Origin of the sequence: Lampropedia cohaerens, from assembly GCF_001005215.1 — a bacterium.
GTDB classification, from domain to species: domain Bacteria; phylum Pseudomonadota; class Gammaproteobacteria; order Burkholderiales; family Burkholderiaceae_C; genus Lampropedia; species Lampropedia cohaerens.
This window is the reverse complement of sequence record NZ_LBNQ01000009.1, coordinates 55670-112334: the sequence shown is the minus strand read 5'-3', so window position 1 is coordinate 112334 and position 56665 is coordinate 55670. Positions and strand designations below refer to the sequence as shown.

Sequence of the window (56665 nt, the reverse complement as noted above, 5' to 3'; positions counted from 1 at the left end):
TGCCGGGTGACTCGCTGCTGTTCATCGTCGGCGCGCTGTGCGGCGCGCAGCTGATGCGCCTGCCACTTGCAATGGGACTGCTGTTTGCCGCCGCCTTTCTGGGCGACCAATGCAACTTCCAAATCGGCCGATATCTCGGCCCCAAGGTGTTCAAGTGGGAAAGTTCTCGCCTCTTCAACCGCCAGGCATTTGACCGCACGCACGATTTTTACGTGCGCTACGGCGCGATCACCATCGTGCTGGCGCGCTTTATGCCATTCATGCGCACCTTTGTGCCTTTTGTCGCAGGCGTGGCACACATGCATCGCCCCCGTTTTGTGACCTACAACCTGCTGGGTGCAATGCTATGGGTTGGCAGTGTGTGCATGGGCGGATACTTCTTCGGCAACCTGCCTTGGGTGAGAGACAACTTGAGCAAGATCATCTGGGGCCTGATTCTGGTGCCGGGCTTGCTGGCCCTAGTGGGCGCGTGGCGCACCAGTCGCAGCGAGGCCGTGGCGCCATCGTCGCAGCCGGTACGGGAGCGCTGAACCCATCAAAAAGCGCAGGCCCCTCCCGGGTGCCTGCGCCTTTTGACCTACCTGCCCGCTACGCGATCAGGAGAACTGGAACTGCCCGGGCGCCTTGACAGGATCGACCGTGACGTGGATCTCGCTCTTGGGCGGGAACTTGCCTTCGAGCAACGCCTTGGACAGCGGGTTCTCGATGCGCTGCTGGATGGCGCGCTTCAGCGGCCGGGCGCCGAACACCGGATCGAAGCCGACCTTGGCCAATTCGGCCAATGCGGCATCCGAAACCTTGAGGTGCAGATCCATCTTCTCGAGCCGCTCTTGCAACGTCTTGAGCTGGATCTTCGCAATCGCCTCGATATGTTTGGCGTCCAGGCCATGGAACACCACGGTCTCGTCGATGCGGTTGAGGAACTCGGGGCGGAAGTAGTTCTTGAGCTCATCCCACACCGCGTCCTTGATCTCGTCATAGGGCCGGCCCACCATTTCCTGGATGCGCTGCGAGCCGATGTTGCTGGTCATGATGATGACGGTGTTCTTGAAGTCCACCGTCCGGCCCTGGCCATCGGTGAGGCGACCGTCGTCCAGCACCTGCAGCAAAACGTTGAAGACGTCCGGATGAGCCTTCTCCACCTCGTCGAGCAGGATCACGCTGTAGGGCTTGCGGCGCACGGCCTCGGTCAGGTAGCCGCCCTCGTCGTAGCCCACATAGCCCGGCGGCGCACCGATGAGACGGGCCACGGAGTGCTTTTCCATGAACTCGCTCATGTCGATGCGGATGAGGTGATCCTCGCTGTCGAACAGGAAGCCCGCAAGCGCCTTGGACAGTTCGGTCTTGCCCACGCCAGTGGGCCCCAGGAACAGGAAGGAGCCCAGCGGCCGGTTCGGGTCCGACAGGCCCGAGCGCGAGCGGCGGATGGCGTCGGCCACGGCGTTGACGGCTTCGTCCTGGCCCACCACGCGCTGGTGTAGCGCCTCTTCCATGCGCAGCAGCTTCTCGCGCTCGCCGGTCATCATCTTGCTGACCGGGATGCCCGTGGCACGGCTGACAACCTCGGCAATTTCCTCGGCGCCCACCTGCGTGCGCAACAACTTGTGGCTCTTGGCCTCGCCTTCGGCGGCATTCTCCTTGGCCTGCGCTTCGGCGAGCTGCTTTTCCAGCGCCGGCAGCTGGCCGTACTGCAGTTCGGCGACCTTGTTGAAGTCCCCCTTGCGGGTGGCTTCCTCGATCTGCGTGCGGAGCTTATCGATGGCTTCCTTGATCTGTGCGGAGCCTTGCGCGGCGGCCTTTTCGGCCATCCACACCTCTTCGAGATCCTTGTACTCGCGCTCAAGCTCGGCGATTTCCTCTTCCAGCAGCGCCAGCCGTTTCTGCGAGGCCTCGTCAGTCTCCTTCTTCATGGCCTCGCGCTCGATCTTGAGCTGGATGATGCGCCGGTCGAGCTTGTCCATGACCTCTGGCTTGGAGTCGATCTCGATCTTGATCTTGGCCGCCGCCTCGTCGATCAGGTCAATGGCCTTGTCGGGCAGATAGCGGTCGGTGATGTAGCGCGCCGACAGCTCGGCGGCGGCAACGATGGCCGGGTCGGTGATCTCCACGCCATGGTGGACTTCGTACTTCTCCTGCAGTCCGCGCAGGATGGCGATGGTCGATTCGACCGAAGGCTCCTCCACCAGCACCTTCTGGAAGCGCCGCTCCAGCGCCGCGTCCTTCTCGATGTACTTGCGGTACTCGTCCAGCGTGGTGGCGCCGATGCAGTGCAGCTCGCCACGTGCCAGCGCGGGCTTGAGCATGTTGCCGGCGTCGATCGCGCCTTCGGCCTTGCCGGCGCCGACCATGGTGTGGATCTCGTCGATAAAGAGGATGATGCGGCCTTCTTCCTGCGCCACTTCCTTGAGCACGGATTTCAGACGCTCTTCGAACTCACCGCGGTACTTGGCACCGGCCAGCAGGCCGGCCATGTCCAGCGCGAGGATGCGCTTGTCCTTGAGGGTGTCGGGCACCTCACCGTTGACGATGCGCTGCGCCAGCCCTTCGACAATGGCGGTCTTGCCCACACCCGGCTCGCCAATGAGCACGGGGTTGTTCTTGCTGCGCCGCTGCAGCACCTGGATGGCGCGGCGGATTTCATCATCGCGACCGATGACCGGGTCGAGCTTGCCCTGGCGGGCCCGCTCGGTCAGATCGAGCGTGTACTTCTTGAGCGCCTCGCGCTGGCCCTCGGCCTCGGCACTGTCGACGCCCTGGCCACCGCGCACGGCCTCAATGGCCGCCTCCAGCGAATTGCGGCTCACCCCGCCATCCTTGAGGATGCGGCTGGCCTCGTCCTTGCCGTCGGTCAGCGCCAGCAAAAAGAGTTCGCTGGCGATGAACTGGTCGCCACGCTTGATGGCTTCTTTTTCGGTGGCCTGCAGGGCCTTGACCAGGTCGGGGCCGGGCTGGACCTGCTCCTGGCCTTCAACCTTGGGCAGCCGCTCCACGGCGGCCTTGGCGGCCTGCGCGATGCTGGCCACATTGGCGCCCGTGCGTTGCAGCAGCGCACGCGGTCCGTCTTCCTGCTGCAGCATGGCTGCCAGCACGTGCACGGGTTGGATGTAGGCGTTGTCGTGCGCCAGCGCCAGCGATTGTGCGTCGCTGAGCGCTTCCTGGAATTTGGTGGTGAGTTTGTCGAGTCGCATGGATGAGAAATCCTCCTGATGGCTGGCATTTGAGGCTATCCGGATGGATTATCAAGACTGCGACGTGACTATTTGTGACAGTTCTTGGCCCGATTCTGACCGGCTACTGCTCTTTCACCTGCGGTGCCTTGAGAAACAGCTGGTAGGCCGGATTGCTGCTCTCGTCCACATAGGGGTAGCCCAGCTCCTCGAGAAACGCCTGGAAGGCCTGTTCATCGGCCTGCGGCACCTGGATGCCAACCAGAATCTTGCCGTAGTCCGCGCCCTGGTTTCGGTAGTGAAACAGGCTGATGTTCCAGCTCGGCTGCATCAGGCTGAGGAACTTGAACAGTGCGCCGGGTCGCTCGGGGAAGATAAAGCGCAGCAGCCGCTCGTGGTTGGCCAGCGGCGCGGGGCCGCCGATGAGGTGGCGCAGGTGCTCCTTGGCCAGCTCGTCATCGGTCAGGTCGAGCGTTTTGAAGCCGTGCGCATCCAGATGCGCGGCAATCTGTTGTGACTCCCCCGCACCGTTGGTGGACAGGCCCACGAAGACGTGCGCCGCCTGCGGCCCGTTCATGCGGTAGTTGAACTCGGTGACACTGCGTGCCGCGCCGGGCAACGCGGCAATGGTTTCGCAAAACTTGCGAAAGCTGCCGCGTTCTTCCTTCATCGTCACGGCAAACAACGCCTCGCGCTGCTCGCCCACCATCGCGCGCTCGGCCACGAAGCGCAGCCGGTCGAAGTTCATGTTGGCGCCGCAGAGAATGGCCGCGTAGGTCTCGCCGGTTCTGCCGTGCCGGGCAGCATACTGCTTGGCGGCGGCCACGGCCAGCGCGCCGGCTGGCTCGACGATGCTGCGCGTGTCGATGAAGATGTCCTTGATTGCGGCGCACACTTCGTCGGTGGAGACGGTCACATATTCATCCACCAGCTCGCTGGCCACGCGGAAGGTCTCCTCGCCAACCAGCTTGACCGCCGTGCCATCGGAAAAGAGCCCCACGTCGGCCAGCTCGACCCGCTGTCCCGCCCTGGCCGACTGCAGCATCGCATCCGAATCGTTCATCTGCACACCGATGACCTTCACTTCCGGACGCACCGCCTTGATGTAATTGGCTACGCCCGCAATCAGCCCGCCACCGCCGATAGCCACGAACACCGCATCCAGCCGATTGCTGCCCAGACTTTGCAACTGACGCAGAATTTCCATCGCGATCGTGCCCTGGCCGGCAATGACGTCCGGGTCATCGAACGGGTGAACGAAGGTCAGACCATGTTGCTGCTGCAGTTGCACGGCATGCTGGTAGGCATCGCTGTAGCTTTCACCCGCAAGCACCACGTCGCCGCCCAGGTTGCGCACCGCGTCGATCTTGACCTGCGGCGTGGACACCGGCATGACAATCACGGCACGCGTGCCAAGCCTGCTGGCCGCCAGCGCAACGCCCTGCGCATGGTTGCCTGCGGAGGCGCAGATCACGCCACGCTCCAGCTCTGCTGGCGTGAGATGGGCCATCTTGTTGTAGGCGCCACGCAGCTTGAAGCTGAATACGGGCTGCTGGTCCTCGCGCTTGAGCAGCACCTGGTTGCCAATGCGCGCCGAGAGCTGGCGCGCCGGCTCCAGCGGCGTTTCCACCGCCACGTCGTAGACGCGCGCAGTCAGGATCTTCTTCAGGTAGTCAGCAGGAGAAAGGGGGGAAGCACTGGTCATGGTCGGGTCGGCATCGCAGACAATGTGCATGGCAAGCGATGCATGCGCACGCAGATGGAGCAAAGTGGCCGATGATAGGCCTGATCGTCGCATCCGGCGATGCGCACTGGCCAAACACGTCCGGAGCTCGCCGGAATGGACCGCCCAGAAAAAAGCCCCGCAATCGTGAGATTACGGGGCGAATCCACCATTTGAGAAGGTGGAGGAGACAAGCGGTTGTCAGATACCGGTAAAACAAATTGTCTTGCAAGACAACAGGGTAAATACCGTTCGACAATGGCGCTATTGTAATCGTCTTTTTCGGCCTTGTGGTGCGCTGCAACAGGGCCTGTTGTTTTTTTGTGAAGGAGTACCTGTAAATGGAATGCACAGTCAGCTGGACAGGCGCCACCGGCGCGCGCTCGCGCATGGGGTTCATCGCAGAGACCGGCTCGGGGCATGTGGTCACGATGGACGGCGCGCCCGATGCGGCCAAGCCGGAAAATGGCGGCCAGAACCTGGCCGCGCGCCCCATGGAACTGCTGCTGGCCGGCACCGGTGGCTGCACCGCCTACGACGTGGTGCTCATCCTCAAGCGTGGCCGCCATGACGTGCGCGGCTGCAGCGTCAAACTCACCTCCGAGCGTGCCGAGACCGAGCCCAAGGTCTTCACCCGGATCAACATGCACTTTACGGTCACCGGCCACGCCATTCCGGAGAGCGCCGTAGCCCGCGCCATTGCCTTGAGCCATGAAAAGTACTGCTCGGCCAGCATCATGCTGGGCAAGACGGCGCAAATCACCACCTCGTTCGAAGTAGTGCAGGCCTAGTGTCCCGCAACCGTACCGCCCCGGGTCCGACTTACACGCTTTTCATGCGCCAGGCCATGGGCGGATGCCAGCAGTGACAGGGCTGGCAGGCGGGAAGGAAAATCAGCCGCCCGCCAGTTCCAGGGCGACCAGGCGCTCGACCACCTGCAGGGCATTGGCCAGATTGCGCGCCATTGTCCCGTCCGTGTAGTATTTGCCGGCCACGCCCAGGGACGGCACACCCTCGACGCCATATTCATCCTGCAGCTGCGAGGCGCGGCGTGCGGCGTTGGAGACGGAAAACGAGTTGTAGACCTTCTTGAATTCTTCGATGTCCACATCCTGCGACTGAGCCCAATCGAAGATGGCCTCATCGGAGTTGAGGCGGCGCCGCTCGCGGTGGATCGCGGCAAACGCTGCCAGGTGCAAGTCCTCCAGGCGCTGCATGGTTTCCAGCGTGTAGTAGAGCTTTTGCAGCGGCACGAAGTTGTTGTTTTGCTGGAACGCCACGGGCACGCGACGCACTACCACGGTATCGGGCTGCACCTTCCTCCAGTTCTCGAACATGGGCTCAAAGCTGTTGCAGTGGGGGCAGGCATACCAGAAGAATTCGATGACCTCGACCTTGCCAGCGGGGACATTGGTGCTCACGGGCTTGGGCAGGCGCACATAGTCGGTGCCTTCACGCAACTGCCCCCCCGCCTGTGCCCAGGCGGGCAAGGCGCTGGTCAGGGCGCCGGTGGCACCCAGCAAGGCAGCGGAGACGGAAAAAACACGGCGATTCACGGACACGGGGACTCCTCCTGAATATAAAAAAGGCGCTGCCCAACCCGCCACAGCCCCTAAGGTCTGCAGCGGCCGGACAGACGCAACAGCACCGCTGCCTTGCAGCGTGCAGGCGCCGACTCTGAGAGCGTGTTCACGGTGAAAGTTCCACTGCCGCTGCGCGACGTGCAGATCCCGTCCACCAGGAACGCTGCGTCCAGTTATTGTCCATCATTACTGCAGATGGGCTTACCATAGGAAGTTTCTTGCTGCGCCTGGCTTTTTGCCCAAAGGGCGCGGCATGCCCTCTCGCCACCACCATGAACAACCTTGCCCCTTCTTCGTTTGTCGCCCAGGACATGCGCAATGCCCCGGCCGCCCTGCTCGATGCCTTGCAACAGCGCTTTGGCGCGCAGTTCTCCCGCGCCGATGCGGTGCGTGAGCAGCATGGCCGCGACGAAGGCGCCATCTTTGCGCCACCGCCCGATGCCGTGGTGTTTGCGCAAAGCCGCGAGGATGTGGCCGATGCCGTGCGCCTGGCCGCGCAGTACCGAACACCGATCATTCCCTATGGTGCGGGCTCCTCGCTGGAAGGGCATTTGCTGGCGGTCCAGGGCGGCATCAGCATTGATGTCTCGCGCATGAACCGCATTCTTTCGATTGATGCGGACGACCTGACCGTCACCGTCCAGCCCGGCATTACGCGCAAGCAGCTCAACGAGGCGCTCAGGCACCAGGGCCTGTTCTTTCCCATCGATCCCGGCGCGGATGCCAGCATCGGCGGCATGACGGCCACGCGCGCCTCAGGCACCAATGCCGTGCGCTATGGCACGCTGCGCGAGAACGTGCTGGCGCTGGAAGTCGTGCTGGCCAGCGGTGAAGTCATCCGCTGCGGCACGCGTGCCAAAAAGTCGGCGGCAGGCTATGACCTCACGCGCCTGTTCGTCGGCAGTGAAGGCACGCTGGGCATCTTCACCGAGATCACCCTGCGGCTGTACCCGCTGCCCGAGGCGGTCTCAGCTGCGATCTGTTCCTTTCCCAGCATCGAAGCGGCCGTGCGCACGGTCATCAGCACCATCCAGCTGGGCGTGCCAATCGCCCGTGTGGAGCTGATCGACGCCGCCACTGTCGGGCTGGTTAACCGCCACAGCAAGCTCAGTCTGCGCGAAGAGCCAATGTTGCTGATGGAGTTCCACGGCTCGCCCGCCTCCGTCAAGGAACAGGCCGAAACCGTGCAGGAGCTCGCTGGCGAGTACGGCGGCCAGGCCTTCGAATGGGCCCATACGCCTGAAGAACGCACCCGGCTGTGGACGGCGCGCCACAATGCCTATTTCGCCGGCGTGCAGTCCAAGCCGGGCTGCCGCGTCATCACCACCGACACCTGCGTGCCCATCAGCCGGTTGGCCGACTGCCTGCTCGCCTCCGTGCAGGAGGCCGAGGCGTCGGGCATTCCGTATTTCCTGGTCGGCCATGTGGGCGACGGCAACTTCCACTTCGGCTATCTGATTGATCCCGATGACCCCGATCAGCGCATGCGCGGCGAACAGCTCAGCCGCCAGCTGGTGGCGCGGGCCATCGAGATGGACGGCACCTGCACCGGCGAGCATGGCATCGGCATCCACAAGATGGACTATCTGGTGCAGGAAACCGGCGCCGGCGCCGTCGCGGTGATGCGCAGCATCAAGCAGGCGCTGGATCCGGACAACATCCTCAATCCGGGCAAAATTTTCCGCAACCCGCAGCCGCTGCGCTGATGCCGGGGGACGGCGCACTCCTTCGCGCTTACCGCAGCCGCCCCATTCCAAAGCGCTCCAGGCCCTGTCGATAATCACGCTGGGCCTGTTCCATCGCCGCCAGACGGCTTTGCAGTATCGACGCATCCACATGGTCGGCCTGCGCGCCCATGCTGCGCACCATGTTCAGACCGGCTTTCAGACGATCGATGGCGGCGTTGTAGTCGAACCGCGCTGCCTGCGCCTCCGCTTCGGCCCGGATGGCCCGCAATGGCTGATTCGCGCCATGCCACAAACGGGCCAGCTGCTGCCAGGCGCCGGCGTCCTGCGGATGGCTGACCAGCCAGCTCTGCCAGTCGGCGATCACGCCGTCGTCACTGACGAATCCTTCGACCACCGCCTGCGTGCGCAGAAACAGCTCGGGCCGCAGGCGCGTATGCGTGTCGATGGCGTCATACGCCTGCCGCACCCAGTCGGCGTCTTTGGCCTGCAGCGCCACCTCCAGCTCCAGCAATTGCGCCAGGCGCTGCGCAGCGGCATCTGCCTGCGTGGCCTCCTGCAGCGCGCGCAGCCACTGTCGCGCCTGGGCAAAGTCGCGCAACTGCGCGGCCGCGTAGATGCCGCCATACAGCCGGCCGGCCAGCTCTGCCGCGCTAACCGGCGCCACCCCTTGCGCCAGCGCATGGCTGGCTGCGTCCATGGCGGTGCGCTGCGCATCCACATTGCCCAGCGAGATGGCACGTGAGCGGGCCACGATCATGGCGTGTTCGGCCTTCAACGGCGGCGTGACGTAGCGACGCCCTTGCGGGATGCGCGCCTGCATGTCGGCGCGTCGCTGCGTGGTCAGGGGGTGGCTGCGCAGATAGGGATAAGCGCCACTGTCGTTGAGATGATTGGCCTGGGTCAGCTTGTCGAACATGCCGACAAACCCGGCCGGGTCAAAACCGGCCGGCGCCATCAGTCCAAATCCGACGCGATCGGCCTCCTGCTCCATGGCACGGCTGAAATCCAGCTGATTCTGGATGGCCAGCGCATGCCCGCCAGTAATGACGGCCTGGGCCGCATCCGGGCTCTGGCTCGCCGCCAGTGCGCCCAGAATCATGCCGGCGATGATCAGCGGCGTCTGCCGCGCGTTCTGCGCCATCATGCGCGAGATGTGCCGCTGCGTGACGTGTGTCATCTCGTGCGCCATCACTGACGCCAGCTCATCCTTGCTGTCGACGACATTGATCAAGCCCAGGTGCAGACCAAAATATCCCCCTGGCAATGCAAAGGCGTTGACCGACCGATCCTTGCCCAGCAGCACCTTCCAGGCAAACTGCTCGCCCAGCGTATCCCCCAGCGCGCCGTTTTTTTGCGCAGCAGTCATCAGGGACTGCCAGATCGACTCGACGTACTCCTGCAGCACCGGATCATCCACATAGGCTGGGTCGCGGTAGAGCTGTGCAGCGATGTAGTCGCCCAGCCTGCGCTCATCGCCGACGGTGAAGCCGTCGATCTCACCAAGCGACGGCAATGCCTGGGCCTGCACGGCCGGTGCCAAGACCGGCGCCCCCAGCGCCGTCAGGGTCAGCGTGAGCGACAGCGCGGCGGCACCAGACCGCAAGCGTGCGGGAAACGGGAGGGTGGACTTGTTGTGACGCATGATGGCTTGGTGGGCAATTGGCGATTTTGGTTCACAACCGCGGGGATGGAATCACGTCAATGCTTCGACCCACATGCAGGAGGTGGAAAATCACCCTATCGTCGCACATGATTGATGGCGGCCTCGGTTTGCCCGCTGGCCGTGTCGATTTCCTTCTTTGGATCACTGATGCAAATACCATGGATCTGACTACGCCCGCCCTGCTGTTTCCGGCCATTTCCCTGCTGCTGCTGGCTTATACCAACCGCTTTCTGGTACTGGCACAGGTCGTGCGGCAATTGCACGCCTCTCCCGAGCATAGCGCACCGCTGGTGCAGCGGCAGATTCCCGGCCTGTGGCGGCGCATCGGGCTGATCCAGTACATGCAGGGCTTTGGCGTGTTGAGCTTTCTGCTGTGCGCGCTGTCCATGTTTGCGCTGTATCTGCAGGCTCAGGCAGCCGGCAAGCTGCTGTTTGGCATCAGCATCCTGGCCTTGGCGGTATCGCTGCTGCTGTCGCTGATCGAGGTGCTGATCTCCACCAGCGCGCTGGCCGTGGTGCTGGAGGACATCGAACGCTACGGTGCCGAGCAAAAGGCCAACGCACACACCACTACGGATGCGGATGTTGGACATTGACCATTTGCACAGGCTTGCCAGCGCGATCCAGCTGCGTCAGCACTTCAATAGTCTGTGCGTCGGTCTTAAGCACCTGCACAAGGTTCGTATCCGCAAGAAAACCTGCCTCCTGCAGACGTTGCTCCAGCGGCAGCTTCATGCCGCTGAGATACAGCTTGCCCTTGCGCTTGGCCACCAGCGTGCGCAGGTGATACAAGGTCTCCAGGCCCGTCGCATCAATGTTGTTGATGCTTGAGGCCACCAGACACAGGCTGTGCAATTGGGGGTTGGCTTCCCAGGCAGTCGTGACACGCTGCTCCAGTGCCGCTGCAGTGGCAAAGTCCAGCCCGGCATCCAGCCGCAGCGCCAGCACATGTGCAGAAAGTGGCGGCAGCCCCCAGAGGTGGCGATCGCGCAACCGGCCATCCTCCGGGTACACGCCCACTTCGATGATGCGCGGGTGCAAGCGCTGGTACATGAAGTAAATCAGGTTCAGCAGCAGACCGGCCAGCACGCCCCAATGCAGGTGCGGCGCAGTTGCCAGCGTAACACCCAGGGTGGACAGGGCAATCATCGCCTCCATGCGCGAAAACGACCAGTATTGACGAAACACCCGCGGCCTGATCAGACCCATGACGCCAGTCACCACCACCGCCGCCAGCAGCGCCAGCGGCACATGGCGCAGCAGCGGCGTCAACCATAACGCCGCGATGGCCACAACAGCGGCGCAGATCAGGTTCGACCAGCCCGATACCGCCCCTGCGTAATGATTGATGGCCGAGCGCGACAGCGAGGCGCTGGTGGAAAAACCACCACTCAGCCCGGAACTGATCTTGGCCAGCCCCTGCGCAATCAGATCCTGCGCCGCCCGCCACTGGGTTGCCGCCAAGGCATGTTCGGTCTTGGCGGAAGTGGCCACTTCCACAAAGCTCATCAACGCAATGACCAGCGCCGGCAGCGCCAGCTCCGCCAGTGCCGCCACTCCGGGCCAGCCCGGCCATTGCAGGCCATGCAGCTGGACCTGCAAATCTCCTACCACCGCACCGCCGCGCGCGGCGTAGTCGGTGCCATAACTGACCAGTGCGCCCAGCCCGAGCAGCAACGCCGCCCATGGAATGGCTGCGCCATAGCGTCGCGTCAGGCGCAGCATGGCGATGCCCGCAGCACCAAACAGCAATGCGCCCGCGTCCACCCTTTGCAGGGTATGCCACAGTTGTCCTGCGCTGCTGATGTGTTGCCACGCCTCCCGAGGAATGCCGGTCAGTGCCGGAACCTGTGATGCCATGATCAGCAATGCAGACGCCTGGGTGAAGCCGCTGAGCACCGGCATCGTGATCACTCCCATCAGCCAGTCCATGCGGGCCAGTCCCAGCGCAATCTGCATCATCCCGGCCAGCAGCGCCAGCCAGATGGCCAACATCACCCATTGCGCGCTGCCCGGCTCGGCCATGGGTGCCAGTGCGGCAAAAACCATCAGAGACGACAGCGCCGTCGGCCCCACGCCCAACCGCGTGGAGGAAGCAAAAAGCGTGGCCACTACCAGCGGCAAGATGGCCGAATACAGCCCCGTCTGCAGCGGCATGCCGGCCAGTGCCGCGTAGGCAATCGCTTGCGGCAGCAGCATCAGACCAACGGTCAGCCCCGCAAAACCGTCGGCACGCAATTGCGACGCCGTCGGCCTTGGCCAGGACAGAAACGGCAGGAAATGACGTAAACGGGCGTTCACAAACGGTCAGGAAGGCGTGCTTTGCAATACTTTACCGGCATTTCGCTCGGACACACGTGACACAATCATGAAAAAAGACAATTAATGAGAATTGTTTCTGATACGATCTGCGCGCTGTTGGTCCGAAGGCTGCGGAACGGATAAACCGGTCTTGCCGCCACACCGACACCTTCGCAATGGCGGCCCTTTGGCCGCACCTGCCTGGCGCACGTGCAGCTTGCGCTGGACGCTCTTTCGCGTTTTTCCGAACGCCTGCAACCCCTGATTGGACGATGGATCCCATGCAACCAATGACTGCATTTTCTCCCGCCGCTGGCCGCGTATGGCTGACGGCTGCCGCGCTGGCTCTGTGCGCCTCCCATGCCACGGGCGCAACTGCCCAGTTTTCCGCACCCGATGCCGATTTCGCCGGACAGGTTCGCGTAATCGAATCGCCTGTCGTGCTGCCTGGCAACACGGTAAAGATCGCTGGCAGCAATTTCACGCCCGGCCAACAGGTGCGCTTCTTCTACGAGAACGTAGAGATCGTTTCGCCCGCAACGAAGGTGGACGATGAAGGCAAGTTCACGGTCGAAACCAGCATCCCTGCCGGTGCCGTCCCGGGGCGCCACCCCATCGTCGTCAGTGCCACCAACCCGAATGCGGCGCTGGTCTACCCGCTCAAGGTTTCACCCGACATTCCGCTCAGCGGCGCCGAACAGTTCAACGTCACGAGCCGCAAGGTCGTCTCGGGCCTGTACCAAGCCGCCTACAGCCCCAAAAGCAAAGCCTTGTTCGTGACCGCGTCGGTAGGCCGCCCGCCCATTGGCGAATCGGCCCTGGTCAAGCTCAACCCGGACACGCTGGAGATCATCGCCCAGGTCGCGCCGCAAGCTGCACCGCCGCGCCGCAATGCCGACGGCAAGGAACTGTCGGGCGGGCTGTACGGCGTTTACGGGATCGGCGTCGATGATGCCAACGGTACGGTCTGGACCACTGTGACGCGCCAGAACACGGTTGCCGTGTACAAGCAGGACGACCTAGCACTGGTCAAGCAGTTCCCATCCGGCGAAGTCGCGCACAGCCGCGACGTGGTCATCGACACCCAGCACGGCAAGGCCTACGTCTCCACCTCGTTCTCTCCAGAGATCGAAGTCTTCGACACGAAGAAGCTGGAGAAGATTGCCACCATCGCGCCGGAAACGACCGTCCGCGGCCCGAATGCGCGTCCATTTGGCTCCATGAGCCTGGCGCTGGACCAGGCTGCCAGCCGTCTCTATGTCGTCAGTGCCACCGGGGAGATCGGCATCGTCAATACACAGACGGATTCCGTCGAGAAAGTCATTCCCGTCAAGGGCGTGTTCTCGCCTTCGGGCATTGCCTTCGACCCGGCTACCAAGCGCGCATTCGTCGCCGCCCAGGGTTCGGACAATGTTGCCATCGTCGACGTCGAGTCGGGTGAAACGCTGCACAACGTGCTGGTGGGCGCTGGCGCGCTGAACGTTGCGTTCGACCCGGTCAGCAAGCTGGCCTACGTCACCAATCGCGGCGCCGGCACCATCACTGCCCTCAACAGCGATGGCGAAATCGTCGCCAACCTTGACGGCGGCCCGCAGCCCAACCATGCCACGGTTGGCTCCGATGGCGTCGTCTACGTGGTCAACAAGGGCCGCGCCGAAGATCCTGCCAGCAACCAGGTACACCGCATCCAGCGCAAGTAACCGCGCGCAGCGCCTGCGCACGGGCACTGCATCCATTGCCACCAGCCGCTTTCGCAAGAAGCGGCTTTTTTGCTGGTACAGGCTAGGCCGCGGCCTTCCCATACTGGCCATGCACAGGCCCATGCAGGTGTATATTTCTTGCCGCTCCGGCCAGAAAACCTCATTGCCCATGCCCATTACCCCCCAAGACGCGCTGCAGCGCACCATCGAACACCGCGAAATCTTCCACGACGAAATGCTGCATCTGATGCGGCTGATCATGCAAGGGGAAATATCGCCGCTGATGACCGCCGCCATCATCACCGGGCTGCGCGTGAAGAAGGAAACGATCGGCGAGATCACGGCCGCAGCCACCGTCATGCGCGAGCTGGCTCGGAAAGTCGAAGTGCCCGATACGCGCCATCTGGTCGACATCGTCGGCACCGGCGGCGACGGCGCGCACACCTTCAACATCTCCACCTGCGCCATGTTCGTGGCAGCTGCGGCCGGCGCCAAGGTCAGCAAGCATGGCGGGCGCAGCGTCTCCAGCAAAAGTGGCAGCGCCGACGTGGTCGAGGCGCTGGGAGCCGAACTGAACCTGACGCCCGCGCAGATCGCGCTGTGCATCGAACGCATCGGCATCGGCTTCATGTTCGCCCCCAATCACCACCCAGCCATGAAGAATGTCGCGCCCATCCGCAAGGAAATGGGCGTGCGCAGCATCTTCAACATCCTCGGCCCCCTGACCAACCCGGCTGGCGCGCCCAATATCCTGATGGGCGTATTCCACCCCGACCTGGTCGGTATTCAGGTGCGCGCGCTGCAGCGCCTGGGCGCCGATCACGCCCTGGTGGTGCACGGCAAGGACGGACTCGATGAAATCAGCCTTGGTGCCGCCACCCTCGTGGGCGAGCTCAAGGACGGCCAGGTCACCGAATACGAGATCCACCCCGAGGACTACGGCCTGGCCATGGCCAGCACCCGCGCGCTGCGCGCCGAAACGCCCGAACGCTCGCAGCAAATGCTGCGCAGCGTACTGGCAGGCGAAAGCGGCCCGACACGCGATATCGTGGTCTTCAACACCGCAGCGGCCCTATACGCCGCTGGCGTTGCCGCGGACCTGCACGAAGGCATCGCCAAGGCCCAAGCCGCCATTGACAGCGGCGCCGCACGCGCCAAGCTTGATGAATTCGTGGCTACCACACAGGAATTGGCCAAGGGCTGATTACCCGTCCACGGTCTTGTCACGTACATCCCACCATTTGTCGCGACTGTCGCAATCGCCAAGTGTGACGACGTTAACAAGAAGCCTCATGTTTTTCGTGGAACCTTTACGTGGTTCTCATAAAGTTCCCGCCGCGCGGCCATGTGGCGGGAACCCTGACATCAATCCGGAATCACCGCCATTGCGTCGATCTCAACAAGCCATTCGGGCCGTGCCAGCGCAGAGACGACAATACCGGTCGACACCGGATACACCCCCCTGAGCCATTTCCCCACGGTGCGGTAGACCTCTTCGCGGTAGCGCGGATCGACCAAGTAGATGGTGATCTTGCAAATGTGTTCCAGCTTGCCACCGGCCTCGCCAAGCAACGTCTGGATATTGTGCATCGCCTGCTCGGCCTGACCTTGGGCATCGCCAATGCATACGCTTTCGCTGGTGTCCAGATTTTGACCAATCTGGCCTCGCAGGAACACCGTGCGGCCACGTGCCACTACGGCCTGACAAAGATCATTGTCGAGATTCTGTTCGGGATAGGTCACCTTCGTGTTGAAGGGACGGATGCGTTCATGAGTGGTCATGGTGTCTTCATCAATCAGTGTTGCAAGATCCGGGAGAGAAACAGTTGCGCTCTTTCGGATGGCGCTCCGGCAAAAAAGCTGTGCGCATCGGTGTTGTCCACGATGGCACCGTCTTCCATGAAGAGTATGCGGTCGGCAATGTTGCGGGCAAAGCCCATCTCATGGGTCACCACCATCATCGTCATGCCCTCCTGGGCCAGATCCCGCATGACCTCCAGCACTTCACTGACCATCTCTGGATCTAGTGCCGACGTGGGTTCATCGAACAGCATCAGGAATGGGTCCATGCACAGCGACCGCGCGATGGCAATGCGCTGTTGCTGTCCACCAGAGAGCTGGGAGGGATATTTCTGTCTGTGCCCGGCCATACCGACCTTCTCCAGCAACAGCAACGCCTTCTCGACCGCCGCCTTCTCGTCTCGGCCCAACACAACCTTCTGGGCAATGGTGAGGTTCTGCAGTACGGTCAGATGCGGAAACAGCTCGAAGTGCTGGAAAACCATGCCCACGGATGCCCGCAACTTGGCAAAATCCGGCCCGCCATCCTGAATGGAACGACCCTTGATGCGGATCACTCCCTCCTGTACCGGCTCGAGACCATTGATGGTCTTGATTAATGTGGATTTACCAGAACCCGATGGCCCGCACACTACCACGATCTCGCCCTCGCGCACCTGACAGCTGCAGTTCTTGAGTACTTGGTGGTGTCCATACCACTTGCCGATGGCCTGCAGTTCGACCATCAAGGGCGCATTGGCTTTCATTTGTCGAAATAACCGGCTTTGATTGACGCACCAATCAGGTTGACGATGAGACGCCCGGCGGTCACGCAGGTAATCATGCTGGCGCTGTCCTTGGAAGGCTGAATTTCCACGATGTCCATCCCCACCACGCGGCCCTTCTTGACCAGCCCGTGAATCAGCTGGCGGGCCTGCAGAAAGGTCACGCCTCCCGGCGCAGGACCATCTACAGCCGGCATGATGGAAGGGTCCATGCCATCGGCATCGATAGTCAGGTAGTACCTGCCACCGGCCGGAATGCGGTCAAGCACGGCCTGCATGCCGACTTCATGCAGCTCATATGCCGAAATCAGATGTGCCCCGTAGGCGCGTGCAGCTTCATATTCCTCCGTGCGGGCGCTGCCTTGAGCACGCAGACCGATCTGGAAGATCTCGCCGACATGCGCCATCTCCGAAGCCCGGCGAATCGGGCTGGAAAGCCCATTTTTGACGCCATCCACCTCATCGCGCCAGTCCAGGTGCGCATCGATGTGCACCACTGTCACCGGCTCTTGCAGCGCGTCGTAGGCACGCAGCATGGGCGTGGTGATGCCATGATCGCCACCGAGGATGATCGGCAGCCCTCCGGTGGAGATGATCTTGCGCACAAGCTCGGTCGCCTTGGCATAGTGTTCGCCTGGAACGGCCAGATTGGGCAGCACATCACCGCAATCGACGAATTTGATGTCGTCGCGGTTCTGCAACAGCGGGCCATCGATGTCGAAATCATAGTGGTCGGGCTCGCGCACAAAACGATCCGTCAGCTCCCTCAGAGCCTGCGGTGCCTTGCTCTGGTCATTGCCGAATGACTTGGGACTGTACGCGGAACCAAAAGGCATGCCGACTACGGCAATGTCGGCGTCGAGCGTATCGACATCCGTATGCAAGGTGGAATAAAGCAATGTCTGATGGTGCGACTTTGGGGGGAATGTAAGGGTCTTCATGGTCAGTCTCAGTCAATTTCAAACAGTCATAGTCCGTGTGGACGTAAAAAATCTCGGCAGGCCATGCACGGCATGCCTGTTGGCGCAGGTTTCTCGAGTCAGCAACTGCAGAGCCTTGGCCAGTGCCTGCCATTCGGTGCAGAAGCATGGTTTAGCGGACCGGCTTCCAGCGCTGGCAGTAGCGGTGCAGGACGTTGCCTGCCAAGTCGATGAACCAACTGCTGACCCAGTAGATCAGCGCGGTCAGGCCCAGAATCTCCACGTAGGCAAAGCTCTGCGACACTTCCACATTGCTCTGATAGGTCAGCTCCGGCAGCGTGATGACGGAGAAAATCGCCGTATCCTTGAACATCATGATGATCAGGCTGGCCGTCGGAGGAATCAGAAAACCCAGCAGCTGCGGCGCAATGATCTTGCGCTGCGCAACCCAATAACCCATGCCGAGGGCCTGGGCCGCCTGCATCTGACCACGCGGCACGCTGAGGATGGCTGCACGCATCAGCTCGCTGAAATAGCCGCCGGTGTAAAACGCCGTCGTGAGCACTGCCACCTTGTAGGCCTCCATCGCCAGCCCCAGTTTAGGCAGGCCGAAGTAGGCGAAGTAGACGATGATCAGAAACGGAATATTGCGCACGCATTCGATATACGTGCGCGCCAATGCTCTGGCGGGCCGCGTCCCGACCAGCGTCATGTATGCCAGCAAGGTGCCCACCACCAAACCGATGGGGATGCCGACCGCCGCCACTGCGATGGTGACCTTGAAGCCCTTCATCAGCACCGGCAGCGCTTGCGCAATGATCTGCATATCAAGCATGGCGACCCACCCTTACAGCAATGCGTTGTTCAACCTTGCGCGAGGCGCTTGAGAGCAGAAACAGCAAAACGAAATAAATCAGTGCACTGGCGCCAAAGACGCTCAAAGGCGCATTGGTCTGCAAGTTCACGTTGCGTGCCAATGCCGAGATTTCGACCACGGAAATTACTGACAACAGAGAAGATGCCTTGACCATCACCGTCCATTCATTGGTCAATGGTGGCAACGCCTTGAAAAATATCTGCGGCAAGAGAATGTAGCGCCAGGTACTCCACGTACCCATGCCTAGCGAGAATGCGGCAGCCCGCTGCCCGGCCGGGAGGCTGGATAGCACGCCCCTCAGAATCTCGCTGATATAGGCCGAAGTATTCATCGCAAGCGCCAGTACCCCTGCATTGACCGCGCTGATGGACAGGTTAAGTATGGCCGGCAGTGCGTAATACACCACCAACAGCTGGATCAGCAAGGGAATGCCGCGCATTGCGCTCACGAATACCACTACCAATGCTTTGAGTGGCCAGAATCCACTGGTCCTGGCCAACAGCAGTACCACGGCCAGCGCCATACCCAGCAAACAAGCTGCTAAGCTGATGCTGACCGTTGTCAGCACTGCCTGGGGCAACCCGTTAAGAAACGGTAGCAATACCCGTTCAATGTCTTGCCAGAGTGCTTGCATCACTGCAATGCACCATCCGGCAAATAGCCATCGGTGGGAAGATTCAAGGGGGCACCAAACCACTTGATCTGCAGCGCATTCAGCTGGCCACTGGCCGCGAGTTCGTCAAGCGTGGTGTTAACAAACTCAAGGATCTCCTTGTCCTGTGGATGCACCACCCAAGCCAATACCTTGGGCTCGCCAATGCTACCAATATCCTTGAACATTCCCGGATTGGATCGCATTTGCACGGCGGCGATGTTGGAAGGAATAATTGCAGCTGTAATTGACTTATTCTCCAACGCGCTGGCCACATCGGGATAGGCCGTAAACAGTCGCAGATCACGGTAACCTTCCTGACCATTCTGTTTGAGTTTGGCGTTAAAAGCTTCGACTATAGGGATAGTGGAAGATCCCAGTTGAGTCCCGAGAACGGCTTGATTCAAGTCTTCTGGCGACTTAATCGCATCATTGTCGGATCTCACCAAGATAGTCGAGTTGACGATTCCAATCGGGCGCGTAAACAGAAAGCGCTTAGCCCGCTCCTCATTAATACCAACACTGGTTGCAACCAAGTCAAACTTGCGCGTCATCAATCCAGGCAAAAGACCTTGAAACGGAAGATTCAACTGATTGAGCTTGACGCCCAGCTTCTCACTGATCAGTAGCAGAACATCACGGCCATAGCCCGTCACTTCGCCGTCTTGAACGAATTCATAGGGTTCGTAGGCCGCCTCGGTACCTACCGTCAGTTGTCCACGCTTGACAATGTCAGCCAAACTGCCTCCTTCAGCGCTGGCCGTCAAGGAAGTCAATGCTGCGCAAACGCATAGCAATGGGGCCATGAAATGGGAAAACTGGAAGTTCATACAAATTGCTCCGTTTGTGGTGAACACAAATATAGATCTCTGCCCATCTCTTGAAAAACGATTTTTTTGATAGTATGGTTTCGTTTTTCAATACCTTCCTAAGGTTGACACCTGTTCAAGGTTCTTCTTTCATGACCAAGCACTTTCTGACCGAGCGCAACCTCAAGTCGCTGCGAATTTTTTGCGCCGCTGCCGAAGCTGGCGGGTTTTCCGCTGCGGAAAGAACCTTGGCGCTCTCCAAAGCGTCCATCAGTCGGCACATCCGCGATGTCGAAGAAGTCCTAGGCGTCAAACTGTGCGAGCGCGGGCCGGGAGGCTTTCGACTGACTGTTTCCGGCATCGCCGCACTCAAGCAAGCACAGATTGCACTCGACGCCCTTTCGCGCATCAAGCTCGAAGTTGATGAGGTCAAAGGACTGCTGTCAGGAGTGATCCGCATTGGGATGACTGAACACATCATCAACAAACAGTACGACCTGCCAGGAATCCTGCGTCAGTATGCGCAGCTGGCCCCCGATGTAACGACCGATGTGCGCGTCATGACATTTGCGCAAATCAACCATGCATTGCGGGAGCGCACAATTGACATCGCCATTCGAGGCAGATACGAACAGGACCATCTGTTCCACTTTTTTCCTCTTTTTGAGGAGAGGCAAAGACTCTTCGTTCTGGAAGGGATAAACCCTCAGGGACTGCCGCTAATCTACCGTCCCCACCCATTTGTTTACGAACTACTGGCCACAGGCCATCACCCCAAGGGGCCTTCCGCCAGCGGGCTGGAAGCTGTCGCCTGCCTAATTGCCTCCGGCTGCTATGTCGGCATCCTGCCCGAGACTTATGCCGCTGAAGTATGGGATTACGGCCGTCTCGTGCCAGTTCAAACGCAGGACTGCTATGTCAACATCGTCAGTGCAATCATTGAAAAGAACCGTCCCCCATCTGCGGCGGTGGAGTTGTTCCTGCAACTCTTGCAACAACACAGCTGCTTGACACCATCTTCATCGAAACGCTGATCCATAGAACTTGACCTGCCCATCACAGGTGGTGTAATAATTTACACCATGAGCAGCCTCACATCCCGACAACAGCAGGTCCTCGATTACCTGCGCACCCATATTGAGCGCCATGGCGTGCCACCCAGCACGCACGAGCTGATGGCCGCATTCGGCTGGCGCAGCCCCAATGCCGTTACCAAGCACTTGCAGGCCCTGACCGACAAAGGCCTGATCAGCGCCCGTGCGCACAAGGCGCGCAGCCTGCGCGTGCTGCCCTCCGGCGGCGGCGAAGCCACTGCGCCACGGCTGCAAGTGGCCGCCACCAACGACGATGCCGTCTGGCTGCCGCTGGTTGGGCGTGTTGCCGCAGGAGAGCCAATCCTGGCTGATGCCCGCATCGAGCGGCAGATTGCCGTCGACCGCTGGCTGTTTCGGCCCCAGCCGGACTTTCTGCTGCGCGTGCAAGGCGATTCGATGATCGATGACGGCATCCTCGATGGCGACCTGATTGCCGGCAAGACCACTCCGGAGGCCGAACACGGCCAGACCGTAATCGCCCGCGTGGGCGAAGGCATCACGATCAAGCGGCTGTACCACCGGGGCCAAACGGTGCGCCTGCTGCCGCGCAACCCGGCCTACGCAACGATCGCGCCCGATCCGCACGAGGACTTCGCCATTGAGGGCGTGTACTGCGGCCTGCTGCGTCCAGGCGACGGACACTGAATCTGCCTTAGAACCTGTTCACGATCTTTTTATGCATCGCGCAGTCAGGCAAAAGTGCGGCGGGCAAGGCGCCTGCCGCAGCCCAGACTGGGTGTCTGCGCAAGGCGGGCAACGCCGCCCGGTGTGCTTTTGCCTGGCTGCCCTTTGGGTTGGCTCGCCAGACGCACGCTGCGGCGTTGCAAATCCTCGTCGGGCCACCAGCCCGACTGCGGTTTGCGCCTTGCATCGCATCCTCTGGTGAGCCAACGCGGTGCATAAAAAGATCGTGAACAGGTTCTCAGACAGCCATTACCCGAACCACTGCTGCTGACATGGCCGCCTCGCTTCGCTCCACCACACTGCAGGACCTGCTGCACACGCGCCAGGTCTGGCAGGGCCATGGCGTCACCACGGCGCCCGAACGCGGTATCCCCACCGGCCTGCCTGCGCTGGATGCCGCATTGCCGCAGGGGGGATGGCCGCCTGCCGCGTTGACGGAGATCCTGCTGCCGGCCATCGGCTGCGGGGAGCTGACCCTGCTGCTGCCCACTGTGGCACGACTGAGCCAGGACCATCAGCACGTGGTGCTGGTGGCGCCGCCAGCCGTGCCTTTTGCGTCGGCATGGCGCGCGCAAGGCGTGCAGCTGCAGTACCTGCATGTGCTGCAGGCCGATGCCGAGCAAGCGCTCTGGGCCATGGAGCAATGCCTGCGCGCCGGCTGTTGCGCGGCCGTGCTGGCCTGGCCCCACACAGCCAGCTATGCGGCGCTGCGGCGCCTGCAGGTTGCCGCCGATGCCGGCCAGTGTCTGGGCTTTGTGCTGCGCCATGCCAACGCTGGCGCGCTGCAACCGTCTCCTGCTGCGCTGCGGCTGGCCATCACGGCCACACGCCAGATCGAGATCCGCAAATGCCGCGGTAGCGTCGCTCCTGACGTGCGTTTTGCGCTGCAGTGAGGTGGCCATACCCATGTCAACTCCTTGCCGCGATGCCGCGAGTGCCAAGTCAGCCGCGTGGGCCTGCATCGCCCTGCCCCAGCTCGCACTGGATGGCGTGCTGCGCCACCACCCACAGCGCCACGCACCACTGGCACTGGTCGGCGGGTCGGCCCGCCAGCGGGTCCTGCTGGCCGTCAACCAGGCGGCCCTTGCCGCAGGCCTACGCGCCGGCCAGCGACTGGTGCAGGCGCTGGCGATTGCACCCGATTGCACCCTGGTTGCACACGTGCCGGAGGAAAGCCTGCGCTGGCAGCGCCTGCTGGCCGCCTGGGCCTGCCGCTACAGTAGCCAGGTCAGTATCCAGTGGCCGAATGCGCTGGTGCTGGAAGTGGCCAGCAGCCTGAAGCTGATGAAGGGCTGGCAGGCCCTGCAGGCGCATTGGCGCAGTCAGTTGCAGGCGCTGCAATTCACCCACCGCATTGCGCTGGCCCCCAATCCCTGTGCCGCCTGGGTATTTGCGCAACTGCGCGACGGCCTGGCTTTCTGGCAGCAGCCGACCATGCTGGCGGCACTGGCCCAGATCCCGGTGCGCCGCGCCGCCTTGCCGGATGACGCCGGGCAAAGTCTGCATGCCATGGGCCTGCACACACTGGGGCAGGTCTTTGCCATGCCGCGTGCCGGCTTGCGCCGGCGCTTTGGTCAACCCCTGCTGGACCACCTCGACCGGCTGCGCGGGCTGGTTCCGCAGCCGCTGATATGCCATGAACCGCCCGCCGCGTTTGCGCAGCGCATAGAGCTGACGTTTCATGTGGACAGCCACCAGCCATTGCTGTTCGTACTGCGCCGCATGGTGGCCGATCTGGCCGCCTTTCTGCACAGTCGCTGTGAAGGCGTGCAGCGTTTTGTGGTGCAGCTCGAACATGCCGACCGCCCCGCCACCCGCATTACGATTGGGCTGCTCAGCCCCGAGCGCCATGCTGATGCGCTGTTCGAGATCGCACGTGCACGGCTTGAGCGCACGACCCTGCCCGCCGCAGTGACGGCGCTGCACCTGCAGGCCCGCGATCTACCGCCGCTGGCGCCCGCCAGTCTGGATCTGTTCGCGCAGCGCCCTGGCAGCGCCAGCTCCTGGGAGCAATTGCGTGAACGCCTGCGCGCCAGACTGGGGGAGGACAGTCTCTACACACTGCAGGAGACCACCGATCCGCGCCCTGAATACGCCTGGCAACGAAGCCAGGTCGAAACCCCGGACAGCATGGCAAGCACGCTGCCAGCGGGTGCGCGGCCCACCTGGCTGCTGCCCGAGCCCATTGCCCTGGAGCAGCCACCGCGGCGCATCCTGCAAGGGCCAGAACGGCTGGAAACCGGCTGGTGGGATGGCGGTGACGCCCGGCGCGACTACTATGTGCTGGAGACCGCACGCGGCCAGCGCGCCTGGGCCTTTGTGCCCGCAGGGCAACAGGGGCCATGGATGCTGCATGGCTGGTTTGCATGACACACCCCGGAGAACCTGTTCTGAGGCCAACGGACCTGCCCGCCGCCAACGACGCCGGGGCCTGCCCCTATGCCGAATTGCACTGTCTGTCGGACTTCAGCTTTCTGCGCGGAGCCTCCAGTGCCGCACAGCTGTTTGCGCGCGCCAAAGCCTGTGGTTATGCCGCCCTGGCCATCACCGATGAATGCTCGCTGGCCGGCATCGTGCGTGCGTTCGAAGCCGCACAGAAAACGGGCGTGCCACTGATCATCGGCAGCGAGTTCACGCTGGAAGACGGCCCAAAGCTGGTGCTGCTGGTGCAGGACCTCGACGGCTACACCACCCTGTGTGCGCTGATCACGCAGGCACGCCTGCGCGGTGAGAAGGGGCGGTACCGGATCCGCCGCGACGACTTTGCGCGCCCTCTTCCAGGTCTGCTGGCATTGTGGATTCCCCCGGAACAACAGGCTGGCATCCCGGATGCCGAGCCCGGCCACTGGGTCCGCCAGACTTTTTCCCAGGCTTGGCTGGCCATCGAGCTGCACCGCGACGGCGATGACGCCGCCAGGCTTGCCCGCCTGCTGCAGCTGGCCGCGCAAACGGGGCTGCCTCCGGTGGCCGCCGGCGACGTACACATGGACCTGCGTCGCCGCCGCGCCCTGCAGGATACCTTGACTGCCCTGCGCCACAACCTGCCAGTGGCCGAAGCCGGCGCGCACCTGTTTCGCAACGGCGAGCGCCACCTGCGCCGACGCGAGGCCCTGGCAGCACTCTATCCTGCCGCCCTGCTGGCCGAGACAGTGCGCATTGCCAGCCTGTGCACTTTCAGGCTCGATAGCCTGCGCTACCGCTACCCCCACGAGCTGACACCGCCCGGCCACAGCGCCACCAGCTGGCTGCGCACGCTGACCCTGCGCGGCATGCGCTGGCGCTGGCCACAGGGCGCCAGCACCGCCGTGCGTCGGCAGATTGCCCGGGAGCTGCGGCTGATTGCCGAACTGCGCTACGAGGCCTACTTTCTTACCGTCCACGACATCGTGCGGTTTGCACGCGGCCAGGGCATTCTGTGCCAAGGGCGCGGCTCAGCGGCCAACTCCGCCGTCTGTTTTGCGCTGGGCATCACCGAGGTCGATCCGCACAAGACCCGCCTGCTGATGGAGCGTTTCATCAGCAGGGAGCGTGGCGAGCCGCCCGACATCGATGTGGATTTCGAGCACGAGCGGCGCGAGCAGGTGTTCCAGTACATCTACGCCAAATACGGCCGCCAGCGTGCAGCCCTGACCGCCAATGTCATCTGCTGGCGCGGCCGCAGCGCCGCACGCGATGTGGCGCGCGTGCTGGGCTTTGCCATGGACCAGGTCAACGCGCTGAGCGCCTGTGCCGAGCGCTGGGGCTCGGCCGCGCCCTCCCCTGAGCGCCTGCGCGAAGCCGGTTTCGATCCCGATTCGCCTGTGATGCGGCGCTTTTCCTACCTCACCGCCGAGCTGATCGACCACCCGCGCCACCTGTCGCAGCATGTGGGCGGCTTCGTCATCTCCGACGCACCGCTGTCGCAGCTGGTGCCCATCGAGAACGCCGCCATGCCCGAGCGCACCATCATCCAATGGAACAAGGACGATCTGGACGCGCTGGGCATGCTCAAGGTGGACTGCCTGGCGCTGGGCATGCTCAGCGCCATCCGCAAAGCGTTTGACCTGCTGCAGGCCTTGCGCGGCACGCGCTGGAGCATGGCCGACATCCCGCAGGAGGATCCCGCCACCTACGCCATGATCCAGCAGGCCGACACCATCGGCACCTTCCAGATCGAGTCGCGCGCGCAGATGTCCATGCTGCCGCGCCTGAAGCCGGCCACCTTCTACGACCTGGTCGTGCAGGTAGCCATCGTGCGGCCCGGGCCCATCCAGGGCAAGATGGTGCACCCCTACCTGCGCCGCCGCCAGGGCCTGGAACCGACGCCCTACCACCCGCCTGACCTGCAACCGGTTTTCGCCCGTACGCTGGGCGTGCCACTGTTTCAGGAGCAGGTGATGCAGCTGGCCATCGTTGCCGCCGGCTACAGCCCCGGCGAGGCCGACCAGCTGCGCCGCTCGATGGCGGCCTGGCGCCGCCATGGCGACATGGAGGTACACCGCCAGCGCATCATCGGTGGCATGCAGGCCAGAGGCTATGACGCCGCCTTTGCCGAGCAAATCTTCGAACAGCTCAAGGGCTTTGCCAGCTATGGCTTTCCGGAAAGCCACGCCTATTCGTTTGCGCTGCTCAGCTACGTCAGCAGCTGGCTCAAATGCCACGAGCCTGCCGCCTTCACCTGCGCCCTGCTCAATGCCCAGCCCATGGGCTTTTACTCCCCCAGCGCCCTGATCCAGGACGCGCAGCGCCATGGCGTGGCCGTGCGCGGCGTGGACGTACAGCACAGCCACTGGGATTGCACGCTGGAGCCGCACGCCCTGCCGGTCGATGGGCCTGCGCAGCTGCCCCTCTCCGCTCTGCACGGCCTGGCCCCGCAGGGCCCGGCGCACCCCGCCTCGCTGCGCCAGGCACGCGACCAGCCAGCCATCCGTCTGGGCTTGCGTCAGATCAAGGGCTTGTCCGAGACGGCGGCCGCGCGCATCGTGCAGAGCCGTCTGCGCGATGGGCCGTTTGCCAGCGTCGCACAACTGTGTCATCGCGCAGCACTCGATGCGCGCGAGGCCACCTGCCTGGCCGAAGCTGGTGCGCTGGCCACGCTGGCTGGCCACCGCAACCGCGCGCGCTGGGAAGTAGCTGGCGTCGAGCCGGTGCGCCCCCTGCTGCCAGATGGCCCGGATGAAGCAGCGGCAGGCCTGCCTGCGCCCGATGCGGCCGCCGAAGCCATGGCCGACTACCGCACGCTGGGCCTGACCCTGGGCGCCCACCCGATAGCCCTGCTGCGCGCGCAGCTGCAGGCCAGGCGTTGCCTGGCATCAGCGCAGCTGCTGCAGTGCCGCCACGGCAGCCTGGTGCGTGCCGCCGGACTGGTCACCGTGCGCCAGCGCCCCGGCACCGCCAGCGGCGTGACCTTTCTGACGCTGGAGGACGAGCATGGCTGCATCAATGTCGTCGTCTGGCGTGCCCTGGCCGAGCGGCAGCGCCGCCAGCTGCACAACGCGCGGCTGCTTGCCATTGACGGGCGCTGGGAGCGGGTCGATGGCGTGGCGCATCTCATTGCCCGCCGGCTGCACGACTGGACCGCCATGCTCGGCAGCCTGCGCACCCACTCGCGGGACTTTCATTAGCGTCTGTTCATGATCTTTTCATGCACCGTGCAGACGCGCGGCACCCCTCACTTGCCTCCGATGTGCGTGGCCCCGCCCATGTAGGGCTGCAACGCAGCCGGAATGGCCACGCTGCCGTCGGCCTGCTGGTGGTTTTCCAGCACCGCCACCAGCGCCCGGCCAACCGCCAGGCCGGAGCCGTTGAGGGTGTGCACGAACTCGTTCTTGCCCGCAGCCGTCTTGTAGCGGGCCTGCATGCGGCGCGCCTGGAAGGCTTCACAGTTGCTCACCGAGCTGATCTCGCGGTAGGTATCCTGCGCGGGCAGCCAGACCTCCAGGTCGTACGTCTTGGCCGCTCCAAAACCCATGTCACCGGTGCACAGGCTGACCACGCGGTAGGGCAGCTCCAGCTGCTGCAGCACGTATTCGGCATGACCGACCATTTCCTCCAGCGCCGCATAGCTGTGCTCGGGCGTGGTGATCTGCACCATCTCGACCTTGTCGAACTGGTGCTGGCGGATCAGTCCGCGCGTGTCGCGCCCGTAGCTGCCGGCCTCGGAACGAAAGCACGGTGTGTGCGCCGTCAGCCGCAGGGGCAGCTGGGCCTCGGCCAGAATGCTGCCACGCACGAAGTTGGTCAGCGGCACCTCGGCGGTGGGAATCAGGTACAGCGCGGTGCGGTCAGGCTCGGGCTCGGCGTCCTGGCCGCCTTTTTGCGCGGCAAACAAGTCCTCCGCGAACTTGGGCAGCTGCCCCGTGCCGCGCAGCGAGTCGCCGTTGACGATGTAGGGCACATAGGCTTCCTCGTAGCCATGGCGCTGGGTCTGCACATCCAGCATGAACTGCGCCAGCGCCCGGTGCAGGCGCGCAATCGGCCCGCGCATGGCGGTAAAACGCGCCCCGGTGAGCTTGGCGCCCAGCTCGAAATCCAGCCCCAGCGGCTCACCCACGTCCACATGGTCCTTGACCGGGAAATCGAAGGTCCGAGGAGCGCCCCAGCGCCGCACCTCGACGTTATCCCGCTCGTCAGCGCCCACCGGCACCGAGGCATGCGGCAGATTGGGCACGGCCAGCAACAAGGCCTGCAGCTCGCTCTGAATGGCTTCCAGGCGCGCTGCCGAGGCGTCGAGCTCCTCCTTGATGGCGGCGACCTGCGCCATCACCGCATCGGCGCTCTCGCCCCGGGACTTGAGCTGGCCGATTTGCTTGGACAGACTGTTGCGCTGCGCCTGCAGCTCCTCGGTGCGCGACTGCAGGGTCTTGCGTTCCGCTTCCAGGGCAGTGAAGGCGGCCACATCGAGAAAGGGCTGGGGGTGCTTGCGCGTCTGCAGCCGTGCAATGACGTTGTCGAGCTCCTTGCGGAGCAGCAGGATATCGAGCATGGAGTTCTGGGGCTAGTCGGCCAATGGAAACGGCCAGCTTGCGCTGGCCAAAGTCCTATTGTCGCCGATGCACGCGGCTACCCGCGCATCGGCGCGCCCACTCAAATGCCGGTCACGGCCACGGCCTTGCTGATGAGGTGTTCCTCCAGCGCCTCATGTCCGCCTTCGGTGCCAAGGCCAGAGTCCTTGACGCCGCCAAACGGCAGCTCGCCCGAAGGGGTGGCCGGCTGGTTGATCCACAGCATGCCCGCCTGCACCTGCTCGGCCAGCGTCTGCACGTTCTTGAACGAGCGGGTAAAGGCATAGGCGGCCAGGCCGTAGCTGAGGCGGTTGGCCTCGGCAATGGCCTCATCCAGGTCGGTGAAGGTGCGCAGGCCGGCGATGGGGCCGAACGGCTCCTCATTGAACAGCTTCGAATCCAGCGCGGGGTTGACCACCAGCGTGGGCGCAAAGAAGTTGCCCTTGTCGCTCAGGCGCTCGCCGCCGACGGCGATCTCGCCGCCATGGGTCTTGGCATCCTCGACGATCTGCTGCATGGCGGCAACGCGGCGCGGATTGGCCAGCGGCCCCATCTGCGTGCCATCGGCCAGGCCATCGCCTACCTTGATCTGCCGGGAATGGGCCACATACGCCTCACGGAACGCATCGGCCACCGAGGCATGCACCAGGTAGCGCGTGGGCGCGATGCAGACCTGGCCGGCATTGCGGTACTTGGCCGCCGCCACGGACTTGACCGCCACCTCGACATCGGCGTCCTCCAGCACCAGCACCGGCGCATGGCCGCCCAGTTCCATGACGACCTTCTTCATGTGCGCACCCGCCTTGGCGGCCAGCTGCTTGCCAACGGCGGTGGAGCCGGTGAAGGTCACCAGCCGCGTGATGGGCGAGGCAATCAGGTAATCGGAAATCTCCGCCGGATCGCCATAGACAAGCCCGACCACGCCGGCCGGCACGCCTGCATCGACAAAGCACTGCAGGAAGGCTGCCGGCGAGGCGGGCGTTTCCTCCGGCGCCTTGCACAGGAACGAACAGCCGGTGGCCAGCGCCGGGCCGATCTTGCGGGTGACCTGGTTGAGCGGGAAGTTCCACGGCGTGAAAGCGGCCACGGGGCCGATCGGCTGCTTGAGCACCATCTGGTGGCTGGCCGGATTCGCTCCAGGCACGATGCGGCCATAGACGCGGCGGCCCTCGTCGGCAAACCACTCCAGCATGTTGGCGCAGGCCTGCGCCTCCACGCGCGACTCAGCCAGCGGCTTGCCCTGCTCCAGCGTCATCAGGCGGGCAATGTCCTCGGCGCGCTCGCGCAGCAAGGCGGCGGCCTTGCGCATGATCTTCTGGCGCTCGACCACCGATGTGGCGCGCCACACCTCAAAGCCCTGCTGGGCGGCCTGCAATGCCAGATCAAGGTCCTGCTTGCTGGCGTGGGCCACCTTGCCGATGACCGCGCCGGTTGCCGGGTTGAACACGTCATCGCTGCGACCGTCGGCCGCATCACGCCATTCATTGGCAATCAACAGACGGGTATCCGGGTAGTTCTGAGTCATAGCAATCCTTAAAAAACGGTTCAGGCCAACACACCCGACTTTACCGATTTCCATCTCGACGTGCTGCCGCCCGACTTGCCACCCTACTCGCATTGCGCATGAGAACCTGCCCATAATCCCTGGTCCACTTCCAGAACCTGATTTACACGCGCATCCATGCCTTCCATCTACCAACTCAAGCCCGCCTTCCAGAACCTGCTTCGCCCACTGGTTCGGCAGCTGCATCGCGTCGGTGTAACGGCCAACCAGGTCACGCTGGCGGCGGCGGGCCTGTCCGTGCTGCTGGGGCTGGTGCTTGCGGGCAACGCGGCGCAGCGCAGCCTGTTTTTGCTGGTGCCGCTGTGGATGTTTCTGCGCATGGCGCTCAATGCCATTGACGGCATGCTGGCGCGCGAGTTCGGCCAGCAGTCGCGTCTGGGCGCCTACCTCAACGAGCTGTCCGACGTTGTGGCCGATGCCGCACTGTATCTGCCGTTTGCGCTGCTGCCGGGGGTGGCCGGAAGCTGGGGCGCTGCCGCCGTGGTCATCGTCGTGGTACTGGGCATCGTCAGCGAAATGGCTGGCGCGCTCGGCCTAATGGTTGGCGCCCGCCGCCGCTACGATGGACCGATGGGCAAGAGCGACCGCGCCTTCATCTTCGGCCTGCTGGCCCTGCTCTATGCGCTGGGCTGGTGGCAGCCCGGCTGGCAGGCCGCACTGATGGCGCTGGTCGCAGCCCTGCTGGTGTGGACCATCGTCAATCGCGTACGACAGGGGCTGGCCGAATCCAGCGCGGGATAAAAAGTCATCGCGCACACGCGCAGGCAGATCGGCCGCCCAGGCGCGCCGCCCTACAATCGCCGCCATGAATCTCTCTGCCCTCACCGCCATCTCGCCCCTGGACGGGCGCTACGAACGCAAGCTGGCCGCGCTGCGGCCCATCGCCAGTGAATACGGCTACATGCACCGCCGCGTGCAGGTCGAAATCACCTGGTTCATCGCACTCTCGCAGGCCGGCTTTGCCGAATTCCCGCCCCTGGAAGATGCCGACCGCGCCTACCTGCGCGCGCTGGTGGAAAACTTCTCCGAAGCCGACGCGCAGGCGATCAAGGACATCGAGAAGACCACCAACCACGACGTCAAGGCGGTCGAGTACTGGATCAAAGACAAGCTCAAGGGCCACCCGGCGCTGGAGCGCGCCGCCGAGTTCGTGCACTTTGCCTGCACCAGCGAGGACATCAACAACACCAGCCACGCGCTGCAGCTACAGGCCGCACGCGAAGCCGTCGTGCTGCCGGCGCTGACGCAGGTGATCGAGCGCCTGCGGGCCCTGGCGCATGCGCATGCCGATGTGCCCATGCTCAGCCGCACGCACGGCCAGACGGCCAGCCCAACCACCGTCGGCAAGGAGTTCGCCAATGTCGTGGCACGCCTGCAACGGGCCCTGCGTGCTATCGAAACTGTGCAGATCCTGGCCAAGATGAATGGCGCCGTGGGCAACTTCAATGCCCATCTGGCAGCCTGGCCGCAATTCGACTGGGAGGCGTTCAGCCGCAAGGTCATCGAAACCCCTGCCCCAGAGGGACTGGGCCTGACCTTCCAGCCCTACAGCATCCAGATTGAGCCGCACGACTACATGGCCGAGCTGTTCGATGCCGTGGCGCGCGCCAACACCATCCTCATCGACCTCAGCCGCGATGTCTGGGGCTACATCAGCCTGGGCTACTTCAAGCAAAAGCTCAAGGAGGGCGAAATTGGCTCCTCCACCATGCCGCACAAGGTCAATCCGATCGACTTCGAGAACGCCGAAGGCAACCTGGGTCTGGCCAATGCCCTGCTGCGCCATCTTGCCGAGAAGCTGCCCGTCAGCCGCTGGCAGCGCGATCTGACCGACTCGACCGTGCTGCGCAATCTGGGCGTTGCCCTCGGATATTCCGTGCTGGCCTACAACGCCCTGCTGGTCGGGCTCAACAAGCTGGAACTCAACGCCGAGGTGGTTGCCGCCGACCTGGACAACGCCTGGGAGGTGCTGGCCGAGCCCATCCAGACCGTCATGCGCCGCTTTGGCGTGGCCGGTGCCTACGAAGCGCTCAAGGAAGTCACGCGCGGCAAGCAGGTCACCGCAGCCGATCTGCATGGCCTCATCGAACGGCTGGACATTCCTGCCGACGTCAAGCAGCAATTGCTGGCGCTGACGCCCGCCAGCTACATTGGCAAGGCCAATGAGCTGGCCCGCCGGATCTGAATGCGCATCCAGCGCGGCTGAGCGGGGCCACCGCAGGCCGGTCTGAAAGCACCGCGCACAGGCCTCGCCATGTCAACCGGCAAAGTGCCGGTGGGCAGCCAGTGTGTTCTAATCCGGTTCGCGAGGGAAGGTCTGCAACGCCCCGTCCGAAAGCGCGAAGCGTTGGGGCGGATGCAGCGCACGGCGCCTTTTGACGGCAATAGCACCCCTGTTGCCGTCAAAAGCCAGCCAAGCGATGCACCGCCTGAACGCAGCCGTGCCGCGACATCGGTTTTGCAGACCTTCCCGAGAAATCGAAGGGGAGTATCCCTGACGGTGTTCGGATCTGGCCGCCTGACGGCCAGCTGCGCACCTGTTGCAGCATTCGTCATCACGGGCGTGCCATCGCTCCGGATGCTGCGCCATCGGCAGCCAGCCAATGGGGGAGAGACTTTCGAGTCGTTTTAACCAGAAACTCTCGAAGGTGTTCCATGGAACTCGCCCTGCCCTGGCAATTCGAGGTCGGCTCAATGATTGTGCTGACCCTCATCCTGATCGCAGACCTGCTGCTGATCATCAAGCGCCCCCACATCCCTTCCATGCGCGAAGCGACGCTGTGGGTCGTGTTCTACGTCTCGCTGGCGCTGATCTTCGCCGGCCTGATGTGGTACTTTGCCGGCAAGGAGTATGCGGGCCAGTTCGTCGCAGGCTGGCTGACCGAATATTCGCTGTCGATCGACAACTTGTTCGTTTTTGTGCTGCTGCTCAGCCAGTTCCGTGTGCCCCGCCAGTACCAGCAGGAGGTGCTGATGATCGGCATCATTCTGGCGCTGGTGCTGCGCGGCATCTTCATCCTGCTTGGCGCAGCGCTGATTCAGCACTTCAGCTGGATCTTCTACCTCTTCGGCGCCTTTCTGGTCTACACCGCCTACAAGCAGGCCTTTCCGGGCGGTGACGAATTCGAGGGTGTACAGGAGCCCGCCATCGTGCGCCTTGCGCGCAAGCACATGGAGATCTCGCCGGACTACGACGGCGCCAAGATCCGCACGGTGTTCAATGGTCGCAAGATGTGGACGCCCATGCTGATGGTCTTCATTGCCATCGGCTTTACCGACCTGCTCTTTGCCATCGACTCGATTCCGGCCATCTTCGGCATCACCCAGAGCCCCTTCATCGTCTTTACCGCCAACATCTTCGCGCTGATGGGGCTGCGCCAGCTGTACTTCCTGCTGGGTGGTCTGCTTGATCGCCTGAAGTACCTGCACTACGGCATTGCCTTCATCCTCGCATTCATCGGCGTGAAGCTGGTCTTCCACGCGATGTACCAGAACGAGCTGCCATTCATCAACGGTGGCGAGCCCATCACCTGGGCGCCGCACATCTCGACCTGGGCATCGCTGGTGGTAATCGTCACCTCGATGGTGATTGCCACCGTCGCCAGCTTGCTGAGCAAGGACAAGTCCGGGCATTGACGCCAGCTGCGTGGCATGAGAAGGCCCGCCAACCGGCGGGCCGCAGTCACTGGCCCAAGGGGCCGCAAGCGCAAGTGCCGTCAATTGCCTGTTGCCGGGCCCTCCAGGGACTGGCCACCGACCGTCAGGCCAGCGTCCGAAAGACTTTTCGCCTTCTTCTCGCCAACGCCCTTGACGCGCTCAATGAAGTCCTCCCAATCCGCAAACGCGGCCTTTTCGCGCTCCTCGATGATGCGCTCGGCCGTCGCCTCGCCGATGCCCTTGATCTGCGTAAGCTCTTGCGCGCTGGCCTGATTGGCGTCCACCGCAAGCGCCGCCGTCATTGAGGCCCACAGCAGCAAGAGGGCCGAAAGTTTTTTCAGCATTTCATGCTCCTTCAATGATTGGACAGGGCGCTCATCCTAGAATTGCCGCGCAGCCAATCAAGTTGGGATATTTCCTCTGACACCAGCTGTCACAAATTTGACATAATTTCTCCCTTTCGCCGTTTTCAGGCCATGCTTTCACTCTCGCGCTGGCCGCTGGCCGCACGCCGTGGCATCACCGGGGTGATGACCGACATCGATGACACCCTGACGGCCGATGGTGCCATTGCGCCTGCAGCGCTGTCGGCCCTGCGGGCGTTGCGTGCCGCCGGGCTGACGCTCATTGCCATCACCGGCCGGCCTGCGGGCTGGAGCGCCGCATTTGCCGCCGAATGGCCGCTCCACGCGCTGGTGGCGGAAAACGGTGCAGTCGCTTTCGTGCCCAGCAGCGAAGCAGTCGATGCGGCAGATCCACCCATCAGGAAGTACTACCAGCAGGATGCGGCCACGCGCGCGCGCAACCACCAGCGCATGCAGGCGGTTGTCGCCGACATCCAGCGCGCTATACCGCAAGCCCGGCTCGCCAGCGACAGCAACGGACGCGAATGCGACATCGCCTTTGACCACAGCGAGCATCACCATCTGGATGCAGCGGCCATTGCGCAGGTCGTGCAGCGCATGCGCCAGGCAGGCATGCAGGCAACGGTCAGCTCGATCCACATCAATGGCTGGTTCGGCACGCACGACAAATGGCTGGGCGCCAACTGGATCGTGCGCCAGCTGCTCGGGCGCGCCCTTGCGCAGGAACTGGCGCAGTGGGTGTACATCGGCGATTCCACCAATGACGAACGGATGTTCGAGCACTTCCCCAACAGCGTTGGCGTGGCCAACATCGCGCGGTTTGCGCCGCACATGCGGTATTTGCCGCGCTACGTCACGCGGCAGGCGCGCGGAGCGGGCTTTGCCGAGATGGCGCATGCCCTGCTTGCAGCACGCAAGACTGCCTGCAACGCATGAATCACGCAGACGCGCCCGAAGCACCACTGCAATCGCGCGCCATGCGCTTGGAGGATGTGCCACAGGTCGTGGCCATCGAGCAGGCCAGCCACAGCGACCCGTGGACCAGCGGCAATTTCATCGACTCCATCCAGACCGGCTGCTACATGCCCCTGCTGCTGCACGGCAATCGCATCGTCGCCTACCTTGTGGCCCTGGCAGGGGTCGAGGAAGCGCACCTGCTCAACGTCACCGTCCATCCCCAGCGGCGCGGCCAGGGCCTTGGCCGGCTGCTGCTGCACGCCCTTGACACCTGGGCACTGGGCCAGGGGGCCCGGCAGATCTGGCTGGAAGTGCGCCAGAGCAACCTCGCCGCCCAGCACCTCTACCGCCGCGCGGGCTATCTGGATGTTGCCGTGCGCAAGCATTACTATGCGCCGCCGCCGGGCGCGCAGCAGCGCGAACATGCGCTGGTCATGCGCAAGCCGCTGGACGCCGCGCCTCCTGGCTGACAGCCCCACAGCCCCCACTGGCCGCCAGCTGCGCGGCTTTGCCTACAATGGCATGCTGCCCGTCACTGCCGCCCATGAACGCCTCCACCTCCCTCCAACTCGACAGCCGTCGCATGGCCATGCTCAAGGCCATGGGGCTGGAGCCATGGTGGCAACCACCGGCGGCAGCACAGGGAGCAGCGGCTTCGCCATCGCCACAGGCCCTCCTCAGGCCCGATGCCGCCGCTGCGGAGCAGGCCGTCGTCCGCACGCCAGCCCCGCAGGCTGCGCCTGCTTCTGGCGCGCCCTCCCATACCGTTGCCCCAGCTCGCGCTGCGGCCGAATCGCCGCGGCCAGCAGCCACGCAACTGCCGGCCATGGAACAGTGGCACTGGTCGGACCCGGCACCGTTGGATTTGCCCGCGCCCGCCTCAATGCAGACCGCAGCTTCCAACGCGGTGCTGCCGCGCTGGTGGATTGTTGCCGATGACTGGCAGCTCGTTCCCGATGCCGCCGACGCGGCGCGCCAGCTGCTGATGAACATGCTGCGCGCCATGGGCCTGCCCGGGCGGGCGCAGGTCTGGCTCAGTCTGGTGCGTCCCGCCGACGCCGCCGAACCCGCTGCCGAGGCACCAACGGCCGAGGCCGAGGCGGCACGGCTTGGCGCGCACATCGTGCTCGTCATGGGCCGCCATGCCTGCCAGGCGTTGCTGGGCGAACGCGCCGGCCTGGCAACCCTGCGCCAGCAGACGCGGCAGCTGGGCTCAGCCGTCGTACAGGTCACCGACAGCCCGACCCGGCTGCTGCGCGCGCAGCACTCCAAGCAGCAGGTCTGGCAGGACCTCAAGCGTGCGCTGCGCGCCATGCACGGACTTGCCGAGGGCAATTAGCCAGCTTACTTGCCATGCCGACCATCTTCTCGCACATTGCCGTTCCGGTGGCCGCCAAGGTCGCTGCCGGGGCCCGCATTCCCGCCTCCATGCTGCTGCTGGGCATGCTCGCCTCGGTACTGCCGGACTTCGATGGCATCCCGCGCCAGTTCGGCATTCGCCTCGAAGGCCTCTGGGACCATCGTGGCCTGACTCATTCCATCGGCTTCGCGCTGGCCATCGGCTGCATCGGCGTCGGCTTTGCCAGGCGCTGGGGCATCGCATGGTGGAAGGCATGGCTGTGGATGTTCGTCTGTTGCTTTTCCCATCCGCTGCTGGATGCCTGCACCACCGGGCGTTATGGCGTGCCTCTGCTGTGGCCATTTGACGGCACGCGCTATCTCAGCCCTTGGCAATTCATCCTGATTTCGCCCGTGCGCGCTGACAGCTTCTTCTCCGCGCGGGGGCTGGCCGTGCTCAGGAACGAGGTATTCACGGTATGGCTGCCCCTTCTTGGCGGCGCCCTGCTGGTGCTACTGGGACGAAAGATGCGTTGATCGCCCCTTGGGAAGGCGATGCGTTGTAACAGACGTCATCAAATTCCTACGGACGGGTATCATTGCTGCCAATTACGCCATTTGAGGAACGCCTGCCTGCCATGTGCCAACTGCTTGGAATGAATGCCAAGAATCCGACTGATCTGACCTTCAGCTTTACCGGATTTGCGCAGCGCGCGGGCAGAACGGGCGACCATGTCGACGGCTGGGGCATTGCGTTTTTCGAAGACCATGGTGTGCGCCACTTCGTCGACCATCAAAGTGCCATCGCCTCGCCGGTGGCTGAGCTGATCCGCAACTACCCCATCAAGAGCACCAACGTCATTGCCCACATCCGCAAAGCGACGCAAGGTGTAGTCAACCTGCCCAACTGCCATCCGTTCGTGCGCGAGCTGTGGGGCAACTACTGGGTCTTTGCCCACAATGGTGACCTGAAGGACTTTGCCCCCCGGCTGCACAGCCATTTCCGTCCGGTGGGCACGACCGACAGCGAGCTGGCCTTCTGCTGGATCATGCAGGAGCTGTCCAAATCGCATGCCGGCGTGCCAAGCATCCGCGAAATGACGCTGACGCTGCGCGAGCTGGCCGCACGCATTGCGCGCCACGGCACGTTCAACTTCCTGCTCTCCAACGGCGACGCGCTGTGGGCCCATGCGACCACCCACCTGTGCTATACCGAGCGGGCCTGGCCGTTCTCCAAAGTCACGCTGAGCGACCAGGACCTGAGCATCGACTTTTCCCAGCGCAACAGCCGGGACGACCGCATGGCCCTCGTGGTGACGACACCGCTGACGCAGAACGAGCAGTGGACGCCATTTGCGCCGGGCGAGCTCAAGGTGTTCGTCGACGGTGTGCACCAGGACTTCTGAACCCAGCCACGCGCAATGACGCTGACCGAACTCAAATACATCATCGCCGTTGCGCGCGAGCGCCACTTCGGCCGCGCAGCCGAGGCCTGCTTCGTCTCGCAACCCACACTGTCGGTCGCGGTCAAAAAGCTTGAGGACGAGCTGGGCGTCAAGATCTTCGAGCGCAGCTCCGGCGAGGTCACCGTCACGCCGCTGGGAGAAAAGCTTGTCGAGCAGGCCCAGAATGTGCTGGACCAAGCGCATCTGCTCAAGGAGATTGCGCAGAGCAGTGCCGACCCGCTCAACGGCCCGCTGCGCCTGGGGGTGATCTACACCATCGGCCCGTACCTGCTACCGCAGCTGGTGCAGCAGGTCATCGCGCGCACGCCGCAGATGCCCCTGATGCTGCAGGAGAACTTCACGACCCGGCTGCTGGAAATGCTGCGCGTGGGCGAAATCGACTGCGCCATCCTCGCCGAGCCGTTTCCCGAGACAAACCTGGCTGTTGCGCCGCTGTACGACGAGCCGTTTCTGGCAGCCGTGCCTGCGCGCAGCCCGCTGGCACGCAAGGACAGCATTACCACCAGCGAGCTCAAGCAGCAGAACATGCTGCTGCTGGGCGCGGGCCACTGCTTTCGTGACCACGTGCTGCAGGTCTGCCCGGAGTTCGCACGCTTTTCGGACGGCGACGGCATTCAGAAGTCGTTTGAGGGCTCCTCGCTGGAGACCATCAAGCACATGGTGGCCGCAGGCATGGGTGTGACGCTGGTGCCCCGGCTGGCCGTGCCCGATGCACTGGCTCCGGGCGCATCCCCGCAGGTCGCCGCCAGCCAGCCGCCCGAGGCTGCCAACATCCGCTATCTACCCATTGAGGACGACGGCCGCCATGCCCCTCCGTCGCGCCGGGTCGTACTGGTGTGGCGCCGCAGCTTCACACGCTATGAAGCCATTGCCGCCCTGCGCAATGCCGTATTTGCCTGCGAACTGCCCGGCGTGATTCGACTGTAGCGTCAGCGACACCGCGCCTGCGCGCGCCAAAGCCACAGGCTATGGCGGAGATTGATGCAATCAACCGCCAGAAGGAAACCTCACAGCCGCATTGACTCTAACTGTTGGTATAAAGGTTGAAAACGCGCGGCGTGGCAGGCAGATAGTCCTGTGCGCGTGTACACCTGCAGTCATTTCACCAAGGAGTCCATCATGGCCAAAACCACTCGAACCACCAAATCCGCCAGCGCCAAGCACACGCTTGTCAGTGCACCAGCCATCAATATCGGTATCAACGAGAAGGACCGTGCCGCCATTGCCCAGGGTCTTGCGCGGCTGCTGGCCGATACCTACACGCTGTACCTGACTACCCACAACTTCCACTGGAACGTCACAGGGCCGATGTTCAACACGCTGCACAGCATGTTCATGGACCAGTACACCGAGCTGTGGAATGCCGTTGACCCAATTGCCGAACGCATCCGCTCGCTGGGCCACTACGCGCCCGGCTCGTATGCCGCGTACAGCCAGCTGACCTCGCTGGCGGACGTGCCCCAGCAACCGCCCGCCGCGCTGGAGATGGTGCGCATCCTCGTCGAGGGCCATGAGGCCGTGGCCCGCACAGCGCGCGAGCTCTTTCCGGTGGCCGACAAGGCCGGCGACGAGCCCACGGCCGACCTGCTCACGCAACGCTTGACGGTACACGAGCAAACGGCCTGGATGCTGCGCTCGCTGCTGGTCGAACAGTAATCTGCCCTATCCACACAAGGAGTTCATCGCATGCCCTATCAGAACGTACTTGAGACCATCGGCCGCACACCGCACATCCGCATCAACCGGCTGTTCGGCGCCGATGCCAACGTCTGGGTCAAGTCCGAGCGCACCAACCCGGGTGGATCGATCAAGGACCGCATCGCGCTGGCGATGGTCGAGGAGGCCGAGAGAAGCGGCCAGCTGCAGCCTGGCGGCACCATCATCGAGCCGACCTCGGGCAATACCGGGGTGGGCTTGGCCATGGTGGCTGCCGTCAAGGGCTACAAGCTGATTCTGGTCATGCCCGAGAGCATGTCGATCGAGCGCCGCCGCCTGTTCCTGGCCTATGGCGCCAGCTTCGATCTCACGCCCAAGGAAAAGGGCATGAAAGGCGCCATTGCCCGTGCCGAGGAACTGCGGGCGCAAACCCCTGGTGCCTGGATTGCCCAGCAGTTCGAAAATCCAGCCAACATCGCCGTGCACGAGCGCACCACCGCGCAGGAAATCCTGCAGGACTTTCCGGATGGGCTGGATGCCGTCATCACCGGCGTGGGCACTGGCGGCCACCTGACGGGCGTGGCCCGGGTGCTGAAGGCCAAGTGGCCGCAGCTGAAGGTTTTTGCCGTGGAGCCGACGGCGTCGCCAGTCATCTCCGGCGGACAGCCCGCACCACACCCCATCCAGGGCATCGGTGCAGGCTTTGTGCCCAAGAACCTGGATACAAGCCTGCTCGATGGCGTGATCCAGGTCGATGGCGAGGATGCCAAGGAGTACGCGCGCCGCAGCGCCCGCGAGGAAGGCCTGCTGGTGGGCATTTCCTCCGGCGCGACGCTGGCAGCGATCGCCCAGCAGCTGCCCAAACTGCCCGCAGGGGCGCGCGTGCTGGGCTTCAACTACGACACGGGCGAGCGCTACCTCTCGGTCGAAGGCTTCCTGCCCACGCCGTGACGGCCCGCACGGCCCAACGCAAAAGGCGCTTCTCCGAAGCGCCTTTTCTCTTTTCCGGGCCGGTACATCACGCCGCTGGCCCGTCAGCTTCCTGCCACTACTGCAGCTGACCGTGGCAATGCTTGTATTTCTTGCCACTGCCGCACGGGCAAGGGTCGTTGCGGCCCACGCGCGGCACCTGCGCAGCAGCGCTTGCCTGCGCCTCCTGTGCGCTTGCGGCAACACTCTGATCGATGGCGCGTTGCGCCACCGCCTCGGCCGAACTCTCGATCTGCTCGGCGGCCTGCTGAACCTGCGCCGGATCCTGGATCTTCACGCGCATGATGATACGGGTAACGTCGGCGCTGGCGTTGTTGATCATCAGGCGAAACAGCTCGAACGCCTCGCGCTTGTATTCCTGCTTGGGCTGCTTCTGCGCAAATCCGCGCAGGTGGATGCCCTGGCGCAGGTAATCGAGCGCACTGAGGTGATCCCGCCATGCAGAGTCGAAGGTCTGCAGCAGCACGACGCGCTCGAAATGACCGAACTGTGCCCGGCCAGCCAGGCGCACCTTGGTGTCATAGGCGGCATTGGCAGCAGCGAGCACCCGCTCGAGAATATCCTCGGCGGTGATGGCGTCGGAATCCTCGACGATCTTGCCCAGTTGCAGCGGCAGATCCCACTCTTTTTCCAGCTCCGCATCAAGTGCAGCGATATCCCACTGCTCTTCCATGGATTCAGGCGGAACATAACGGTGCACGAGATCCGTGAAGGTCGACTCACGCATCGCTGCAATGGTGTCGCTCACATCCTCGGCATCGAGGATTTCATTGCGTTGCGCGTAGATAACCTTGCGCTGCTCGTTGGCCACGTCGTCATAGTCGAGCAGCTGCTTGCGAATGTCGAAGTTGCGCGCCTCGACCTTGCGCTGCGCCGACTCGATGCTGCGCGTGACCATGCCAGCCTCAATGGCCTCGCCCTCGGGCATCTTGAGCCGCTCCATGATGGCACGCACGCGGTCGCCCGCGAAAATGCGCATCAGCGGATCGTCCAGGCTAAGGTAAAAGCGCGACGAACCGGGATCGCCCTGGCGACCTGCGCGGCCACGCAACTGGTTGTCGATGCGGCGCGACTCATGGCGCTCGGTGGCGATGATACGCAGACCGCCCAGCTCCTTGATGCGGGCGTTGTCAATCTTCCATTGCTCGCGCAAGGCTTCAATGCGGGCCTGGCGCTCGGCTTCGGACAGGCTCTCGTCGGCCTCGATGGCGGCGACTTCCTTCTCGATGTTGCCGCCCAGCACGATGTCAGTGCCGCGCCCTGCCATGTTGGTGGCAATGGTGATCATGCCTTCGCGGCCCGCCTGCGCAATGATGTCCGCCTCGCGCTCGTGCTGCTTGGCGTTGAGCACCTGATGCGGCAGCTTGGCCTCGTCGAGCAGGCGCGAGATGATTTCCGAATTCTCGATCGAGCTCGTGCCCACCAGCACCGGCTGACCACGTTCGTGACACTCCTTGATGTCGGCAATGGCTGCGGCGTACTTTTCCTTGGTCGTCTTGTAGACGCGGTCGAGCTGATCGACGCGCTGGCTCTTGCGGTTGGGCGGAATGATGACGGTTTCCAGCCCGTAGATTTCTTGGAACTCGTAAGCTTCCGTGTCGGCTGTGCCGGTCATGCCGGCCAGCTTCTTGTACATGCGGAAATAGTTCTGGAAGGTGATCGAGGCCATCGTGGTGTTCTCGGCCTGGATGGTCACGCCTTCCTTGGCCTCGACCGCCTGGTGTAGCCCCTCGCTCCAGCGGCGCCCCGCCATCAGGCGGCCGGTGAACTCGTCGACGATGATGACCTCACCGTTTTGCACCACGTAGTGCTCGTCACGGTTGTACAGCGTGTGGGCCCGCAGCGCCGCGTAGAGGTGGTGCACCAGCATGATGTTGCCGGGATCGTAGAGCGACGTGCCCTCGGCCAGCAGGCCTTTCTCGGCCAGGATGCGCTCGGCCGTTTCATACCCCTGGTCCGTCAGGTAAACCTGCCGGCTCTTTTCGTCGACGGTATAGTCGCCCGGCGAGATCACCCCCTCGCCCGTGCGCGGATCTGCCTCACCCTCCTGCCGCACCAGATTGGGCGCGATGGTGTTCATCACCTGGTAGATGTGCGTGTTGTCCTCGGCAGGGCCGCTGATGATCAGTGGCGTCCGGGCCTCGTCGATGAGGATGGAGTCCACCTCGTCAACGATGGCGAAGTTCAGCCCGCGCTGCACCCGGTCGCTGCGCTCGTAGACCATGTTGTCGCGCAGGTAGTCGAAACCATACTCGTTGTTGGTGCCGTAGGTGATGTCGGCACGGTAGGCGGCCTGCTTGACTTCCTTGGGCAGGCCGGAGAAATTCACGCCGACAGTCAGACCCAGGAAGTTGTAGAGCCGCCCCATCCACTCGGCGTCGCGCCGAGCCAGGTAGTCGTTGACGGTGACCACGTGCACACCTTCGCCCGTCAGCGCGTTGAGGTAAACCGGCAGCGTGGACGTCAGCGTCTTGCCCTCGCCCGTGCGCATCTCGGCGATCTTGCCCTCGTGCAGGGCCATGCCGCCAATGAGCTGCACGTCGAAGTGGCGCATCTTCATCACGCGCTTGGAGGCTTCGCGCACGACCGCGAACGCCTCGGGCAGCAGGCGGTCGAGCGATTCGCCATTGGCAACGCGCTGCTTGAACTCGGCAGTCTTGGCAGTCAACTGTTCGTCGGTGAGCTTTTCCAGCTCCGGCTCCATCGCATTGATGCGCTGCACCGTCTTGCGGTACTGTTTGAGCAGGCGGTCGTTGCGGCTGCCGAAAAGCTTGGTAAGGAAATTGGCCATGAAAAAAGTCGGCCGCCCACCGCCATGTCTAGGCGGCAGCGGTGTGTTGCAAGTAAAGAAATCCCAAACAGGTTGGCCGGCAATTGTTACAACTTGGTGTCATCAGCCAGCGCCGGCCGCCTTTGCGGGAGCCTGACGGCCCCGAAGGCAACATGCATTCTAGCGGCAGGCCATCCAACCGCGACAGCCAAGGCATTGGCAGATGGGGGGCCGATGGCGCAATTGCAAGCCGCGCTTGCGCTGTGCGACAACGCCTCTGCCGGTGAAACGTCTACTTCAGCCAGCCCTTGCTGCGGAAATACAGCATGGGGCCAACCGCGCTGGCCACCATCAGCGCCAGCGCAAACGGATAGCCCAAGCGCCAGTTCAGCTCGGGCATGAACTGGAAATTCATGCCATAGACGCTGGCCACCAGCGTCGGCGGCAGCAGCGCCACGCTGGCCACCGAGAACAGCTTGATGATCTTGCTCTGGTTGAGGTTGATGAAGCCGACCGTCGCATCCATCAGGAAGTTGATCTTGTCAAACAGAAACGCCGTGTGGTTGTCCAGCGACTCGATGTCGCGCAGGATCTGGCGCGCATCCTCGAACTGCTCGGCACTGAGCACCTTGCTGCGCATGAGAAAGCTCACCGCGCGGCGCGTTTCCATCACGTTGCGGCGCACCTTGCCGTTGAGATCCTCGTGACGCGCAATGCTGCCCAGCACCGCCGCCGCGTCGGAGTCGTTGACCTCGCCCGAGAGAATGCGCTGGCTGGCCGCATTCAGCTCGTCGTAAATGCCTTCGAGCGTATCGGCACAGTACTCGGCATCGGTATCGAGCAGGTTGAGCAGCACTTCCTTGCAGTCGGCAATCAGCCCCGGCACGCGCCGCGCGCGCAGGCGAAACAGGCGAAACACCGGCACGTCGTCCTCGCGGATGGAAAACAGCACGTTGTGGCTGCGCAGGCTGGCATTGCTGAGATTCATGATGAAGGCCACGCGCACGTAACGCGGGTCATCATCATCAATGAGAAAGTCGTTGCGGATATGCATCTCGCCGTTGTCTTCCTCATAGAAGCGCGCGGACTCCTCCAGGTCATCGTCCACCGCATCGTCCGGAATCAGCAGCGAGAAGTGCTGCTTGACCCAGAACTTCTCTTCCTCGGTGGGCGACTCCATGTCCACCCAGACCGGCTGAACCTGGGCCAGATCGTGCAGCGTCTCGATGTCCTTTTGCACCAGACGGCCGTTGACCAGAGTGAATACGTTGAGCATGGCGTGCTCCTTGCAAGATGACGGTTTGGGGAGAAACTGGTTTTCAAGGTGCTTTCAGCGCCATGGCCACGTTTCATGCGACGTCAACGTGTCAAGGGGCTGAAAGCTACCGACTCGGGTAGGTTTCCATGGTGTTCGTCACTCCAGAAAGTTCGGATTGTGTCGCGCCGCATGCACCATCCAAGTGCATGCGCGTCGGATTGTGCCCGATCTGCAGACCGGATTATCGCCCGACAAGGCGTTATCGCCAGCCATCCGCGTCGCACCGTTGGCTACTGTGCGTCAACCGGCGCCGGTGCCGGGCGCAGCCTCTCAATGTGCAACGGATGCTGGCGGAAACTCTCCAGCGCAGTGGCATCCTCGCCATGCACATGGCCGTGCGCATGGCCGTGCGCATGGCCCTGGTGCAGCAGCGTACTGACGCCAGTGACCAGCGCCATGCCAGCAAGCAACCATACCACCTGCATCGCGGTCTGCCGCGCAGACAGCTGCAGCTGTAGCTGCGGGATCAGATCCGCCAGGGCGACATAGATGAAGCTGCTGGCTGCCACGACAAGAAAGTACGGCAGCCAGGCACGGTCAAGAAACCCCAGCAGCAAGTAGCCGGACAATCCCCCAAGCATGGTCACGGCGCCAGCAATCGAGACCTTGACCAGGGCAATCCTGCGCCGATCTGCGGCCGAGCCCTTGCTGGCCACCATCAGCACGATCAGATCACCGATGTGGTGCGGCACCTCATGCGCCAACACCGACAGCGCGGCCAGAATACCAATGCGCCAGTCCACCAGGAAGGCCGAGGCGATCAATATCCCGTCGCCAAAGCAATGCACACTATCACCCGTCAGCACGGCCCACGCACCACTGCGCTGCGAGCCGTGATGATGATGGTGGTGCCCATGGGCAATATCGTGGTGCGCGTGACCATCTCCAGCATGGCCGTGCCGACCGACCGACTCAGGCAGGCCGTGCTCGTGGCCGTGGTGCCACAGCTCCGCCTTGTCCAGCAGGAAGAACACCACCAGACCGCCCAGCAATACCGGAAACAGCACGTGGCTATCGACCGTGCCTTCCATGGCTTCAGGCAGCAGATGGACAAAGGCGGTCGCCAGCAACGCGCCCGCGGCAAAGCTGAGCAAATGATGGGTTTGTATACGCGAATCAGCGCGGCCGAAGCCGACGCGAATCAACGTTGCGGCCACCCACACGCTGCCGACACCGGCAACCAAGGTCGCCAACACAATCAAAGCCAGTTTCATGATGGTCTCAGAGCGGCCGCACCACGGCGCGGCGCGCAAGGCACCGGCCCGCAAACGAGCCGATACGCATTGTCAGAAGTTAAAGAGGCAGAACATGTAATAATCGCATGTTCGTCAAGCACCTTGCGCGCAGCAGCCTGCCGGTGCTTGGCATTGCGGCTGTAGCTCAGTGGATAGAGTATTGGCCTCCGAAGCCAAGGGTCGTAGGTTCGATTCCTACCAGCCGCACCAGAATTTCCCTGCAAATCAAAAACTTACACAGTGACTTGATTGGCAGAGGCAAGCGATTTTACGCACGTTTTGGGCTTCCGATGTGCCAGGAATGTGCCGCAACTACTGCTTGCGCAATGCCCGCAACTGCGTCAGCAAAGCATCCCTGTCCAGTATCTCTGCCAGCACCTGTACGGACTGGCCCGGCACATGCAGCGCATAGGTTGGCACCCCGGTACGGCCCAGCGCCTGCAACTCGGCGGTGATGGCGGGATTTTGGCGCGTCCAGTCAGCGCGCAGCAGCCGCACATTGGCGGCTCCAAATGCCGCAAGCACCTGCGGATCGGACAGCGTGGTCATCTTGTTGTACTGGCAGGTGATGCACCAGCTTGCCGTGAAATCAACGAATACCGGCTGACCGCTGCGCAAAGCTTCGGCCTGTTGCTGTGCCGACCATGGCTGCCAGCTGCCCTGCTGCGCTTGCACCGCCTGAGCAGCAGGCGCTGGCGCCTGCGCGGCTTGCGCGAACTGCTGCGCCGCCCACGCGCCGATCAGCAGCGGCACCAGCACTGCCAGCAGCCAGACAAGCCGACCCGCAGCACTGCCGGTAGGGCGCCGGCTCCACAGCCACAGTGCGAATGCCACGGCCCACAGGGCGAACATCCATGCCACCATGCCGTTGATGCCTATCTGCTGCCCCAGCACCCACAGCAGCCAGGCTACAGTGGCAAACATCGGAAAGGCCATGGCGTTGCGGAATGTCTCCATCCACGCGCCCGGCCGGGGCAGCCGATTCAGCAGCGGCGGGAACCACACCAGCAGCATGAACGGCAGCGCCAGACCAAGCCCCAGCGCCACGAATACCGCCATGGCCGCGGCAGCAGGCAAAGTCAGCGTGGCGCCCAGCGCCGCACCCATGAACGGTCCGGTGCACGGTGACGCCACCAGCACCGCCAACACGCCGGTCGCAAACGATTGCCACAGTGGCGACTGCCGCGCGGGCGCCCCGCCCTGCAGTTGCGCCGGCAGCCACCAGCCGATGGCAAAGACACCCAGCAACGCCAGACCGATCAGCATGAACAGCAGCGCCAGTGCCGCCACAAACCAGGGCGACTGCAGCTGAAAGCCCCAGCCCAGCTGCATGCCTGCGGCACGCAATCCCAGCACCGCCGCGCCCAGCACGCCGAACGACAGCACCACTCCACCGCCGTAGGCCAGCGCCGCGCAATGCTGCGCCGCACGCGATCCGCCGTGGCGCGCCACCCCGAGCGCCTTGATCGCCAGCACGGGAAATACGCACGGCATCAAATTCAGCAACGCTCCACCCGCCAGTGCCAAGGCCAGCAAGCCCAGCCAGTGCCGCCAGGACCAGCCGGCCTGCGCGCCCTGCACTGAAGCGACGTTGACCTGGTTCTGCGCCAATGCGCGCAGCAGCTCGGGCGATGGCGCCACATCCTGAGCCACCTGCTCCCAGCCTGCAGTGACAGGAACGACCACGCGCCAGCCGCGCGGCCGGGCATCATCGTGCGTCAGCGGATCCCAGTTCCCACTCTCGCTGCGCGCAAGGCGGGTGATCACCAGTGCCAGCTTTTCCGGACTTGCCGCACGCTGAGCAGACAGCGGCAAGTCCGCCACCCAGTCTGCGCCATCCCATTGCTGCTGCCAGCCAGCCTGCGCGCGCGCGCCATGCTCAATGACGAAGGGCTGCTCGAAGAACACCTCCAGCTGCTCGCCCTGCAATACCGGCGGCAAGCCCCGCAGCCGCAGTCTCAGGCGCCCACCTTCAGCGGCCGCAAAGCTGCCTGCAGCGTCCAACACCACCGGTTGTGCGGCGCTGGCGCGCGCGAAGTCCTGCGCAAACAGGGAGGTTGAGCCCTGCAAGGGCACATCCAGCACGAAACTGCCCTGCTCCGGGATGCATTCGAGCTTGCATACCAGCCAAGTCGCCTCAAGACGCACCTGCAGCTGCTGCGGCTCGGTAGAGAACAGGCGCGCAGGCGCTGCCGCCGCTGGCTGCCAGTCTGGCGGCACGTGGACCGTCACGGGCAACAGCACGCGCTGCTCATAACCGTAGTTGGCCAGTTCGCCAATGCGCAGCTTCATCGGCACGGGCCAGGCGATGTCCTCGGCCTGCAGCCCGGGCGGAAGCTGCCAATGCAACTCGGTGGCCATGCCGGAATCACCGGGGTTGCGCCAATAGGTGTGCCAGCCTGGCGCATGCTCAAACAGCAGGCCCAGCTGAAAGGACTGCCCCGCCACAACGCCCTGAGGAGCATGGGCCACCAGCTCCGCGCGCACCCGTGGGGTGACGACAACCGCCCCATCCAACGCCTCCCCCGCGGCAGGGCCCGATCCTGCTGATGCCAGCAGCGCAGTGGCACCGGCAGGCGCTGCGCCCCAAAGAAGGGCGCTCCACAGCAGCAGCCATACCGCCCATGTGGCGGCCCACCGCCTGCAGCGGCCTGCCTGATCTATCCCTGCCAGATGTTTCACCGCGCTCACTTCCAAAGTTGCCAACCGGTCATTATCCGAGAACCTGCGCATGATCGATTCCTGCGCCCCGCGGGCCGGCCGATCACACAGCAAGCAGCGCGCAAGCCGCGTCAGTTGCAACGCTGCACATACAAAGGAGTTTCTGAGACGCCAAATGGCCGCAGGTTCCGCATAATGCGGCCATGTCACATTTCGAGCCTGCTTCGCCGCCCCTGCCCCCTTCGCAAGACGCAGAGCCTGCCTTCTGGCCCCACCACCGCTGGGCCGATCTGGGCACGCGTGACTTCCAGCTGCGCCAGGGCACGCAGTTGCTCAGGCGCACGGTGGCCGTGCTGCCGCTGGGGGCGACCGAGCAGCACGGCCCCCACCTGCCGCTGATGGTAGACAGCGCGATCACCGATGGCATCGTCGCGTGTGCGCTGCAACGGCTGCAGGCGATGCCACAGGCGGAGCGCCCGCCGGCACTGTTCTTGCCCCTGCAACCCGTGGGTTACAGCCCCGAACATGCCAGCTTCCCAGGCACGCTGACGCTGTCTGCCAACACCGTGCTGGCGCTGTGGCGCGACATCGGCGCAAGCGTGGCCGCTGCTGGCGTGCGGCGCCTGCTGCTGTTCAACAGCCACGGCGGCCATGTCGCGCCAATGGACATGGTTGCCCGCGAGCTGCGCCGTGCACACGGCCTGCTGGTCTACAGCTGCCACTGGTTCAACCTGCCGCGCGGCGATGCGCCAGCGCTGCAGACCAGCGCGTGGGAGCAACGCTTTGGCGTGCACGCCGGCGAGGAGGAAACCGCCATCCTGCTGCACTTGCATCCGGAACTGGTCGACATGCAACAGGCGGCGCACTTTCGCTCCAACAGTGAAACGCGCGCGCGCGCGTACCCTGTGGCCGGCAACGGGCGCAGCGCCAAGCTGGGCTGGATGATGGAGGACTACAACGCCTGCGGCGCCGCCGGCAACGCCGCAGCAGCAACGCCCGAGAAGGGCCAGGCGCTGGTCGACAACGCGGCCCGGCAATTGCTGGCCTTGCTGCAGGAGATCAGTACCCTGCCCCTGCCTGGCCAGCCCGAATGACCGCGCCGATCGCTTTTGTTCCCGCCTCTCCTCTTGAAATTTACCGCAGCGCAGCTACGTGATTGGCAACGGGGTGCAATTCACAAGGAATTGCGCCACTGGTTGATAAGCCATAACACGCTTGTTCAAGAAGGAGGATGGAAGATGAGTGCATTGACCAGTTACCGCACCAGCAATCTGTTCGACGAATTGTTCAGAGACATTTCCCCGGGCTTCTTCGTGCGGCCCCTGCATGGCGATCCGCTGCCTGCGCAGATCAAGATTGACGTGCAGGAAAACGAAACCAGCTACACCATCCAGGCTGAGATTCCTGGCGTGAAGAAGGAGGACATCAACGTCTCCATCGACGGTGCAGTGGTGACGCTGCGTGCAGAAATCAAGCAGCAGGACGTGCAGACCAAGGATGAACGCGTGCTGCGCACCGAGCGCTACTACGGCGCCGTCTCGCGCACCATCCAGCTGCCTGCCGAGATCGACTCGGAAACGGCAAAAGCCAAGTACGAAAACGGCATTCTGACGCTGACGCTGCCCAAGAAGGCTGCCACCAACGCACAGCGCCTGACCATCGAATGATGGCCCATGGCCACACCGCAAGGCGTGGCCATGCCAGCGTCCGCTACAGCGGTAGGACACATGTTGCCTACCGCTTTTTTTCTATGGGCAAACCGCTTGCCTGCCAGCGCTCGATACCCCCGTCCAGCAGGGCGATACGGCTAAAGCCGCGCTGCTGCAGTAGCTCGGCCGCCTGCAGCGCCCGCCGCCCACTCTGGCAATACAGCAGCAAGGGCCGCTGGCCCTCGGGGGGCAACACGTCGTCCCCGCCGCCTTGCCGCAGCTGCGACAGCGGCAGCAGCTGCGCACCGGCAATGGCGCCCAGCGCGAATTCATGCGGCTCGCGCACGTCCAGCACCTGCATCGGTGCCGGCTCGCCGGATTCGGCGGCTTGCACCAGCTGCTGCTGCAGCGCCTGCGCGCTGACCTGCGCAAATGCGGCCATGGCCGCGGGCACGCCGCACAGCGCCTGATAGTCCGGCGCCAGCGCCGTCACAGGCAAGCGCGCCGGATCGGGCGACAACCGCATTTCCTGCCATCGCATGGCCAGCGCATCCAGCAGCAGCAAGCGGCCGAGCAGCAGCTCGCCCATACCGGTTGCGAGCTTGATGGCTTCATTGGCCATGACGCAGCCAATCAGGCCCGGCACCACACCCAGCACCCCCGCCTCGGCGCAAGATGGCACCTCGCCCGGTTCGGGCGGCTCCGGAAAAAGATCGCGGTAGGTCGGACCCTGTCCGGCCCAGAACACGCTGACCTGGCCCTCGAACTGCAGGATACTGCCCCACACACAGGGCTTGCGCAGGACCTCGGCAGCGTCGCTGACTAGGTAGCGCGTGGCGAAGTTGTCACTGCCATCAATCACCAGATCGTATTCCTGCAGCAGCGGCAAGGCATTGGTCGCATCCAGCCGCAGCCGGTGTTCCACGACCTGCATGTGCGGGTTGAGGTCGTGCAGACGCTGCGCCGCCGAAGCCGTCTTGGGCTGCCCCAGCGTGGTCTGGCCATGCAGGACCTGGCGCTGCAGGTTCGACAGCTCAACCACATCGTCATCGACGATGCCGATCGTGCCCACGCCGGCGGCAGCCAGATACGGCAGCACCGCACTGCCCAGCCCGCCGGCACCGATGACCAGCATGCGTGCATTCTTCAGCCGCAGCTGCGCCTCCATGCCAAAGCCACGCAGGCCAAGATGGCGGGCAAAGCGCGCCAGTTCCGCATCGCTGAGCGCACCGTGCGCCTGCGCCAACGCTGGAGGACGCGGCGTCATAGGTAGGCCCGCCCTTCCAGCGACGATGAGGCCAGTGCATCGCGGCGCTTGGGCACACGCCCGCCCAGTGCCGCCAGCCGACCGGCAATGACCGCATGGCGGAAACTCTCGGCCATCACGACCGGATGCTGCGCACGGTTGACTGCCGTCGCCAGCAACACGGCGGAGCAGCCCAGCTCCATCGCCAGCGCCGCATCGGACGCCGTGCCCAGCCCGGCATCCAGCACGATCGGCACACTGGCGCGGGCAACGATGGTGGCGATATTGTGCGGATTGAGCACGCCCAGCCCCGTGCCGATGGGCGCGCCCAGCGGCATCACGGCAGCCACACCGGCGTCTTCCAGCTGGCGTGCGACCACCGGATCGTCGTTGGTGTAGGCCATCACGATAAAGCCCTGCTTGACCAGTTCGCGCGCCGCCTCCAGCGTCTGCACCACATCCGGCAGCAGCGTCTTCTCATCGGCGATGACTTCGAGCTTGATCCAGTTGGTCTCCAGCGCCTCTCGCGCCAACTGCGCCGTGGTAATGGCTTCGCGAGCCGAGAAACAGGCGGCAGTGTTGGGCAGCACCTGCAGGCCCAGCTTCTCGATGAGCTGGTAGACCGCTGCGCCATCGCCACGCGGGTCAAGCCGACGCAGCGCCACAGTGGTCATTTCCGTGCCGGACGCCACCAGCGCCTGCTCCAGCAACGCCAGATCGGTGGCGCCGCCAGTGCCAGTTATCAGGCGGGATTGGAATGTACGGCCCGCAATCACCAGCGGCTGGTCGATGCTCTGGGCATTCTGATAGTTGGACATGGACGAAAAACAAAGGGCAGAAGAGTTGGGAAAAGATGGTCGTCGCGCCAGCGCAGGACGGTTAGCCACCCTGCTTGGCCGTGACGACTTCGATGCGCTGTCCGGCAGCGACGGGCGTGCCTTGCCACTGCACGCGTGGCACCACCACACCGTTCACTGCCACGGCTACTCCCAAACGCGCACCGGAGGCGCAGCTGCCGTCGCTGCGCAAGGGCTTGCCCAGCAGTTCGGCCACCAGTGCCAGTACATCGGGGGCGCTGGTGACATACGGCTGGCCGTTGAGTTGAATGGAACTGGGCGATGCGGTCAGGGTCATGATCGATGCAATGCGCGGTGACCGGCAGCCCCGCGCAGGGGCTGCGCATGCAAGGCCTTGGCAGGTCCCTTGATGCCGCATGACTTCCTACGCCGGGATAACCGGATCAGGTTCAACGGTCGGCAGCAGGCACTGCCCTCTCAGCCGGTCTGACCGGCTCCCGTGCAACAAGAATCAGGCCGGTGCCCTGTGAAAACCTCTCCGGCCCCCGCCTGCTCTCTAGAATAGGCACTGAGTCTACACCAGCGCCCATGCCATGATGCCCCCCTGCCCTTCCCGACCCGACCTGCTTGCGCATGCGCGGCTGTATCTGTGCACCGACAGCCTTGGGTTGACCGAACACGCCTTCGGCGACTTCTGCGCGCAGCTGTTCGAAGCTGGCGTGGACATCATCCAGCTGCGCGACAAGCGCATGGAAGCGGCGCAGGAGCTGCAGTACTTTGCCGCGCTGCGTGAGGCCGCCCGTCGCACCGGCAGCCTGTTTGCCGCCAATGACCGCGCCGACATTGCGCAGCTGGCCGAAACCGACATTCTCCATCTCGGCCAGGGAGACCTTCCGCTCGCCAGCGCGCGCGGTCTGGTCGGGCCGCAGGTGCTGCTGGGCCAGTCCACCCACAGCGGCGCGCAGGCGCGCGCCGCCATGGCCAGTGAGGCTGACTATTTCTGCATCGGCCCGGTCTGGCCCACTCCCACCAAGCCTGGCCGCGCCGCAGTCGGCCTGGATGCAGTGGCGGACGTGGCACACGCGTGTCAGGCAAGCGGCTGCACCAAACCGTGGTTCGCCATCGGCGATGTAACGCTGGAAAAACTGCCCCAGCTGCTGGCAGCGGGCGCGCGCAGAGTGGTGGTGGTACGCGCCATCACGCAAGCGATGGATCCGCCCGCAGCGGCTGCCGCATTGAAGGCGGCGCTGCAGCAGGTCGCCTAAATACCTGTTCAGCAGGAATCATCCTCGATCGCCGCGCGCAACTCCAGTAGCTGCTGCGCCAGCGCATCGGCCTGCGCATGCATGTCGGCGCGGGGGATGGTACCGACGCTGACGTGATCGAACCAGATGTGCATGGCCTCCACCGGCGTGCCCCAGTCACCTGCAGCCACACGGATGACCGCAGCGAGGCTGTCCTCATGGATCTCGCCCAGGACCTCCTCGTCACAGGTGACCCTGCCGCGGAACTGGCCGCTTTCAGGCTCGGTGATTTGCAGTGTTGGAACGGCCATGGCCTTTTCAATGCCTGAGAGGATGAAGGTCTGATTTTAGTGGGCAGGCTGCGCCCGTGCGGATCGGTGATGCAGCATACCCGCAGCATGGCCGATGCGCAGCGCGCCAGGGGCGATTACACTGCGCCGCTGACACTTGCAGGAACCCAGCCAGCCCTTTGCCTGCACTGCGCGCCGCGCCACTCTTGGCATGGACAATGCGCACAGCATGGCGTATGAGAAGCACTTGAGCGGATTCCCTCGACCATTTCCCCCACAACCCAAATCCATGCAAGCCTTTCTGATCAAGCGCCTGGTGACACTGCTGCTGTCGCTGCTGGGCGCCTCGGCACTGGTCATGCTGGTGCTCGAAATACTGCCAGGCAATGCCGCCCAGGTGATGCTCGGGCCAGATGCCTCCCCCGAGGCCATCGCCGCACTGACCAGCCAGCTGGGGCTGGATACGCCAGCCTGGCAGCGCTACCTGCTGTGGCTGGCAGGACTGCTGCGCGGCGACATGGGCCAGAGCTATGTCTACGACGTGCCAGCATCCTCGCTGATCGGCGAGAGCCTGCAGCTGACCCTGCCGCTGGCACTACTGGCGATCGCTCTGACAGTGGCCATCGCACTGGCTGCCGGGATCTATGCGGCATCGCACCACAACCGTCCGGGAGACTACGTGACCATGGGCCTGACGCAGCTGGGCATGGCAGTGCCCAACTTCTGGTTTGCCATCGTGCTGGTGCTGGTCTTTGCTGTGCAGCTGCGCTGGTTCTCCTCGGGCGGCTTTCCCGGCTGGCAGGCGGAATACGGTGGCGGCCTCTGGCCCGGCCTCAAGGCCCTGCTGCTGCCGGCGCTGGCGCTGGCGGTGGTGCAGGCGGCCATGCTGGCACGCATCACGCGCTCGTCAATTCTGGAAGTACTGCAGGAAGACTATGTGCGCACTGCGCGCGCCAAGGGGCTGTCGCGCCGTCAGGCGCTGCTGCGCCACGCGCTGCGCAACGCACTGATTCCGGTAGTGACGATCGCCGGTCTGCAGTTTGCCAACCTGATTGCCAGCGCCATTGTGGTCGAGAACGTCTTCCAACTGCCCGGCATCGGCCGGCTGATCCTGCGCTCGATCGAGAACCGCGATCTGATCGTGGTGCGCAACTGCGTGCTGCTGCTGGCTGCCATGGTCATCGTGGTGAATTTCTTCGTCGATCTACTGTATGCGTGGCTGGATCCGCGCGTGAAATTCTCTGCAGTGAAGGCGGGAACGGAGGCGGCGTCATGAGTGGCGCAACGTCCCGCCATGCACTGGCTGCGCACACCAGCGCTGCCGGCACGCCCCCTCGGCGGCAGCCCGCCCTGCTTGTGGGCGCGCTGCTGACCGGCCTGCTGCTGGCCACCGCCTTGCTCTCGCTGGTATGGACGCCACACCCGCCCGCACAGCAGTTCGTGCGTGCGCGGCTGGCACCGCCCAGTGCCAACCATTGGCTGGGCACCGATGCCTACGGGCATGACGTGCTGTCGCAGCTGATGGTCGGCGCGCAGAGTGCCGTGCTGGTGGGCGTGGTGGCCGTGGCCATCGGCATGGTGTTTGGCGTGCTGCTGGGCTTGCTGGCGGCTGCGCGCAAGGGTTGGGTGGAGGAGCTCATCATGCGGGCGGCGGACCTGACATTTGCCTTTCCCGCCATCCTCATGGCCATCATGCTGCGCGCCGTCTACGGCTCGGGTGTGGTGATCTCGATCGTGGCCATTGGCATTGCCAGCATTCCGGTATTTGCCCGCATCACACGGGCGACTGCCAATGCCCTGTGGCAGCGCGATTTCGTCACGGCCGCAAGGGCTTGCGGGCGCGGGCCGTGGGCGATCACGCGCGAGCACATCCTGCCCAATCTGATGCCCATACTGATTGTGCAGGCCACCATCCAATTTGCCATCGCAATCCTGGCCGAGGCAGCGCTGTCCTATCTCGGGCTGGGCACGCAGTATCCGACCCCGTCATGGGGCCGGATGCTCAGCGAGGCGCAGTCGCTGCTGGCCATGGCGCCGCTGCTGGCGCTGTTTCCCGGGCTGGCGATCGCGCTGTCGGTATTCGGGTTGAATCTGCTGGGCGACGGCCTGCGTGACAGGCTTGACCCCAAGCTGCGGGAGATCCGGACATGAGTGATACCACCGCGCTGCTGCGCGTGCAGGGCCTGCACGTCAACGTACACGGCCGCAGCATCCTGCAGGATGTCAACTTTGCCGTCCATGCCGGGCAGACGCTGGGGATCGTCGGCGAGTCCGGCAGTGGCAAGTCGATGACGGCGATGGCGCTGATGGGTCTGTTGCCCAATGGCGCGAGGCTGCAGGGCAGCATTTGCCTGCAGGGGCAGGAGTTGGCCGCGCAAACCGAAAAACAGTGGCTGGCCGTGCGGGGTGACCGCATCGCCATGGTGTTCCAGGAACCCATGACCGCGCTCAACCCGGTGCATACCATCGGTGCGCAGGTGGCCGAACCGCTACGCCTGCATCGCGGCATGCGCCGCCGCGACGCACTGGCACGCGCTGCACAGCTGCTTGAGCGCGTCGGCATTGCCCGCGCGCGCGAGCGGCTGGGCGCCTATCCGCACGAATTCTCCGGCGGCCAGCGCCAGCGCATCACCATTGCCATGGCATTGGCCTGCGAGCCGGCCCTGCTGATTGCCGATGAGCCGACGACCGCGCTGGACGTGATCGTGCAGCAGCACATTCTCGACCTGCTTGATGTACTGGTGCGCGAGCAGCAGATGGGACTGGTGCTGATCTCGCACGATCTTGCAGTGATCTCCAGCTACAGCGACCACGTTGCGGTAATGACCCAGGGGCGCATCGTCGAGCAGGGTGCCACGGACGCGGTGTTCACGGCGCCGCAGCATGCGTATACCCAGGAACTGCTGGCCTCGCGCAAGCGCCTGATGGCCTTTGCCGAGCCACAACAGGCGCCGTCTGATGCCACAGACGGCGCGGGAGCTACCCCATGAGCGCCCCCACGCCACCGCGCGCCACGCTGCTGGATGTGCAGCACGTCTCGCACCGCTATCGGCT

51 protein-coding genes, 1 tRNA gene and 1 riboswitch (2 of these 53 cut by a window edge) are annotated in these 56665 nt (G+C 63.8%); of the genes, 30 read left to right on the top strand and 22 right to left on the bottom strand.

Annotated features, from left to right (window positions below; all coding sequences use genetic code 11):
- On the top strand, nt 1-530 hold the 3' portion of the coding sequence (locus AAV94_RS01340; protein ID WP_046740510.1) for a DedA family protein. It extends 145 nt beyond the left edge of the window; the window shows 530 of its 675 coding nt (coding positions 146-675); the start codon falls outside the window, past its left edge; the stop codon is at nt 528-530.
- A gap of 66 nt (nt 531-596) precedes the next feature.
- Here the strand turns inward: AAV94_RS01340 and clpB are convergent, their stop codons facing one another.
- Both clpB and ilvA read right to left on the bottom strand, forming a co-directional pair.
- Nucleotides 597-3188, bottom strand: a complete 2592-nt coding sequence (gene clpB / locus AAV94_RS01335) for an ATP-dependent chaperone ClpB (RefSeq protein WP_046740509.1) — start codon at nt 3186-3188, stop codon at nt 597-599.
- Nucleotides 3189-3291: 103 nt separating this feature from the next.
- Nucleotides 3292-4902 (bottom strand): threonine ammonia-lyase, biosynthetic, encoded by a 1611-nt coding sequence (gene ilvA / locus AAV94_RS01330; protein ID WP_046740508.1) that lies wholly within the window; start codon nt 4900-4902, stop codon nt 3292-3294.
- A gap of 329 nt (nt 4903-5231) precedes the next feature.
- On the opposite strand from ilvA, the gene AAV94_RS01325 reads away from it, so the two are divergent.
- On the top strand, nt 5232-5681 hold the full coding sequence (locus AAV94_RS01325) for an OsmC family protein (RefSeq protein WP_046740507.1): 450 nt from the start codon (nt 5232-5234) through the stop codon (nt 5679-5681).
- Nucleotides 5682-5783: 102 nt separating this feature from the next.
- Here the strand turns inward: AAV94_RS01325 and AAV94_RS01320 are convergent, their stop codons facing one another.
- Entirely contained in the window at nt 5784-6446 is a 663-nt protein-coding gene (locus AAV94_RS01320; protein WP_046740639.1) for a thiol:disulfide interchange protein DsbA/DsbL, read from the bottom strand.
- 299 nt (nt 6447-6745) lie between these two features.
- On the opposite strand from AAV94_RS01320, the gene AAV94_RS01315 reads away from it, so the two are divergent.
- Nucleotides 6746-8179 carry an FAD-binding oxidoreductase gene (locus tag AAV94_RS01315; RefSeq protein ID WP_046740506.1) on the top strand — a complete coding sequence of 478 codons (1434 nt, stop codon included), beginning with the start codon at nt 6746-6748 and terminating at the stop codon, nt 8177-8179.
- Nucleotides 8180-8207: 28 nt separating this feature from the next.
- Here the strand turns inward: AAV94_RS01315 and AAV94_RS01310 are convergent, their stop codons facing one another.
- The gene (locus AAV94_RS01310; protein ID WP_084824661.1) at nt 8208-9803 is read right to left on the bottom strand and encodes a M48 family metalloprotease; all 1596 of its coding nucleotides are present in this window, start codon (nt 9801-9803) and stop codon (nt 8208-8210) included.
- Between the two features lie 179 nt (nt 9804-9982).
- Here AAV94_RS01310 and AAV94_RS01305 point away from each other — a divergent pair, with 179 nt between their 5' ends.
- A complete protein-coding gene (locus AAV94_RS01305; RefSeq protein ID WP_046740637.1) occupies nt 9983-10420 on the top strand; it encodes a DUF2721 domain-containing protein in 438 nt (145 codons plus the stop codon).
- On the opposite strand, the gene AAV94_RS01300 is transcribed toward AAV94_RS01305, so the two are convergent.
- Nucleotides 10395-12125, bottom strand: a complete 1731-nt coding sequence (locus tag AAV94_RS01300) for a SulP family inorganic anion transporter (RefSeq protein ID WP_046740505.1) — start codon at nt 12123-12125, stop codon at nt 10395-10397. The two genes, AAV94_RS01305 and AAV94_RS01300, sit on opposite strands and share 26 nt — an antisense overlap.
- A 281-nt stretch (nt 12126-12406) precedes the next feature.
- Here AAV94_RS01300 and AAV94_RS01295 point away from each other — a divergent pair, with 281 nt between their 5' ends.
- Together AAV94_RS01295 and trpD are read left to right on the top strand one after the other, a co-directional pair.
- Complete coding sequence (locus tag AAV94_RS01295) at nt 12407-13825, top strand: YncE family protein (protein ID WP_197407982.1); 1419 nt, start codon at nt 12407-12409, stop codon at nt 13823-13825.
- Nucleotides 13826-13994: 169 nt separating this feature from the next.
- Nucleotides 13995-15029, top strand: coding sequence for an anthranilate phosphoribosyltransferase (gene trpD / locus AAV94_RS01290; RefSeq protein WP_046740504.1), 1035 nt, complete (start codon nt 13995-13997; stop codon nt 15027-15029).
- A gap of 161 nt (nt 15030-15190) precedes the next feature.
- On the opposite strand, the gene AAV94_RS01285 is transcribed toward trpD, so the two are convergent.
- The 6 genes from AAV94_RS01285 to AAV94_RS01260 all read right to left on the bottom strand — a co-directional run bounded on the left by AAV94_RS01285 (nt 15191) and on the right by AAV94_RS01260 (nt 19668).
- Nucleotides 15191-15607, bottom strand: coding sequence for a RidA family protein (locus tag AAV94_RS01285; RefSeq protein ID WP_046740503.1), 417 nt, complete (start codon nt 15605-15607; stop codon nt 15191-15193).
- A gap of 14 nt (nt 15608-15621) precedes the next feature.
- Nucleotides 15622-16350 carry an amino acid ABC transporter ATP-binding protein gene (locus AAV94_RS01280; RefSeq protein ID WP_046740635.1) on the bottom strand — a complete coding sequence of 243 codons (729 nt, stop codon included), beginning with the start codon at nt 16348-16350 and terminating at the stop codon, nt 15622-15624.
- A 17-nt stretch (nt 16351-16367) separates the two neighbouring features.
- Entirely contained in the window at nt 16368-17330 is a 963-nt protein-coding gene (locus tag AAV94_RS01275; RefSeq protein ID WP_046740502.1) for an agmatinase, read from the bottom strand.
- A 151-nt stretch (nt 17331-17481) separates the two neighbouring features.
- Nucleotides 17482-18144, bottom strand: a complete 663-nt coding sequence (locus AAV94_RS01270; protein ID WP_046740501.1) for an amino acid ABC transporter permease — start codon at nt 18142-18144, stop codon at nt 17482-17484.
- The gene (locus tag AAV94_RS01265) at nt 18137-18820 is read right to left on the bottom strand and encodes an amino acid ABC transporter permease (RefSeq protein WP_046740500.1); all 684 of its coding nucleotides are present in this window, start codon (nt 18818-18820) and stop codon (nt 18137-18139) included. Before AAV94_RS01265 ends, AAV94_RS01270 begins: the two co-directional genes overlap by 8 nt.
- A complete protein-coding gene (locus tag AAV94_RS01260) occupies nt 18820-19668 on the bottom strand; it encodes a transporter substrate-binding domain-containing protein (protein ID WP_084824660.1) in 849 nt (282 codons plus the stop codon). The genes AAV94_RS01265 and AAV94_RS01260 overlap by 1 nt, the downstream gene beginning before the upstream one ends.
- Nucleotides 19669-19718: 50 nt before the next feature.
- Here AAV94_RS01260 and AAV94_RS01255 point away from each other — a divergent pair, with 50 nt between their 5' ends.
- The 5 genes from AAV94_RS01255 (at nt 19719) to AAV94_RS01235 (ending at nt 27028) form a co-directional block, all read left to right on the top strand.
- Nucleotides 19719-20681: a LysR family transcriptional regulator gene (locus tag AAV94_RS01255; protein WP_231731163.1), complete on the top strand. Its 963-nt coding sequence runs from the start codon at nt 19719-19721 to the stop codon at nt 20679-20681.
- Between the two features lie 48 nt (nt 20682-20729).
- Nucleotides 20730-21386: a transcriptional repressor LexA gene (gene lexA / locus AAV94_RS01250; protein ID WP_046740498.1), complete on the top strand. Its 657-nt coding sequence runs from the start codon at nt 20730-20732 to the stop codon at nt 21384-21386.
- A gap of 311 nt (nt 21387-21697) precedes the next feature.
- Nucleotides 21698-22318: a translesion DNA synthesis-associated protein ImuA gene (imuA, locus tag AAV94_RS01245; protein ID WP_046740497.1), complete on the top strand. Its 621-nt coding sequence runs from the start codon at nt 21698-21700 to the stop codon at nt 22316-22318.
- Nucleotides 22319-22331: 13 nt separating this feature from the next.
- Nucleotides 22332-23795, top strand: a complete 1464-nt coding sequence (locus AAV94_RS01240; RefSeq protein ID WP_046740496.1) for a Y-family DNA polymerase — start codon at nt 22332-22334, stop codon at nt 23793-23795.
- Nucleotides 23792-27028, top strand: a complete 3237-nt coding sequence (locus AAV94_RS01235) for an error-prone DNA polymerase (RefSeq protein ID WP_084824678.1) — start codon at nt 23792-23794, stop codon at nt 27026-27028. The genes AAV94_RS01240 and AAV94_RS01235 overlap by 4 nt, the downstream gene beginning before the upstream one ends.
- Nucleotides 27029-27075: 47 nt before the next feature.
- Here the strand turns inward: AAV94_RS01235 and serS are convergent, their stop codons facing one another.
- Together serS and AAV94_RS01225 are read right to left on the bottom strand one after the other, a co-directional pair.
- Entirely contained in the window at nt 27076-28389 is a 1314-nt protein-coding gene (serS, locus tag AAV94_RS01230; RefSeq protein WP_046740495.1) for a serine--tRNA ligase, read from the bottom strand.
- Between the two features lie 101 nt (nt 28390-28490).
- Nucleotides 28491-29933 carry an NAD-dependent succinate-semialdehyde dehydrogenase gene (locus AAV94_RS01225; RefSeq protein WP_046740494.1) on the bottom strand — a complete coding sequence of 481 codons (1443 nt, stop codon included), beginning with the start codon at nt 29931-29933 and terminating at the stop codon, nt 28491-28493.
- Nucleotides 29934-30089: 156 nt separating this feature from the next.
- Here AAV94_RS01225 and AAV94_RS01220 point away from each other — a divergent pair, with 156 nt between their 5' ends.
- The 3 genes from AAV94_RS01220 (at nt 30090) to AAV94_RS01210 (ending at nt 33608) form a co-directional block, all read left to right on the top strand.
- On the top strand, nt 30090-30713 hold the full coding sequence (locus AAV94_RS01220) for a CDP-alcohol phosphatidyltransferase family protein (protein WP_046740493.1): 624 nt from the start codon (nt 30090-30092) through the stop codon (nt 30711-30713).
- Between the two features lie 64 nt (nt 30714-30777).
- Complete coding sequence (gene purB / locus AAV94_RS01215; protein WP_046740492.1) at nt 30778-32157, top strand: adenylosuccinate lyase; 1380 nt, start codon at nt 30778-30780, stop codon at nt 32155-32157.
- A 470-nt stretch (nt 32158-32627) separates the two neighbouring features.
- Nucleotides 32628-33608 (top strand): TerC family protein, encoded by a 981-nt coding sequence (locus AAV94_RS01210; RefSeq protein WP_046740491.1) that lies wholly within the window; start codon nt 32628-32630, stop codon nt 33606-33608.
- An 80-nt stretch (nt 33609-33688) separates the two neighbouring features.
- On the opposite strand, the gene AAV94_RS01205 is transcribed toward AAV94_RS01210, so the two are convergent.
- On the bottom strand, nt 33689-33973 hold the full coding sequence (locus AAV94_RS01205) for a ComEA family DNA-binding protein (RefSeq protein WP_046740632.1): 285 nt from the start codon (nt 33971-33973) through the stop codon (nt 33689-33691).
- Nucleotides 33974-34105: 132 nt separating this feature from the next.
- On the opposite strand from AAV94_RS01205, the gene AAV94_RS01200 reads away from it, so the two are divergent.
- From AAV94_RS01200 to cysK, 8 genes are all read left to right on the top strand, one after another.
- Complete coding sequence (locus AAV94_RS01200) at nt 34106-34930, top strand: HAD family hydrolase (protein ID WP_046740490.1); 825 nt, start codon at nt 34106-34108, stop codon at nt 34928-34930.
- Nucleotides 34927-35421, top strand: coding sequence for a ribosomal protein S18-alanine N-acetyltransferase (gene rimI, locus AAV94_RS01195; RefSeq protein ID WP_046740489.1), 495 nt, complete (start codon nt 34927-34929; stop codon nt 35419-35421). Before AAV94_RS01200 ends, rimI begins: the two co-directional genes overlap by 4 nt.
- A gap of 74 nt (nt 35422-35495) precedes the next feature.
- On the top strand, nt 35496-36290 hold the full coding sequence (locus tag AAV94_RS01190) for a uracil-DNA glycosylase family protein (protein ID WP_046740488.1): 795 nt from the start codon (nt 35496-35498) through the stop codon (nt 36288-36290).
- Nucleotides 36291-36304: 14 nt separating this feature from the next.
- On the top strand, nt 36305-36826 hold the full coding sequence (locus AAV94_RS01185; RefSeq protein WP_046740487.1) for a metal-dependent hydrolase: 522 nt from the start codon (nt 36305-36307) through the stop codon (nt 36824-36826).
- Between the two features lie 101 nt (nt 36827-36927).
- Nucleotides 36928-37695: a class II glutamine amidotransferase gene (locus tag AAV94_RS01180; RefSeq protein WP_046740631.1), complete on the top strand. Its 768-nt coding sequence runs from the start codon at nt 36928-36930 to the stop codon at nt 37693-37695.
- 15 nt (nt 37696-37710) lie between these two features.
- Complete coding sequence (locus tag AAV94_RS01175) at nt 37711-38682, top strand: LysR substrate-binding domain-containing protein (protein WP_046740486.1); 972 nt, start codon at nt 37711-37713, stop codon at nt 38680-38682.
- Between the two features lie 192 nt (nt 38683-38874).
- The gene (locus AAV94_RS01170; RefSeq protein ID WP_046740485.1) at nt 38875-39411 is read left to right on the top strand and encodes a Dps family protein; all 537 of its coding nucleotides are present in this window, start codon (nt 38875-38877) and stop codon (nt 39409-39411) included.
- Between the two features lie 30 nt (nt 39412-39441).
- Nucleotides 39442-40362, top strand: a complete 921-nt coding sequence (gene cysK, locus AAV94_RS01165; RefSeq protein ID WP_046740484.1) for a cysteine synthase A — start codon at nt 39442-39444, stop codon at nt 40360-40362.
- A 97-nt stretch (nt 40363-40459) separates the two neighbouring features.
- Here cysK and secA read toward each other — a convergent pair whose 3' ends face one another.
- The 3 genes from secA to AAV94_RS01150 form a co-directional block, all read right to left on the bottom strand.
- Nucleotides 40460-43192, bottom strand: a complete 2733-nt coding sequence (secA, locus tag AAV94_RS01160) for a preprotein translocase subunit SecA (RefSeq protein ID WP_046740483.1) — start codon at nt 43190-43192, stop codon at nt 40460-40462.
- Between the two features lie 271 nt (nt 43193-43463).
- Entirely contained in the window at nt 43464-44447 is a 984-nt protein-coding gene (corA, locus tag AAV94_RS01155) for a magnesium/cobalt transporter CorA (RefSeq protein ID WP_046740482.1), read from the bottom strand.
- Between the two features lie 272 nt (nt 44448-44719).
- A complete protein-coding gene (locus tag AAV94_RS01150; protein WP_084824677.1) occupies nt 44720-45703 on the bottom strand; it encodes a ZIP family metal transporter in 984 nt (327 codons plus the stop codon).
- Nucleotides 45704-45858: 155 nt separating this feature from the next.
- Between AAV94_RS01150 and AAV94_RS01145 the strand changes: the two genes are divergently transcribed.
- Nucleotides 45859-45934 (top strand) — tRNA-Arg (locus AAV94_RS01145).
- 102 nt (nt 45935-46036) lie between these two features.
- On the opposite strand, the gene AAV94_RS01140 is transcribed toward AAV94_RS01145, so the two are convergent.
- Nucleotides 46037-48406: a protein-disulfide reductase DsbD family protein gene (locus tag AAV94_RS01140; RefSeq protein WP_231731162.1), complete on the bottom strand. Its 2370-nt coding sequence runs from the start codon at nt 48404-48406 to the stop codon at nt 46037-46039.
- A gap of 182 nt (nt 48407-48588) precedes the next feature.
- Between AAV94_RS01140 and AAV94_RS01135 the strand changes: the two genes are divergently transcribed.
- Together AAV94_RS01135 and AAV94_RS01130 are read left to right on the top strand one after the other, a co-directional pair.
- Nucleotides 48589-49479: a creatininase family protein gene (locus AAV94_RS01135; RefSeq protein WP_046740481.1), complete on the top strand. Its 891-nt coding sequence runs from the start codon at nt 48589-48591 to the stop codon at nt 49477-49479.
- Between the two features lie 144 nt (nt 49480-49623).
- A complete protein-coding gene (locus AAV94_RS01130; RefSeq protein ID WP_046740480.1) occupies nt 49624-50052 on the top strand; it encodes an Hsp20/alpha crystallin family protein in 429 nt (142 codons plus the stop codon).
- A 67-nt stretch (nt 50053-50119) separates the two neighbouring features.
- Here AAV94_RS01130 and moeB read toward each other — a convergent pair whose 3' ends face one another.
- From moeB to thiS, 3 genes are all read right to left on the bottom strand, one after another.
- A complete protein-coding gene (moeB, locus tag AAV94_RS01125) occupies nt 50120-51301 on the bottom strand; it encodes a molybdopterin-synthase adenylyltransferase MoeB (RefSeq protein ID WP_046740479.1) in 1182 nt (393 codons plus the stop codon).
- Nucleotides 51298-52098 carry a thiazole synthase gene (gene thiG, locus AAV94_RS01120; RefSeq protein ID WP_046740478.1) on the bottom strand — a complete coding sequence of 267 codons (801 nt, stop codon included), beginning with the start codon at nt 52096-52098 and terminating at the stop codon, nt 51298-51300. The genes moeB and thiG overlap by 4 nt, the downstream gene beginning before the upstream one ends.
- 61 nt (nt 52099-52159) lie before the next feature.
- Nucleotides 52160-52414: a sulfur carrier protein ThiS gene (gene thiS, locus AAV94_RS01115; protein ID WP_046740477.1), complete on the bottom strand. Its 255-nt coding sequence runs from the start codon at nt 52412-52414 to the stop codon at nt 52160-52162.
- Nucleotides 52415-52481: 67 nt separating this feature from the next.
- Nucleotides 52482-52588: riboswitch (TPP riboswitch) on the bottom strand.
- 82 nt (nt 52589-52670) lie between these two features.
- On the opposite strand from thiS, the gene thiE reads away from it, so the two are divergent.
- Nucleotides 52671-53342: a thiamine phosphate synthase gene (gene thiE, locus AAV94_RS01110; RefSeq protein ID WP_046740476.1), complete on the top strand. Its 672-nt coding sequence runs from the start codon at nt 52671-52673 to the stop codon at nt 53340-53342.
- 8 nt (nt 53343-53350) lie between these two features.
- On the opposite strand, the gene AAV94_RS01105 is transcribed toward thiE, so the two are convergent.
- On the bottom strand, nt 53351-53632 hold the full coding sequence (locus AAV94_RS01105; protein ID WP_046740475.1) for a hypothetical protein: 282 nt from the start codon (nt 53630-53632) through the stop codon (nt 53351-53353).
- A 268-nt stretch (nt 53633-53900) separates the two neighbouring features.
- On the opposite strand from AAV94_RS01105, the gene AAV94_RS01100 reads away from it, so the two are divergent.
- The 4 genes in view from AAV94_RS01100 to AAV94_RS01085 are tightly spaced (each overlapping or abutting the next) and all read left to right on the top strand, a layout consistent with a single transcriptional unit that may run on beyond the window.
- Nucleotides 53901-54887 carry an ABC transporter permease gene (locus AAV94_RS01100; protein ID WP_046740474.1) on the top strand — a complete coding sequence of 329 codons (987 nt, stop codon included), beginning with the start codon at nt 53901-53903 and terminating at the stop codon, nt 54885-54887.
- Nucleotides 54884-55762: an ABC transporter permease gene (locus AAV94_RS01095; protein WP_046740473.1), complete on the top strand. Its 879-nt coding sequence runs from the start codon at nt 54884-54886 to the stop codon at nt 55760-55762. Before AAV94_RS01100 ends, AAV94_RS01095 begins: the two co-directional genes overlap by 4 nt.
- Nucleotides 55759-56601 carry an ATP-binding cassette domain-containing protein gene (locus tag AAV94_RS01090; RefSeq protein ID WP_052754853.1) on the top strand — a complete coding sequence of 281 codons (843 nt, stop codon included), beginning with the start codon at nt 55759-55761 and terminating at the stop codon, nt 56599-56601. The genes AAV94_RS01095 and AAV94_RS01090 overlap by 4 nt, the downstream gene beginning before the upstream one ends.
- Nucleotides 56598-56665: the beginning of an ABC transporter ATP-binding protein gene (locus AAV94_RS01085; RefSeq protein ID WP_046740472.1), read on the top strand. It continues 790 nt past the right edge of the window; 68 of the gene's 858 nt are visible here — the first part of the coding sequence; the start codon lies at nt 56598-56600; the stop codon falls past the right edge of the window. Before AAV94_RS01090 ends, AAV94_RS01085 begins: the two co-directional genes overlap by 4 nt.

What these genes read in the sequence shown, in the direction of transcription:
- clpB (WP_046740509.1), bottom strand. Translation starts at nt 3,188, where the DNA reads ATGCGACTCGACAAACTCACCACCAAATTCCAGGAAGCGCTCAGCGAC.
- ilvA (WP_046740508.1), bottom strand. Translation starts at nt 4,902, where the DNA reads ATGCACATTGTCTGCGATGCCGACCCGACCATGACCAGTGCTTCCCCC.
- AAV94_RS01325 (WP_046740507.1), top strand. Translation starts at nt 5,232, where the DNA reads ATGGAATGCACAGTCAGCTGGACAGGCGCCACCGGCGCGCGCTCGCGC.
- AAV94_RS01315 (WP_046740506.1), top strand. Translation starts at nt 6,746, where the DNA reads ATGAACAACCTTGCCCCTTCTTCGTTTGTCGCCCAGGACATGCGCAAT.
- AAV94_RS01310 (WP_084824661.1), bottom strand. Translation starts at nt 9,803, where the DNA reads ATGCGTCACAACAAGTCCACCCTCCCGTTTCCCGCACGCTTGCGGTCT.
- AAV94_RS01305 (WP_046740637.1), top strand. Translation starts at nt 9,983, where the DNA reads ATGGATCTGACTACGCCCGCCCTGCTGTTTCCGGCCATTTCCCTGCTG.
- AAV94_RS01295 (WP_197407982.1), top strand. Translation starts at nt 12,407, where the DNA reads ATGCAACCAATGACTGCATTTTCTCCCGCCGCTGGCCGCGTATGGCTG.
- trpD (WP_046740504.1), top strand. Translation starts at nt 13,995, where the DNA reads ATGCCCATTACCCCCCAAGACGCGCTGCAGCGCACCATCGAACACCGC.
- AAV94_RS01285 (WP_046740503.1), bottom strand. Translation starts at nt 15,607, where the DNA reads ATGACCACTCATGAACGCATCCGTCCCTTCAACACGAAGGTGACCTAT.
- AAV94_RS01280 (WP_046740635.1), bottom strand. Translation starts at nt 16,350, where the DNA reads ATGGTCGAACTGCAGGCCATCGGCAAGTGGTATGGACACCACCAAGTA.
- AAV94_RS01275 (WP_046740502.1), bottom strand. Translation starts at nt 17,330, where the DNA reads ATGAAGACCCTTACATTCCCCCCAAAGTCGCACCATCAGACATTGCTT.
- AAV94_RS01270 (WP_046740501.1), bottom strand. Translation starts at nt 18,144, where the DNA reads ATGCTTGATATGCAGATCATTGCGCAAGCGCTGCCGGTGCTGATGAAG.
- AAV94_RS01265 (WP_046740500.1), bottom strand. Translation starts at nt 18,820, where the DNA reads ATGCAAGCACTCTGGCAAGACATTGAACGGGTATTGCTACCGTTTCTT.
- AAV94_RS01260 (WP_084824660.1), bottom strand. Translation starts at nt 19,668, where the DNA reads ATGAACTTCCAGTTTTCCCATTTCATGGCCCCATTGCTATGCGTTTGC.
- lexA (WP_046740498.1), top strand. Translation starts at nt 20,730, where the DNA reads ATGAGCAGCCTCACATCCCGACAACAGCAGGTCCTCGATTACCTGCGC.
- imuA (WP_046740497.1), top strand. Translation starts at nt 21,698, where the DNA reads ATGGCCGCCTCGCTTCGCTCCACCACACTGCAGGACCTGCTGCACACG.
- AAV94_RS01240 (WP_046740496.1), top strand. Translation starts at nt 22,332, where the DNA reads ATGTCAACTCCTTGCCGCGATGCCGCGAGTGCCAAGTCAGCCGCGTGG.
- AAV94_RS01235 (WP_084824678.1), top strand. Translation starts at nt 23,792, where the DNA reads ATGACACACCCCGGAGAACCTGTTCTGAGGCCAACGGACCTGCCCGCC.
- serS (WP_046740495.1), bottom strand. Translation starts at nt 28,389, where the DNA reads ATGCTCGATATCCTGCTGCTCCGCAAGGAGCTCGACAACGTCATTGCA.
- AAV94_RS01225 (WP_046740494.1), bottom strand. Translation starts at nt 29,933, where the DNA reads ATGACTCAGAACTACCCGGATACCCGTCTGTTGATTGCCAATGAATGG.
- AAV94_RS01220 (WP_046740493.1), top strand. Translation starts at nt 30,090, where the DNA reads ATGCCTTCCATCTACCAACTCAAGCCCGCCTTCCAGAACCTGCTTCGC.
- purB (WP_046740492.1), top strand. Translation starts at nt 30,778, where the DNA reads ATGAATCTCTCTGCCCTCACCGCCATCTCGCCCCTGGACGGGCGCTAC.
- AAV94_RS01210 (WP_046740491.1), top strand. Translation starts at nt 32,628, where the DNA reads ATGGAACTCGCCCTGCCCTGGCAATTCGAGGTCGGCTCAATGATTGTG.
- AAV94_RS01205 (WP_046740632.1), bottom strand. Translation starts at nt 33,973, where the DNA reads ATGCTGAAAAAACTTTCGGCCCTCTTGCTGCTGTGGGCCTCAATGACG.
- AAV94_RS01200 (WP_046740490.1), top strand. Translation starts at nt 34,106, where the DNA reads ATGCTTTCACTCTCGCGCTGGCCGCTGGCCGCACGCCGTGGCATCACC.
- rimI (WP_046740489.1), top strand. Translation starts at nt 34,927, where the DNA reads ATGAATCACGCAGACGCGCCCGAAGCACCACTGCAATCGCGCGCCATG.
- AAV94_RS01190 (WP_046740488.1), top strand. Translation starts at nt 35,496, where the DNA reads ATGAACGCCTCCACCTCCCTCCAACTCGACAGCCGTCGCATGGCCATG.
- AAV94_RS01185 (WP_046740487.1), top strand. Translation starts at nt 36,305, where the DNA reads ATGCCGACCATCTTCTCGCACATTGCCGTTCCGGTGGCCGCCAAGGTC.
- AAV94_RS01180 (WP_046740631.1), top strand. Translation starts at nt 36,928, where the DNA reads ATGTGCCAACTGCTTGGAATGAATGCCAAGAATCCGACTGATCTGACC.
- AAV94_RS01175 (WP_046740486.1), top strand. Translation starts at nt 37,711, where the DNA reads ATGACGCTGACCGAACTCAAATACATCATCGCCGTTGCGCGCGAGCGC.
- AAV94_RS01170 (WP_046740485.1), top strand. Translation starts at nt 38,875, where the DNA reads ATGGCCAAAACCACTCGAACCACCAAATCCGCCAGCGCCAAGCACACG.
- cysK (WP_046740484.1), top strand. Translation starts at nt 39,442, where the DNA reads ATGCCCTATCAGAACGTACTTGAGACCATCGGCCGCACACCGCACATC.
- secA (WP_046740483.1), bottom strand. Translation starts at nt 43,192, where the DNA reads ATGGCCAATTTCCTTACCAAGCTTTTCGGCAGCCGCAACGACCGCCTG.
- corA (WP_046740482.1), bottom strand. Translation starts at nt 44,447, where the DNA reads ATGCTCAACGTATTCACTCTGGTCAACGGCCGTCTGGTGCAAAAGGAC.
- AAV94_RS01150 (WP_084824677.1), bottom strand. Translation starts at nt 45,703, where the DNA reads ATGAAACTGGCTTTGATTGTGTTGGCGACCTTGGTTGCCGGTGTCGGC.
- AAV94_RS01135 (WP_046740481.1), top strand. Translation starts at nt 48,589, where the DNA reads ATGTCACATTTCGAGCCTGCTTCGCCGCCCCTGCCCCCTTCGCAAGAC.
- AAV94_RS01130 (WP_046740480.1), top strand. Translation starts at nt 49,624, where the DNA reads ATGAGTGCATTGACCAGTTACCGCACCAGCAATCTGTTCGACGAATTG.
- moeB (WP_046740479.1), bottom strand. Translation starts at nt 51,301, where the DNA reads ATGACGCCGCGTCCTCCAGCGTTGGCGCAGGCGCACGGTGCGCTCAGC.
- thiG (WP_046740478.1), bottom strand. Translation starts at nt 52,098, where the DNA reads ATGTCCAACTATCAGAATGCCCAGAGCATCGACCAGCCGCTGGTGATT.
- thiS (WP_046740477.1), bottom strand. Translation starts at nt 52,414, where the DNA reads ATGACCCTGACCGCATCGCCCAGTTCCATTCAACTCAACGGCCAGCCG.
- thiE (WP_046740476.1), top strand. Translation starts at nt 52,671, where the DNA reads ATGATGCCCCCCTGCCCTTCCCGACCCGACCTGCTTGCGCATGCGCGG.
- AAV94_RS01105 (WP_046740475.1), bottom strand. Translation starts at nt 53,632, where the DNA reads ATGGCCGTTCCAACACTGCAAATCACCGAGCCTGAAAGCGGCCAGTTC.
- AAV94_RS01100 (WP_046740474.1), top strand. Translation starts at nt 53,901, where the DNA reads ATGCAAGCCTTTCTGATCAAGCGCCTGGTGACACTGCTGCTGTCGCTG.
- AAV94_RS01095 (WP_046740473.1), top strand. Translation starts at nt 54,884, where the DNA reads ATGAGTGGCGCAACGTCCCGCCATGCACTGGCTGCGCACACCAGCGCT.
- AAV94_RS01090 (WP_052754853.1), top strand. Translation starts at nt 55,759, where the DNA reads ATGAGTGATACCACCGCGCTGCTGCGCGTGCAGGGCCTGCACGTCAAC.